Origin of the sequence: uncultured Apibacter sp. (genome assembly GCF_946479295.1) — a bacterium.
Taxonomy (GTDB): domain Bacteria; phylum Bacteroidota; class Bacteroidia; order Flavobacteriales; family Weeksellaceae; genus Apibacter.
In genome coordinates this window covers 57,672-106,027 of record NZ_CAMLFD010000006.1, presented here as the reverse complement: position 1 = coordinate 106,027, position 48,356 = coordinate 57,672, and the positions used below count along the sequence as shown (strand labels likewise).

The 48,356-nt window shown below is 29.5% G+C and carries 43 protein-coding genes and 1 pseudogene; 34 read left to right on the top strand and 10 right to left on the bottom strand.

Features of this window, described 5'->3' with window-relative positions:
- The 6 genes and pseudogenes from Q0T35_RS06035 to Q0T35_RS06010 all read left to right on the top strand — a co-directional run.
- Positions 1-332 (top strand): annotated as a pseudogene (locus Q0T35_RS06035) (hypothetical protein); the annotation flags it as partial.
- A 12-nt stretch (positions 333-344) separates the two neighbouring features.
- The gene (locus Q0T35_RS06030; protein WP_293919375.1) at positions 345-1,592 is read left to right on the top strand and encodes a hypothetical protein; all 1,248 of its coding nucleotides are present in this window, start codon (positions 345-347) and stop codon (positions 1,590-1,592) included.
- Positions 1,585-1,830, top strand: coding sequence for a hypothetical protein (locus Q0T35_RS06025; RefSeq protein ID WP_293919376.1), 246 nt, complete (start codon positions 1,585-1,587; stop codon positions 1,828-1,830). The genes Q0T35_RS06030 and Q0T35_RS06025 overlap by 8 nt, the downstream gene beginning before the upstream one ends.
- Before the next feature lie 272 nt (positions 1,831-2,102).
- On the top strand, positions 2,103-2,249 hold the full coding sequence (locus Q0T35_RS06020; RefSeq protein ID WP_293919377.1) for a hypothetical protein: 147 nt from the start codon (positions 2,103-2,105) through the stop codon (positions 2,247-2,249).
- 47 nt (positions 2,250-2,296) lie between these two features.
- Entirely contained in the window at positions 2,297-2,431 is a 135-nt protein-coding gene (locus tag Q0T35_RS06015) for a hypothetical protein (protein WP_293919378.1), read from the top strand.
- Between the two features lie 2,312 nt (positions 2,432-4,743).
- On the top strand, positions 4,744-7,014 hold the full coding sequence (locus Q0T35_RS06010; RefSeq protein WP_295841338.1) for an aconitate hydratase: 2,271 nt from the start codon (positions 4,744-4,746) through the stop codon (positions 7,012-7,014).
- A 147-nt stretch (positions 7,015-7,161) separates the two neighbouring features.
- Here the strand turns inward: Q0T35_RS06010 and uvrA are convergent, their stop codons facing one another.
- Both uvrA and Q0T35_RS06000 read right to left on the bottom strand, forming a co-directional pair.
- The gene (gene uvrA, locus Q0T35_RS06005; RefSeq protein WP_295841337.1) at positions 7,162-9,966 is read right to left on the bottom strand and encodes an excinuclease ABC subunit UvrA; all 2,805 of its coding nucleotides are present in this window, start codon (positions 9,964-9,966) and stop codon (positions 7,162-7,164) included.
- A 155-nt stretch (positions 9,967-10,121) separates the two neighbouring features.
- Entirely contained in the window at positions 10,122-10,451 is a 330-nt protein-coding gene (locus Q0T35_RS06000) for a YegP family protein (protein WP_293916296.1), read from the bottom strand.
- 577 nt (positions 10,452-11,028) lie between these two features.
- On the opposite strand from Q0T35_RS06000, the gene Q0T35_RS05995 reads away from it, so the two are divergent.
- From Q0T35_RS05995 to Q0T35_RS05965, 7 genes are all read left to right on the top strand, one after another.
- Positions 11,029-11,661: a class I SAM-dependent methyltransferase gene (locus tag Q0T35_RS05995; RefSeq protein WP_293916298.1), complete on the top strand. Its 633-nt coding sequence runs from the start codon at positions 11,029-11,031 to the stop codon at positions 11,659-11,661.
- A 10-nt stretch (positions 11,662-11,671) separates the two neighbouring features.
- Positions 11,672-12,442: a C40 family peptidase gene (locus Q0T35_RS05990; protein WP_295841336.1), complete on the top strand. Its 771-nt coding sequence runs from the start codon at positions 11,672-11,674 to the stop codon at positions 12,440-12,442.
- Positions 12,443-13,039 carry a ribonuclease HII gene (locus tag Q0T35_RS05985; protein ID WP_295841335.1) on the top strand — a complete coding sequence of 199 codons (597 nt, stop codon included), beginning with the start codon at positions 12,443-12,445 and terminating at the stop codon, positions 13,037-13,039.
- Positions 13,040-13,118: 79 nt separating this feature from the next.
- Complete coding sequence (locus Q0T35_RS05980) at positions 13,119-13,982, top strand: UbiA prenyltransferase family protein (protein WP_295841334.1); 864 nt, start codon at positions 13,119-13,121, stop codon at positions 13,980-13,982.
- Between the two features lie 5 nt (positions 13,983-13,987).
- Positions 13,988-15,307, top strand: a complete 1,320-nt coding sequence (locus Q0T35_RS05975; protein WP_295841333.1) for an FAD-binding oxidoreductase — start codon at positions 13,988-13,990, stop codon at positions 15,305-15,307.
- Between the two features lie 340 nt (positions 15,308-15,647).
- Positions 15,648-16,376 carry an SDR family NAD(P)-dependent oxidoreductase gene (locus tag Q0T35_RS05970; protein WP_293916308.1) on the top strand — a complete coding sequence of 243 codons (729 nt, stop codon included), beginning with the start codon at positions 15,648-15,650 and terminating at the stop codon, positions 16,374-16,376.
- A gap of 51 nt (positions 16,377-16,427) precedes the next feature.
- Positions 16,428-17,018: an HAD-IB family hydrolase gene (locus tag Q0T35_RS05965; protein WP_293916310.1), complete on the top strand. Its 591-nt coding sequence runs from the start codon at positions 16,428-16,430 to the stop codon at positions 17,016-17,018.
- 53 nt (positions 17,019-17,071) lie between these two features.
- Here the strand turns inward: Q0T35_RS05965 and Q0T35_RS05960 are convergent, their stop codons facing one another.
- The 3 genes from Q0T35_RS05960 to tyrS form a co-directional block, all read right to left on the bottom strand.
- Positions 17,072-17,497 carry a DUF6646 family protein gene (locus Q0T35_RS05960; protein ID WP_293916312.1) on the bottom strand — a complete coding sequence of 142 codons (426 nt, stop codon included), beginning with the start codon at positions 17,495-17,497 and terminating at the stop codon, positions 17,072-17,074.
- A gap of 18 nt (positions 17,498-17,515) precedes the next feature.
- Entirely contained in the window at positions 17,516-18,010 is a 495-nt protein-coding gene (locus tag Q0T35_RS05955) for a hypothetical protein (RefSeq protein ID WP_293916314.1), read from the bottom strand.
- A gap of 77 nt (positions 18,011-18,087) precedes the next feature.
- Positions 18,088-19,383: a tyrosine--tRNA ligase gene (gene tyrS, locus Q0T35_RS05950; protein ID WP_293916316.1), complete on the bottom strand. Its 1,296-nt coding sequence runs from the start codon at positions 19,381-19,383 to the stop codon at positions 18,088-18,090.
- A 220-nt stretch (positions 19,384-19,603) separates the two neighbouring features.
- On the opposite strand from tyrS, the gene Q0T35_RS05945 reads away from it, so the two are divergent.
- The 5 genes from Q0T35_RS05945 to Q0T35_RS05925 all read left to right on the top strand — a co-directional run bounded on the left by Q0T35_RS05945 (position 19,604) and on the right by Q0T35_RS05925 (position 23,570).
- The gene (locus tag Q0T35_RS05945) at positions 19,604-20,602 is read left to right on the top strand and encodes a lipoate--protein ligase (RefSeq protein WP_295809387.1); all 999 of its coding nucleotides are present in this window, start codon (positions 19,604-19,606) and stop codon (positions 20,600-20,602) included.
- A 110-nt stretch (positions 20,603-20,712) separates the two neighbouring features.
- Complete coding sequence (gene menA / locus Q0T35_RS05940; RefSeq protein WP_295841331.1) at positions 20,713-21,636, top strand: 1,4-dihydroxy-2-naphthoate octaprenyltransferase; 924 nt, start codon at positions 20,713-20,715, stop codon at positions 21,634-21,636.
- A gap of 12 nt (positions 21,637-21,648) precedes the next feature.
- Positions 21,649-22,356 (top strand): HAD hydrolase-like protein, encoded by a 708-nt coding sequence (locus Q0T35_RS05935; RefSeq protein ID WP_293916322.1) that lies wholly within the window; start codon positions 21,649-21,651, stop codon positions 22,354-22,356.
- A gap of 2 nt (positions 22,357-22,358) precedes the next feature.
- Positions 22,359-22,841, top strand: coding sequence for a ribonuclease HI (gene rnhA, locus Q0T35_RS05930; protein WP_295809389.1), 483 nt, complete (start codon positions 22,359-22,361; stop codon positions 22,839-22,841).
- An 84-nt stretch (positions 22,842-22,925) separates the two neighbouring features.
- On the top strand, positions 22,926-23,570 hold the full coding sequence (locus Q0T35_RS05925; RefSeq protein WP_293916326.1) for a C40 family peptidase: 645 nt from the start codon (positions 22,926-22,928) through the stop codon (positions 23,568-23,570).
- A 126-nt stretch (positions 23,571-23,696) separates the two neighbouring features.
- Here the strand turns inward: Q0T35_RS05925 and Q0T35_RS05920 are convergent, their stop codons facing one another.
- Positions 23,697-25,319, bottom strand: a complete 1,623-nt coding sequence (locus tag Q0T35_RS05920; RefSeq protein WP_295841330.1) for an ATP-binding cassette domain-containing protein — start codon at positions 25,317-25,319, stop codon at positions 23,697-23,699.
- A gap of 45 nt (positions 25,320-25,364) precedes the next feature.
- Between Q0T35_RS05920 and smpB the strand changes: the two genes are divergently transcribed.
- The 6 genes from smpB to Q0T35_RS05890 all read left to right on the top strand — a co-directional run bounded on the left by smpB (position 25,365) and on the right by Q0T35_RS05890 (position 31,683).
- A complete protein-coding gene (smpB, locus tag Q0T35_RS05915) occupies positions 25,365-25,823 on the top strand; it encodes an SsrA-binding protein SmpB (RefSeq protein ID WP_293916330.1) in 459 nt (152 codons plus the stop codon).
- A gap of 63 nt (positions 25,824-25,886) precedes the next feature.
- Complete coding sequence (locus Q0T35_RS05910) at positions 25,887-27,305, top strand: OmpA family protein (protein ID WP_295841328.1); 1,419 nt, start codon at positions 25,887-25,889, stop codon at positions 27,303-27,305.
- Positions 27,306-27,410: 105 nt separating this feature from the next.
- Positions 27,411-28,838, top strand: coding sequence for an OmpA family protein (locus tag Q0T35_RS05905; protein ID WP_295841326.1), 1,428 nt, complete (start codon positions 27,411-27,413; stop codon positions 28,836-28,838).
- Between the two features lie 209 nt (positions 28,839-29,047).
- Positions 29,048-29,812: a 3-deoxy-manno-octulosonate cytidylyltransferase gene (gene kdsB / locus Q0T35_RS05900; RefSeq protein WP_293916336.1), complete on the top strand. Its 765-nt coding sequence runs from the start codon at positions 29,048-29,050 to the stop codon at positions 29,810-29,812.
- On the top strand, positions 29,802-30,875 hold the full coding sequence (locus tag Q0T35_RS05895; RefSeq protein ID WP_293916338.1) for an iron-containing alcohol dehydrogenase family protein: 1,074 nt from the start codon (positions 29,802-29,804) through the stop codon (positions 30,873-30,875). Before kdsB ends, Q0T35_RS05895 begins: the two co-directional genes overlap by 11 nt.
- A gap of 145 nt (positions 30,876-31,020) precedes the next feature.
- Positions 31,021-31,683, top strand: a complete 663-nt coding sequence (locus Q0T35_RS05890; RefSeq protein WP_293916340.1) for a histidine kinase — start codon at positions 31,021-31,023, stop codon at positions 31,681-31,683.
- A 65-nt stretch (positions 31,684-31,748) separates the two neighbouring features.
- Here the strand turns inward: Q0T35_RS05890 and Q0T35_RS05885 are convergent, their stop codons facing one another.
- Positions 31,749-34,403, bottom strand: a complete 2,655-nt coding sequence (locus Q0T35_RS05885; protein WP_295841325.1) for a zinc-dependent metalloprotease — start codon at positions 34,401-34,403, stop codon at positions 31,749-31,751.
- Positions 34,404-34,732: 329 nt separating this feature from the next.
- Positions 34,733-35,203 carry a hypothetical protein gene (locus Q0T35_RS05880; protein ID WP_293916344.1) on the bottom strand — a complete coding sequence of 157 codons (471 nt, stop codon included), beginning with the start codon at positions 35,201-35,203 and terminating at the stop codon, positions 34,733-34,735.
- A 181-nt stretch (positions 35,204-35,384) separates the two neighbouring features.
- Here Q0T35_RS05880 and Q0T35_RS05875 point away from each other — a divergent pair, with 181 nt between their 5' ends.
- The 10 genes from Q0T35_RS05875 (at position 35,385) to mnmA (ending at position 44,757) form a co-directional block, all read left to right on the top strand.
- Positions 35,385-36,875 (top strand): DASS family sodium-coupled anion symporter, encoded by a 1,491-nt coding sequence (locus tag Q0T35_RS05875; RefSeq protein ID WP_293916346.1) that lies wholly within the window; start codon positions 35,385-35,387, stop codon positions 36,873-36,875.
- Positions 36,876-37,004: 129 nt separating this feature from the next.
- On the top strand, positions 37,005-38,435 hold the full coding sequence (gene miaB / locus Q0T35_RS05870; protein ID WP_293916348.1) for a tRNA (N6-isopentenyl adenosine(37)-C2)-methylthiotransferase MiaB: 1,431 nt from the start codon (positions 37,005-37,007) through the stop codon (positions 38,433-38,435).
- An 8-nt stretch (positions 38,436-38,443) separates the two neighbouring features.
- Positions 38,444-39,721, top strand: a complete 1,278-nt coding sequence (locus Q0T35_RS05865; RefSeq protein ID WP_295841324.1) for a sigma-54 dependent transcriptional regulator — start codon at positions 38,444-38,446, stop codon at positions 39,719-39,721.
- On the top strand, positions 39,705-40,214 hold the full coding sequence (locus Q0T35_RS05860) for an LptE family protein (protein ID WP_295809415.1): 510 nt from the start codon (positions 39,705-39,707) through the stop codon (positions 40,212-40,214). Before Q0T35_RS05865 ends, Q0T35_RS05860 begins: the two co-directional genes overlap by 17 nt.
- A 3-nt stretch (positions 40,215-40,217) precedes the next feature.
- Positions 40,218-41,402, top strand: coding sequence for a hypothetical protein (locus Q0T35_RS05855; protein WP_295841323.1), 1,185 nt, complete (start codon positions 40,218-40,220; stop codon positions 41,400-41,402).
- A gap of 1 nt (position 41,403) precedes the next feature.
- Positions 41,404-41,730: a preprotein translocase subunit SecG gene (gene secG, locus Q0T35_RS05850; RefSeq protein WP_293916356.1), complete on the top strand. Its 327-nt coding sequence runs from the start codon at positions 41,404-41,406 to the stop codon at positions 41,728-41,730.
- A gap of 62 nt (positions 41,731-41,792) precedes the next feature.
- Entirely contained in the window at positions 41,793-42,698 is a 906-nt protein-coding gene (nusB, locus tag Q0T35_RS05845; protein WP_293916358.1) for a transcription antitermination factor NusB, read from the top strand.
- Positions 42,699-42,711: 13 nt separating this feature from the next.
- The gene (locus Q0T35_RS05840; RefSeq protein WP_293916360.1) at positions 42,712-43,164 is read left to right on the top strand and encodes a DUF1573 domain-containing protein; all 453 of its coding nucleotides are present in this window, start codon (positions 42,712-42,714) and stop codon (positions 43,162-43,164) included.
- A 13-nt stretch (positions 43,165-43,177) separates the two neighbouring features.
- On the top strand, positions 43,178-43,504 hold the full coding sequence (gene yajC / locus Q0T35_RS05835; RefSeq protein WP_293916362.1) for a preprotein translocase subunit YajC: 327 nt from the start codon (positions 43,178-43,180) through the stop codon (positions 43,502-43,504).
- A 68-nt stretch (positions 43,505-43,572) separates the two neighbouring features.
- On the top strand, positions 43,573-44,757 hold the full coding sequence (mnmA, locus tag Q0T35_RS05830; protein WP_295841322.1) for a tRNA 2-thiouridine(34) synthase MnmA: 1,185 nt from the start codon (positions 43,573-43,575) through the stop codon (positions 44,755-44,757).
- 12 nt (positions 44,758-44,769) lie between these two features.
- Here mnmA and Q0T35_RS05825 read toward each other — a convergent pair whose 3' ends face one another.
- The gene (locus tag Q0T35_RS05825) at positions 44,770-45,480 is read right to left on the bottom strand and encodes a recombination protein O N-terminal domain-containing protein (RefSeq protein ID WP_293916366.1); all 711 of its coding nucleotides are present in this window, start codon (positions 45,478-45,480) and stop codon (positions 44,770-44,772) included.
- Positions 45,481-45,489: 9 nt separating this feature from the next.
- The gene (locus tag Q0T35_RS05820; protein ID WP_295841320.1) at positions 45,490-47,736 is read right to left on the bottom strand and encodes a two-component regulator propeller domain-containing protein; all 2,247 of its coding nucleotides are present in this window, start codon (positions 47,734-47,736) and stop codon (positions 45,490-45,492) included.
- Positions 47,737-48,356: the final 620 nt, after the last annotated feature.

Sequence of the window (48,356 nt, the reverse complement as noted above, 5' to 3'; positions counted from 1 at the left end):
CCAGTGGCAATACAATGTTTATGGATGGTAAGGGAAACATAAAAGTGAATGCTCCGGAAACTATATTTATGGATGCTAAAAATATAATGGTTTCAGTTTCGCAGGATATAAGCATGAGTGCCGGAGGAAATATATCAACAATGGCCGGAAATGATTATAATTTATCTGCTACTAATATTTTTGAAAGGGCTAGCTCATGTAGAGAAAGTAAAGCAAAGGAATTGATTGAAACTTCGAAAAAAAGTACTTATAGTACTGATGAAGATATAATTAATTTAGAAAGTGGTTCTTTAGTAAAATCGAACAGTGCACAACAAACCAGTTTATACTAAAATAATTATAAAATGTCTAAAGGCAAAATAATACGTATTATAGGAGGTGAAAGTGTAAAAAAAGCTAAAAAATCTATAACTCTTACTGCAACCAAAGGCGATTTGACTTTTAATTCTCCCCAAAAGGTGCTAATGAACGGAAAACAAAGTGGTGTACTATATTTGAATAATTATAAACCACCGCTACCTTTACGAGTAGTAAAATTGGACGGACCTTATGATGGGCAAGATAAAAAAGTCGATATTATAAAAGATAATATACAATATATATATAAAGTTATTCAGTTTAATCGAATTCCTAAAAAGTCAGAACTTAAAGATTTAAAATGGGCTACTCAATTTGATGATGGTGAACTCTATACAGATCATCCTATTTCGAAAGGGAATAAAAAAGTAAGTTTTAAAATATCTGGAAATTCTAAAAAAACAAGATTTACTGTTTATGCATATTTTAAGAAGCCATCGGAAAAAGTATCTGTAACTAATTTAATTGAGGGTAAATATCCTAAATTATATATTTCAACACAAAAGACTGGATATACCATACAAAAATTATATGGGCACCCTGCAGCTACAAGTGCTTTATATACCTATGAGCCTGCCGTTGTGGTTTCTACATATCGAGCTTACTTAAGATTTTTTGAAAATGGAGAGACTAAAGATATTATAGAATTTAATGTTACCCGAGACGCATGGTATTATTTAGGAGAGAAAAATGGTAAAGCACATTTACTAAATAGAACTTTTGAGCCTTTAGATGGAAATAAAAATCTTTATTACACAGAAGAAGTTAAATTCCCTTCAAAAGCTCCGAACGATTGTAAAGGATATTTTTTAATGCAGAATAAGTCCAGGACAATTAAGGCTGAACCTTTTGAAACACAAATAGATATAAACGGAATCTCAATAGGGGATAAAAGAAAACAACCGAATAAAGCCCATAATGTGATGTTACATATTGGAGGTGTATACAGATTAGATACAAAAGGAGCAAAAATGCAATGGTTAGGTGGCTCTTTAGGATGTTTCGCTTTTATTCCTGCCAATGATATCTATCAAACAAAGGCATTAGCAAAAAAAGCATCTAAAGATGATGATTATGATGATGATACAAGTAATGCTCATTGGCTGAAAATAACCAATAAAATATCTGAATTGAAAAATGAAGACCCATCGAAAAGATTTTATATTATCATAAATAAACGATCCACTTGGACAAAAACAAAAGAAATTGATTCTGAAGAAATTTTACATGAATAAGAAAGGATTCCCATTAAAGTTAATTATAATCATTTTAACAATTATAATTGTTTTTCTTAGTCTATACTCTTTTGTATTGATAGGTTTTAATTTGCAAGATTATATAGCGTTAAATGATTATGCTGGTGATGAAAAAGCAATGACTGCCTATTTATTTGAACAGGGGATATTTTTAATACTAATTGATGTTTTTTTAATTATAGCTTTATTTTTTATAGCAAAAAATGCAAAAAAGTAAATCAAAAATAATACAAAATAAATCTTGGAATAATATGCGTATATCTTTATAGTAGAGCATATTTTGGATGTAACAGAATGATCTTAAAAAAACAAATCAAAGTTTACTTTGATAAGAGGATTAGCTGTTTTACCGAATAAAATACAATTCTGAGGGTATTTATCAAAAAGAATTATCTTATAAATTCACCTCCTTTCAATGATCTCTCACTTCGTTTATTATAATCTATATATCCTTTAATTATAAGTCTAGGTAATTATTAAAAAATAAATATGGAGGCTTTGTGGAAAGTTTTAGAGAAGAGCATGAGAACGCAATTGAAGCATAAAAAAATTGAAAGAGAGATAAAGGAAGAATTCTTTTGGCTAGGGGTTATTATAAAACCAGAAAGAAAAACAATGTCGTTGGAATGTACTTAAAGCAGGGACATATTTTTTAGAGCCTATGCAGATGAAAATTAAAGATAATGAGATTATATAACGATCTATTGGAATCTCAAAACATTGGCAGTATAGTTTTATTGAAAATAATCAATCAATTGTTAAAATTAAAAAAATATTCTCCCTTATTCGCTTTTAGAGAATATAATGAAGCCTATTGATATAATCAAATGTTTATAAAGAAATTAATACACTATTAGGATACCAAAAAAAGTATGAAATAAATTTGAAAAGAATAATTATTATAACCTATCCAACTGGAAAGGATGGTATAAAAATGCAGAATAGGAAAAATATATGTTTGGAGATGACCAATCATTATCAAATGATCCAAAGACGATATATTATTTATATAAATTTACTTATTATAAAAACCTTTATTCAAAATGAAATAAATAATATTTCAATATTGTAAGGTAAAAAAGGATAGATTAGTATTATTGCAATCGCGACTTTAAAGTAAGAAGAGGTAAGATCATTAATAAAAATCATAAAAGGGAAGTATATAAGGATATTTAAATAGTTTTAGATAGAGGTTAAATCTAGATATTACTAAAATTTTAGATATGCGGAATCAATAAAAAGAATCTTAAATTAACTTTTTTAGCTCATATAGATGTGGAATTTTTTCACAACATTACATACAAAAAAATAAATATTTATTTAGTAAATCTATTTATAAAGATAGGGACTTTATTTTGTTGGTAAAAAAAGACAATATTTTCAGTCTTTATGGTAAATTAACAATTGTCTCTAAACAGATTTACCCTCTATATAATTATACCATCCTCAAATATAGTTTCGAGTGGATAAGTAGAATGAGAAATCTGTGTCAAATAGGTCTTCAGATTTAAATAGATAATATGAAATTCTGAGCAGAATATTTTTCAAAAACATTAAAGAAGAAATTAAATGAAGTAATCTGACTTTGTTTGAGAAAATGGAAAATATTTTGGCTTTAGGCTAGACTGCTAAATGAATATCCAAAAGAACAAAAATAAGAAACACTTACAATAGGATAGGATGGTCAATCCGAAAAAAGTTTTTGAAAGGCGAAGTAATTTTATAGAAAAATCCAGATGTAAATATCGCTTTTCTTGATAAGATAAAATAATTTATAAATCATTAAAATGAAAGGATTGATATATAATTGCATCTCCGATAATCCATTATTTGATTATATAAAGGTCGCTGAAATTGTTATATGAACGAATCCTCAAATATCGGGAAATATCATTGTAATAAAATACAAATAACTCTTAAAATTACAAGATATTAAACTTCAGCTAATAAATTTTATTTTTAATAGATTATTCTTTAAATATATATAAGCTTAGATACGGGAGATATGACGACGGAAAAACTTTAAAAATAAAATTAGAAAATAAAAGGATTAATAGAAAGATAATTAAGAATAAAATTTTTAAATAATAAAATACAGATTATGCTTAATCGTTTAAATGAAAAAATGTTTGGTCTATTAAATTGATATATGCTAAATAATAATATCTATATTATGTTATTTTTTTATTTGTAGTTAAATTATATGTGTTTATTATTTTTTAATAGTTTAAATTATCTTAATGTTGTAATTTTATTATTTAGGTAGATATTTAATATTTCTAGATAAGAAAATAGTGAAAATTTAATCATAAAAATATATTGATTATATATCTTTATATTTTTGATTTTATTTTTTTAATATGATATATTTCATATTTCGATATTATTTATCTGAGTATTTATATTTATAAAATTAATTTATTTTGAATCAATTTGTTATTATATAAGTGTTTTTAAGGGGAATATTATTTTTAAGACTTTTCTTTTTTTTTAAATATTTTATAAAAAAAAAATACCATTACGGGATTCCTCAATTTAGATTAATAATAATAGAATATATTTGTCATGTACAAATTTTAGAATTATTAAGCACCTATTGTTATGATTTAGCAACTAATTAGTGTAGTTGGGGCTCTCTTTTTTAAAAGAGAGCCATTTTTATTATCAATTTAATTATTTAATTTAAAGGATTAAACAAGTAGTTTAATCCTTTAAATATATGTTGTTTCAAGTTGTTTCAAATTAATGAGTATTTTTTAATAAAATGATAATAAAACGATAATAAAAAAGATAATTTTAAATTTTAATATATTCCAATTGAATATTAAATTGATATTAATAAAAATTAAAATATTAAATAAATAATTTTTATTCATGTATTGAAAAAAATTATATGAATTATTTCTTTTTAACAGTTTAAAAGTAAAAATAATAATCAATTATTTAGAATGTATATAAATATTTGTCAAATAAATTAAAAAATGCACATATTAATTTTAAAATTGTATATTTAAAGGCATATGAAAAATATCATGGCTTAACACTACCTTAGACCAAAGCTTATAATTAGGCATTAGGTAAGTTAAGTTAATTTGTTAAAGTACAATAAAGCATAAAATAAAATTACTATATGATTTTTGATTTAGATATGATTAAAACGGTGTACAGCCGTTATCAGTCGAAGGTTAATGCCGTTCGAGAATTAGTAGGCAGGCCTTTAACCTATTCTGAGAAAATATTATATTCACATTTGTTTGAAAAAAATCCGTCTGAAGCATTTATTAGAGGTGAATCTTATGTTGATTTTGCTCCGGATAGAGTCGCAATGCAAGATGCAACCGCTCAAATGGCCTTACTTCAATTTATGCAAGCGGGAAAAAAGAAAGTAGCTGTTCCTTCTACAGTTCATGCTGATCATTTAATTCAAGCAAGAGTTGGGGCGGATAAAGACTTACAGGAAGCAATTAATAAAAATAATGAAGTTTATAATTTTTTGTCTTCTGTTTCTAATAAATACGGAATAGGATTCTGGAAACCCGGAGCAGGAATTATACATCAGGTCATTCTTGAAAATTATGCATTTCCTGGTGGAATGATGATAGGAACAGATTCTCATACACCTAATGCAGGAGGCTTGGGAATGATAGCAATCGGAGTAGGAGGAGCAGATGCAGTAGATGTTATGGCAGGGATGTCCTGGGAACTAAAATTTCCAAAATTAATAGGTATCCACTTAAAAGGAAAACTGAATGGATGGGCTTCATCTAAAGACATAATATTAGAAGTTACCGGTCTTCTAACTGTTAAAGGCGGCACAGGATGTATCATAGAGTATTTTGGGGAAGGTGCTGAGTCTTTATCAGCTACTGGAAAAGGGACTATTTGTAATATGGGGGCAGAAGTAGGAGCAACTACTTCTATATTTGCTTATGACGAAAATATGTCTAAATATTTAAAAGTTACCGGTCGTACTGAAGTTGCTGAAATGGCGGATAAAATAAAAAATGATCTTCGTTCTGATAAAGAGGTTTATGAAAATCCTGAAAAATATTACGATCAGTTGATTGAAATAGATTTGAATAGCTTAGAACCTCATCTTAACGGACCCTTTTCGCCAGATATTGCAACCCCTATTTCACTTATAAAAGAAGTTGCTGAAAAAAACGGGTGGCCCTTAAAAGTGGAAGTTGGATTAATAGGGTCATGTACGAATTCTTCTTATGAAGATATTTCAAGAGCAGCATCAATAGCTAAACAAGCAGCAGATAAAAAAATTAGCCCTAAGGCGGATTATACCATTACACCTGGGTCAGAATTAGTGCGTTACACAGTAGAAAGAGATGGATATTTAAGTATTTTTGATCAGATAGGAGGAAAGGTATTTGCTAATGCTTGCGGACCTTGTATAGGTCAGTGGGCAAGAGAAGGCGCAGATAAACAAGAGAAAAATACAATTGTACATTCTTTTAATAGAAATTTTGCCAAAAGAGCTGATGGAAACCCAAATACCTATGCCTTTGTGGCTTCCCCTGAATTAGTAACAGCATTGGCAATTGCCGGGGATTTAGGATTTGATCCTCGTAAAGATAAACTCACTAATGATGAAGGCGAAAAGGTAATGTTAGATGAACCCAAAGGTTTTGAGCTTCCCCCTAGAGGTTTTGAGGTTGATGATCCGGGATATCAAAAACCGGCTGAAGATGGTTCAGCTATAAACGTGGAGGTTTCTCCTACCTCGGAAAGGTTACAATTACTAGAAAGCTTTCCGGCTTGGGACGGTAAAAATATTACTGGAATCAGACTGTTGATTAAAGCATACGGAAAATGCACTACAGACCATATCTCAATGGCAGGCCCATGGTTGAAATTTAGAGGACATTTAGATAATATATCTAACAATACTTTGATTGGTGCTGTGAATGCCTTTAACATGGAAACCAATAAAGTTAAAAATGAAGATACTGGAGAATATATGGCTGTTCCTGATTCTGCCAGAAAATATAAAGCAGATGGAGTGCCGACCCTAGTAGTAGGTGACTACAATTATGGTGAAGGTTCATCAAGAGAGCATGCCGCAATGCAGCCTCGACATTTAGGGGTTAGAGCTGTATTAGTGAAATCTTTTGCAAGAATTCATGAAACAAACCTTAAAAAGCAAGGCATGTTAGCATTGACATTTGCTGATCCAGACGATTATAATAAAGTTCAGGAAGATGATATAATTAATTTTTTAGATTTAGATAAGTTTGCTCCAGGAAAATCACTTACTATAGAATTAGTGCATTCCGACGGTAATAAAGAAAATATTGAAGCCAATCATACCTATAATAAAGGACAAATTGAATGGTTCAAAGCTGGTTCAGCTCTAAATCTAATCAAGATGAATGAAGCTAAAGGCTAATTATTAAAAATTTTGTATTAAAAAACACCGGATATTTCCGGTGTTTTTTAATTTTATGAAACCAAATTATTTAATTCTAAAATTTTGTTATCTTCATATTGTATTTAAACGTATAAATTATTAAAGAAACTTATATAAATTTTACATTTATAGCTTGTCTTTTAAAAATTGTCCCGTATAAGATTGTTTACATTTAATAATCTCCTCAGGTGTTCCGTGAAAAACGACATTCCCTCCATTAATTCCGGCTTCAGGACCTATATCAACTAAATAATCAGCACATTTAATAATGTCCGGATGATGCTCAATAACCATAATACTATGGCCATTTTCAATTAAAGCATTGAATGACTTAAGCAATTTATTTATATCATCAAAATGTAAACCAGTACTAGGTTCATCGAAAATGAATAGAGTATTTTCTGAAGAATTACCTTTTACTAGAAATGAAGCTAATTTTATTCGTTGTGCCTCACCTCCCGATAATGTTCCTGAAGATTGCCCTAATTGTAAATAACCTAAGCCGACATCTTGCAAAGGTTGAAGTTTAGTTGAAATTTTATCTTGATTATGTGTTTTGAAAAAAGTTATAGCTTCATATATAGTCATTTCTAATACATCTGCTATATTTTTTCCTTCATACATTACTTCTAAAATATCTTGCTTAAATTTTTTTCCATGACAAGTTTCACATTCTAATTCGATATCAGCCATGAACTGCATTTCAACGGTTATAACGCCTTCTCCTAAACAGGTTTCACAACGACCACCTTCAACGTTGAAAGAGAAATGTTTCGGTTTAAAATTATTAAGTTTACTAAGCTTTTGCTTGGAAAATAGGTCGCGGATATCATCAAAGGCTTTAACATAAGTAGCCGGATTAGAGCGTGAGGATTTGCCAATAGGGTTTTGATCAATCAGCTCAAGGTGTTTAATTTCACTCCAATTTCCTTTTAATTCGGAAAAGTTGCCTGGCTTATCTCCATTTATTCCTAATTTTCTTTGTAATGCAGGCGTAACAATGTTTTTCATTAAGGTACTTTTTCCAGAACCGCTTACACCTGTTATTACCGTTAAACAATGTAATGGCAATTTTACATCAATACCCTTTAAATTATTTTGTCTAGCCGCAGTAATTTCAATAAATTCTTTTGTTTTTCTTCTGGTTTTAGGTATTTCAATCTTTTTTTCACCATTTAAATACTCAGCCGTTAAAGTATGCGTTTTAATCATTTGGGAATAAGTTCCGGAAAATACAACATTCCCCCCTAGGTTACCTGCTTTCGGACCAATATCAACCAAATAGTCGGCTGCTTTCATAATATCTTCATCGTGTTCGACTACAACAACGGTATTGCCTAAATCTCGTAATTTTTGTAATACTGATATTAAGCGATAGGTATCTCTTCCATGCAGTCCAATACTTGGCTCATCTAAAATATAAATAGAGCCTACTAAGCTACTCCCTAAAGAAGTTGCCAAATTAATACGCTGGGATTCACCTCCGGATAGAGTATTAGAAGCTCGATTTAAAGTTAAATATCCTAAACCGACATCTAAAAGAAATTCTATTCTACTGTTTATTTCAAAGAGTAAGCGTTTAGCAATCTTTTTCTGATACTCATTAAGTTCTAAATTTTTTATTATACCATGTAATTGATCCATAGGTAATTCTGTCCAGTCATTAATGGAATACCCGTTTATTTTTACATAATTGGTTTCAGGACGTAAACGACTTCCTTTACATACAGGGCAAATTGTCTTACCTCTGTATCTGGAAAGCATTACTCGGTATTGTATTTTATAGGTATTTTCTTCTACCATTTTAAAGAAATTGTTAAGACAAGGAAATTGCTGATCTCCCGTACCTCTCCATAAAATTTCTTTTTGTTTATCATCTAACTCATAATAAGGCTTATGTATAGGAAAGTTTAATTTAGATGCTTTTTTAATAAATTCATCTTTCCATTCGCTCATTTTTTCTCCTCTCCATGCGACAATAGCATCTTCATAAACAGATAGATTTTTGTTGGAAACTACAAGATCTTCATCTATGCCTAAAATTTTTCCATATCCTTCACAAGTAGAGCAAGCTCCATAAGGATTATTAAAGCTGAAAAAATGTATGGTAGGATCGTTAAATTTAATGCCATCGAGTTCAAAAGCATTGGAAAAAGATTTAGTTTCTTGGGTATCTACATTTTTTATGAAACAAGATCCTTTTCCTTCATAAAAAGCAATTTGTACACTATCGGCAAATCTTTGTAGAAACTCATCATTATGTTCTACTGAAAATCTTTCAATAACCAAGTTTATTTTGGTGTTTGCCTCAGGAACAAATCCGAAACTCTCCAAATCTTCTATAGTGACAATATTACCTCCTACCTCAAGCCTCACGTATCCTTGACTTTTTAATGTATTTAAAAAAGTTTTAAAGTCTTTATCTATAGTACTTATTGGAGCTAATAATAAAAATTTTCCTCCTTCAGGTATAGATTGTATGTAATCTACTACATCAGATACTTCATCTTTTTTTACTTCTTGCCCTGATATGGGAGAGTATGTTTTACCTACTCTTGAAAATAATAGTCTTAAATAATCATATATTTCAGTGGAAGTACCTACTGTTGATCTTGGATTTCCGGAAATAACTTTTTGCTGAATAGCTATAGCAGGAGCAAGTCCTTTAATATCATCTACTTGAGGTTTTTCTAATTTTCCTAAAAATTGACGAGCATAGGAGCTCAGACTTTCAACATAACGTCTTTGCCCTTCAGCATATAAAGTGTTAAAAGCTAATGTAGATTTGCCACTTCCAGATACACCGGTAATTACGGTTAATTTATTTTTAGGAATTAAAACATCTATATTTTTAAGGTTATGAAGATGTGCATTTTTTATTAAAACCACATCTTGATCCGAATGGGTTTTTATTTTATTATTGGTTTTCAAAAGTTTGTATTTGAATTTGCTTATCTATTGAAAATATATTTTTCTTACCTATAGAAGATATACAAAGATAGGAAAATAAAAAATTTTTTACTGTTATAAATGAAAAAACCATCTTATAAGATGGTTTTTTCATTTTAGATAACAATTTATGGAATCTATTTTTTTGATAAGTCAACTGTTTCGGATACGGGTGCAGTTTTCATAACTGTTCTAATACCATTCTTAGCATCGGTTTCAGAATCAAAATAAGAACTGGTCCCTACTAATTGTCCGTTACCGGATTTTAAACTAAACATCCATTTTTTGTTAGATGCTTGTTTCACTTCAAAACGGTCTTCATTTTTGGAATTTCTTTTTACAGAACTAATTCCTTTTTGACAATTTGTTTTTTGTGTATACCCATCACTTTCAAGAATAATTTGACCATTTTTTTCTTTTAATCTAAAGAAAAAAGCTCCTTCTTTGTCTTTGAAAATTTCAAACATATTGTTATACTATTTAGTGTTAATATGGCATAAGGTAGGAAAAAATCATGCCATTATTTTATAAACAAAAATCTTCTGTATTTTTTAACAATAAATAAAAAACTTGATAATATCGTGTGGTAGGCTAAAATAAAGGGTTATAGCTTATTTCTGATAAATTTTTAATTAAAAATTTTAACACTTTTTAGAACAAATTCCACTAGTGTTCATTAGAAAATATAGGCTGACATTTTTACATTTTTCTTTTATTTGATATTATTTTATAATATTTTATTTATCTTGCATATATATTTTTGCATCTTATACTTCTTTATTTATTTAACTTTAATATTAAAAATAATTATTTTTTTATTTATATTATAATCTAGTTATAATTTTAATTTTTATATTATTTATTAATGTGAAAATAGGTTTTTTGGTATTTTCTGTTTTTAAATTTTTATAAGAGTAAATTTTAATAGGCATTAATTATTTTTATAAACTATTATAAATATTAGAGCGATTATTTTGGATAAAATGCTATTTAATATTAATATTTTTTTTAAACAAATTATATTTGTAAAGAATAATATAAAAAATGGAGTTAACCCCTTTATTAGAAGATTATATTGAGAAAAATAGTACAGAAGAGCCGGTATTATTAAAAGAGTTAAGAAGAGAAACCTTTTTAAAAACAACACAACCCCATATGTTATCCGGTATTTTACAAGGAAGAATATTGAGTATGATTTCCAAGTTAATATCTCCTTATTTAATTGTAGAAATAGGTACCTTTACCGGATATGCTACTTTATGTCTGGCAGAAGGCCTTTCAGAATCGGGTAAAATAATTACAATTGATAGTAATTATGAAACGGCTTATATACCGAAAAAATATTTTCAAAAATCTGAATTTTCTAAAAAAATTGATTTTGTTTTGAATGATGCTTTGCAAGTGATTCCGCAGATTGAACAAAATATTGATGTTGTATTTTTAGATGCAGATAAAAAAAATTATGTAACTTATGTAGAGTTGCTTAAACCTAAGTTGCGCTCAGGCGGAATAATTATAGCAGATAATATTTTGTGGAAAGGAAAAGTTGTTGAGAATTTTAAAGACAAAAAAACTGAATTTATAAAGGAATTTAACACCTATGTAAGGTTAGATTCGTCTTTAGAAGTAGTAATTTTACCTATAAGAGATGGTATAAGTATTATAAGAAAGAAATAAATTTGCAGTTATGAGTAAATCCATTTGTCAAGTAAGTGTTGCTCCAGTACGAAAAGAACCTTCTGATACCTCAGAAATGGTAACTCAATTGTTGTTTGGAGAACTTAGTGAAATAATAGATGTTAAACAACAATGGGTGAAAGTTAAAATTATTTTTGATGGATACGAAGGTTGGGTAGATTTTAAACAGATATACATTCTTAGTGAAATAGAATTTGCAAATTTTTCTCAGGAAAGTTCATACGTTTCGGAACCATTTAGTCTTTTGGTTCTTAATAATCAGCCATTTCCGGTTACTATAGGGGCAGAATTGCGCGGATTTATTAAAGGAAATATTTTTGAATTAGCTCCAGATAAACATTTCTTAATTGATGAAGTTTTATTAAAGGGCAAACAAAAAAAAGAGCAAATTTTAGATTTAGCATTTAGGTATATTAATACCCCTTATTTATGGGGTGGAAAAACAACGTATGGAATAGATTGTAGCGGACTAGTTCAAATGGTATATAAATTAGCTGGATATAAATTGCCAAGAGATGCAAATCAGCAAGCATTAGAAGGGCAAGTTTTAAGCTTTATAGAAGAAGCAGAACCTGGAGATTTAGCTTTTTTTGAAAATGAAGAAGGTAAGATCGTACATGTAGGTTTTATACTTCCTGATCAAAAAATTCTTCATGCTCATGGAAAAGTGCGTATTGATAGTTTGGATTATACAGGAATTTTTAATTATGATCTAAATAAATATACTCATCAATTGAGATTTATGAGAAGAATTTTTTAAATGAAAAAAAAATATTCACAATATAAGTTTGAGGCAGCTTTAGATGAAGTGGGAAGAGGTTGTTTGGCTGGTCCAGTAGTAGCTGCAGCTGTAATACTTCCTGAAGATTTTTTTAACGAAGAGATAAACGATTCTAAACAATTAAGTGAAAAGAAAAGGAAGGAGCTAGATAGTATTATTAGACAAAATGCAATTGATTATGCAATTGCAGAAGTATCACCACAAAAAATTGATGAAATTAACATTTTAAACGCTAGTTTTTTGGCAATGCATTTGGCACTGGAACAATTAAAAATTACTCCTGAATTTTTATTAATCGATGGTAATAAATTTTTAGAATATAAAAATATACCACACTGTTGCGCAATTAAGGGAGATGCTAATTTTATGAATATTGCAGCGGCATCGATTCTTGCTAAAAATTACAGAGATATTTTAATGGAAAATTTTCATGAAGATTACCCGGTATATAGTTGGAAAAGTAATAAGGGTTATCCTACAATTGCCCATAGAAAAGCAATTCTAAAATATGGAATTACATGTTTGCATAGGAAGACATTTAAGCTATTTCCTGAACAATTATCACTTAATTTTTAAGATGAATGTTTATTAGCCTATATTAGAGGGGATTATATTAAAATTAATATATTTACATAATAATTATTTTATTTTATCAGTGGAATATTTAAGGTTAATTAGAATTCATCAATGGTTTAAGAATATTTTTATTTTTCTTCCTATTTTTTTTGCCGGTAAATTATTGGATTTACATATGGTATTAATTTCAGTAGTAGCTTTTTTTTCTTTTTCATTTATTTCAAGTTCTATATATATAATTAATGATTATAAGGATATTGAATATGACAAGATGCATCCGGTGAAAAAAAATAGACCTTTAGCATCTGGGAAAATAAAAATAAATCAAGCATTTATAGTTTTCTCACTATTATTTTTTAGCGCCTATTTTATGTGCTTCATTATCCAATCTTGGGAGGTAGCCTTCCTAATAACTATTTATTTTCTTATGAATTTGGCTTATAGTTATAAATTAAAGCAAATTGCAATTATTGATGTAATTATAATAGCTATAGGTTTTTTGTTAAGAATTTATGTAGGAGGTTTTTCAGTCAGTCTACCTATATCTGTTTGGGCAATTTTAGTTACCTTTTTCTTAGCATTAATTATGGCCATTGCTAAAAGAAGAGGAGAATTAATAAATGTACAAATAACCGGCCAAACAAGAAAAGCCTTAAATGGATATAATCTTCAATTTATAGATGTAGCTATTACGGTTGTTTCTACCTGTTTTGTCGTATGCTATATTATGTATACCTTAGATCCGGTGATTAAAAAAAATTTTCATGAATACATTATTTATACAACGTTATTTGTAGTTATAGGAATTCTTAGATATTTACAATTAACCTTTGTATATAATAAAACAGAGTCACCTACTAAAGTAGTATATAAAGATTTGTTCCTTCAAATAGATTTAATCTTATGGTTGATAATGGTTTTTATTCTTAAATATTTAAATTAATTTTTATGAGTAATGCAGAAAATAAACAAAATGTAACTAACTGGGGAAAATATCCTAAAGTTAAAACTAATTTTCATGTTACATCTGACATACTAAAGATAAAAAAAATAATTACAAAAAGTAACTCTATAATTGCTAGAGGCAACGGGAGATCGTATGGTGATAATTCATTAAATAATGATAATATATTATCAACCTTGCATTTGAATAAATTTATATTTTTTGATAGGGAAAATGGTATTTTCGAATGTGAATCAGGAGTTATATTGTCTGATATTCTTGATGTTATTGTTCCTGAAGGATATTTCTTACCTGTTACACCAGGTACGAAATTAATAACGGTTGGAGGGGCTATAGGATCTGATGTACATGGAAAAAATAATCATTCAGAAGGATGTTTTGGAGATTATCTTATTGATTTTAAAATTATAACTCAGGATGGAGAGCTAAGAAAGTGTTCTCCCACAGAAAATTCCGATTTATTTTGGAATACCATTGGAGGCATGGGATTAACAGGAGTCATTATTTCGGCTCGATTCAGTTTAAAGAGAATACAAACTGCTTATATTAATCAAAAAGTATTAAAGGCCGATAATTTAGAGGAAATATTTAAATTTTTTGATGAATCGGAAGACTGGACCTATAGTGTAGCATGGATTGATTGTTTACAAAAGGGAGCAAAAATGGGTAGATCTATATTAATGGTAGGAGAACATGCTAAATTATCTGAATTACCTACTAAATGGGGGAGAAATCCATTAAAGCCTAAGAAAAAATTCAAATTGAATGTACCTTTTGATTTCCCTTCCTTCATTTTAAATACATGGAGTGTTAAAGCATTTAATTATTTATATTATTTCAAACAAAGAAAGAAAATCATTAGTAATATTGTCGATTATGATACTTTCTTCTATCCCCTGGATGCTATAAATAATTGGAATAGGATATATGGTAAAAATGGATTTATTCAATATCAATTTATTATTCCTAAAAAAGTTGGAAAAGAAGGAATGACAAAAATTTTAAAAGCAATAGCTAAAAGTGGTCAAGGATCTTTTCTTGCAGTATTAAAATTATATAAAAAAGGAAATCTAAAAGCTCATAATTCTTTTCCTATTGATGGTTATAGCTTGGCTTTAGATTTCAAAATAAATAAAAAATTACCTTTATTAGTAAGGGAATTGGATGAAATTGTTGAATATTATGGAGGAAGAATTTATTTGGCAAAAGATTCCATGTCCAATAAATCTTTAATAGATTATGTAAAAGTTCCTCAAACTAATAAATTTGATTCGTTGCAAAGAAAAAGGATAGAAAATTATTAATCTTATATGAAAGATTATAATGAATAATATATAGATTTGTTATCATTTCAACTCTTAGCTTCCTCATAATTCCATTGTTTAATTCTACATAAGGAAATTATTTGGGATTCAGTTTCGTATTTTAAAATAAATAGAAATTCTAGAGAGATTATTGCAATTGGTTGTTTGAATAATAAAATACATCTAAAAAATAAAAATAAATTGAATGTTTTGTACCTATTTACAACTAAGTCGCATAGATGCAAATATAGTCAGATCAATAAACCCTGATTTTTAAAATGATCCAAAAAGGTAATTTAATTAATAGTAAAAGTTTAATTTTATATAATTTAAAGATGAAATGATAATACTAGGAGCAACTTCAGATATTTCTCAAGCATTTGTTGACAAATTTCTCACAGTAGGTAATAAAAAGTATTCTAAAATATATTTAATAACATCAAATCCTGGTGAAACAGAAAGAATTTCAAAGCATCTATTAGTTAAGCATAAACAAGATTCAGAAATCATCAAATTTGATTTAATACAAGATTCGGATTATTCTGTTTTTGATACTATAGAATCTGACCTATTGTTTTGTGCAACAGGATTTTTAGGTAAAAATACGGATGAAGGTTTATACGATGAGATAAATACACAAAGAATAATTAAAATAAATTATTCTAAACTAGTTCCCTTAGTAAGTTATTTTGCTAAAAAATTTGAACTTAAAGGATCAGGAACTATTATTGGATTATCTTCTGTTGCCGGACTTCGTGGTAGGCAAAGTAATTTTATATACGGAAGTTCAAAAGCTGGATTTATGATTTATTTAGATGGTTTACGAAATTATCTTTATCATAAAAATGTTCATGTTATGACGGTTCTTCCTGGTTTTATGGATACAAAAATGACGATAGGATTGACATTGCCTAAAGCTTTAACTGCTACACCACAAAAAGCCGCAGAGATAATTTATAGGGCATATAAGAAGAAAAAAAATAAAATATATGTTACAGGTATTTGGTGGTATATAATGACAATAGTAAAAAATGTTCCAGAATTTATTTTTAAAAAATTGAAAATGTAATATTCATAGGAAAAATTTAAACTCTCAACAAAAAAGAAAGAATCAATTTTAATGGAAGAAAATAGATTATATCTCTTTGATTTCGATGGAACAATAACTACTAAAGATACTTTGTTTGATTTTTTACAAGTTTCATTTCCTTACAGCTATAAAAATGTTTTTATAAAGTTTATTCCGTTATTTATACTAGTAAGATTTAAATTGTTGAATGCCGGAAAAATTAAACAACAATTTATTTCACAATTTTTAAAAGGTAAAACTTATATAGAAATTGAAGAGTTAGCGCAACAATATTTTGAATTAAGAAAAAACGATTTGATAAGACCTAAAGCATGGAGATATATAAAAGATTTGTCAAATGAAGCGAATAAATATATTGTTACGGCCTCTCTTGATATATGGGTTAAACCATTTGCAAAATATTTAGGACTTCGTCTAATTTCAACAAAAGCAGAATTCATAGAGGGTATTTTTACTGGTAAATTTGTAACACCTAATTGTAATTGTCAGCAGAAAGTGGTTAGAATTGTAGGAGAAATTCAATTAGCCAGATTTTTAAAAATATATGCCTTTGGAGACAGTAAAGGAGATAAATATATGCTGGAATTAGCTACAAATCCCCATTTTCGATACTTTGAATAAAAAAAGTAATCTTATATAAATTAAGATTACTTTCCTAATATATTTTTTTAATTTTATAAATTTATGATAATCCCAAGTGAGCCGTGGCTACCTAGTTCTGCAAATGCACCAAACCTATCATCGAAGAAATATCGATAACCAATATGAGCATCTATACCAAAGCCTTCATTTCTTCCTCCTATATTTATACCGGGATATAGATCCATATTTTTAGGAAGGTCTAAAAGATCATTTAAGTGAAAATTAGCACGCCCGAAAATAAAAAAATTATCATCATCGTCACTCCAGTAAAGGTCTGCTCCAGCTCCTAAAGAAAGCCAATCCATTACTCCATAATCATAGGAAGCGGTAATTCCAGTTCCGTACCCGAAGGCGTTAATTCCTAACTGCATTTTTTGGTCGTGTATACCACTAAAACTTTGTGCATGGGTAAATGATATCATTCCCAAAATATAAAAGAGAGCTATTATTTTTTTCATTTATTTAAATAATTCAAATTAATCATCTATTTCTAAGATATCATTTATAAAAGAGCATGATACCTTAAAACGTATCGGTTCATCTTGAGTGATAAAATCTTCACAATAGCCTTGCCATATTAGTTTTAAATTACCTTGTTCATCTTTTCCGAATTTTAATTCATTGTTATCAGTTTCCAAATCTTCTTCATCATTTAAATTCAGATTAGTATAATACAACTCTTCTACCTCCCCATTTTCATTTTCTTTTTCTTCATAAGAAGGTATCTGAAATGATTTTCCACATAGTTGTTGAATAGTCTTTACTGGAATTTCAAAATCTTCTATAGAAAAAGATACCTGCGGATATTCATTTTGAAATGAATCTTCCTCAACGTGATCCAAATCATCGTCTGATTCTACCTCAACGACTAAGGTGTTCTTCTTATTAAGAAAAACAACCTTACAAAAACATTTCCTGATGTGATACACTAAGGTTTCATCAGGGTGATAAAACTTAATAAGACCTTTCATCTGATTGTTATATTACGTATTACAAAAATATATATTGTGTTTTTTTAGATTTTAATTTAAAATATGAACTTTTTTTATTAAAGACCTTTTAAAATAAAATATGATTTTTTTCCTCTTTGAAGTAAAACGTATTTTCCTTGAATTAAGTCTTTGCTATTGATAATAAAATCTTCTTTTACTTTTTCTTGATTCACAGAAATTGAATTTTCCTTTAAGGCCCTCTTCGCTTCATTTTTTGATGATAGAAAACCACTCACCTCAGACAAAGCATCAAGAATTGAAATTCCTTTATTTAGTTCTTCTAAAAAAACTTCTTTTTGAGGAACTCCTTCAAATAATGATAAAAATGTATTTTCATCTAAAGATAAAAAATCTTCTTTTGTAGATTTACCAAATAGGATAGATGAAGCTTTGATTGCCTTTTCTGTTTCCTCTTTTCCATGTACCCAAATGGTGACTTCTTCGGCTAGTTTTTTTTGCAAGATTCTTAGAGATGGATTATCTTGATGAATTTTTATTAATGATTCAATTTCGTCTTTTGATAGGAATGTATAAATCTTTATGTATTTTTCCGCATCAATATCCGTTATATTAAGCCAAAATTGATAAAATTTAAAGACAGAAGTTTTGTTTTCATCTAACCATATGTTTTCTCCTCCCTCACTTTTACCGAATTTGGTGCCATTTGCTTTAGTAGTTAAAGGACAAGTTAAGGCGAAGGCTTCTTCTCCGATTTTTTTTCTAATAAGTTCTGTCCCTGTTGTCAAATTACCCCATTGATCGGAACCGCCCATTTGAAGCTTTACGCCCATTTCTTTATACATATGATAAAAATCAAATCCTTGTAAAAGCTGATAGGTAAATTCTGTAAAAGACATGCCTTCTTGGTATTCTCCATTTAATCTTTTTTTAACGGAGTCTTTTGCCATCATATAATTAACGGTAATGTGCTTACCGATATCTCTTGCAAAATCTAAAAATGTAATATCCTTCATCCAATCATAATTATTTACCATGATAGCAGAATTTGGCTTGTTACTGTCAAAATCTAAAAATCTTTCAAGTTGAGATTTTATCCCTAAGAGATGTTTTTGTAAAGTTTCATGATCCTGTAAATTACGTTCTGAACTTTTTCCGGATGGATCCCCAATCATACCTGTCGAACCTCCAACTAAGGCAACAGGCTTATGTCCATGCCTTTGAAAATGAACTAAAAGTAATATAGGTACTAGGCTACCCACATGTAGAGAATCAGCGGTTGGATCAAAACCGATATATCCCAACGTTAGTTCCTTATTTAATTGTTCTTCTGTCCCCGGGATTAAATTATGAATCAATCCCCTCCAAGTTAACTCCTCAATAAAAGAATTCATATGATAGATTTTTCAACAGGCAAATTTATAATTTTTCGCTTAATATGATCTATTTATAGGCGTAAAATATAGTTTTTTGCCGTTTTAACTAAATAAATTTAAATATATACTATAATATTTATAAGTAACTTTAATTTATTATTGAGTAATATAAGCCCCTTTATAAATTCTAAAAAAGAGTATAAGCGTATTTATTGTATTTTTGATCAAAAAAATTAGAATGTTATTTGTAGATAATAAAAACAATTACGATCCTGAAATAAATCTTGCCATTGAACAATATCTAGTAATGAATCTGCCAATAGAAGAAAATTCATATTTACTTTTCTATATAAATGATCCTTCCATAATTATTGGTAAGCACCAAAATACCATCGAAGAAATAAATACAGAATATGTAGACAAAAAAAATATAAAAGTAGTAAGAAGACTATCGGGAGGAGGAGCAGTGTATCATGATAGAGGAAATCTTAATTTTAGTTTTATTACTAAAAACGATGGAAACAGCTTTTCCAATTACCAAAGATATTTAAATCCGGTCATTAAAGCATTACAACAGATGGGGGTAAATGCAGAAATAAAAGGAAGAAATGATATTTTGGTAGGAGATAAAAAAATAAGTGGAAATGCTCAATTTGCAACCAATAAAAGAATGTTTACCCACGGAACTTTGTTGTTCAATAGCAACATGGATGAAGTGAGTACATCCTTAAAAGTTAGAAAAGATAAAATCGAATCTAAAGGAATTAAATCCATTAGGAGCAGGGTAGCCAATATTACAGATTATATTACAACGGAATTAACCATAGAAGAATTTAGAGATAAGCTTTTATTATCTATTTTTAATGTTGATTCTATTAAGGACATCACTAAGTATGAATTGACAGAGTCAGATTGGAGTCAAATTAGAAAAATATCACAAGAAAGATATGCAAATTGGGAATGGAACTTTGGGCGTTCGCCTAAATTTTATATGGAACGAACTCAAAGGTTTCCTATTGGCTCTATTGACTTAAAATTAAATGTTGAAGATGGAATAATTACTGCGATAAAGATTTATGGAGATTTTTTCGGAGTAGGTAATTTAGAAGATATTGAGAATAAACTCATCGGTAAGAAATACACCAAACAATCCGTTGCCGAATCATTAAGAGGACTGGATCTTTCCTTATATTTCGGTAAAATAACGTTAGAAGAATTTCTTACTCTAATATATTAACACTTGAAGAACCGATAAAAATGTAACTGATAGCTCTTAGTTTAATTCAAATCAATAATAATATTAAATAATGTATTTTTGTAATTAATATGAAAATTTGAGACAAATAGATGAAAAATTGGATCGAAGCAGCTAGATTAAGAACTTTACCGCTTTCTCTCAGTGGGATTATTTTAGGAGGATTACTCGCCAAATGGAAAGGAGATTTTGATGGAATTATTTTTGGGCTCTCTTGCCTTACTACTATATTGTTCCAAATTCTATCAAATTTTGCTAATGATTATGGAGATGGAACCAAAGGAACAGATAATGAACTAAGAGTAGGTCCAGCTCGTGCTATTCAGTCCGGAGCCATATCTCAATCAGCCATGTTTCAGGGAATTGTTATTACTATAATTCTTTCTTTATTTTCCTCTGTAGCTCTATTATGGTATACTTTTATTCCAACCTATAAAAAAGACTTTTTTATTTTTATAGGATTAGGAATAGCATGTGTTTTAGCAGCTATATTTTATACCATGGGGAAGAAACCGTATGGATATATGGGATTAGGAGATGTATTCGTATTCATCTTTTTTGGATGGGTTTCCGTCCTCGGAAGCGATTTTTTATATTCCAAAACTTTTACATGGGACAATTTACTTCCTGCCTCTGCCGTTGGATTATTTAGCGTTGCCGTATTAAATCTAAATAATATGAGAGATATTAATTCGGATAAAATCAGTAATAAAAAAACTTTAGCATTGCGTTTAGGATATCAAAATGCTAAATACTATCAAATGGTATTGATGAATCTTCCTTTCATACTATGCCTTATATTCTTACTTATACATCAGAATGAATTTATTGTTAAGCTTGAAAGTTGGTCCTCTTTGAAACCCTTTTTATTTTTTATATTATTTATTCCTAATACTATATTGCGTAGAAAAATTTTATATACGAAAAATCCTAAAGACCTGGATCTCTATATGAAGCCTACCGCTCTATTGGCTTTATTTTTTGCAGTTTTTTTTGGAATGGGATTAAGCCTTTAAAACATAAAATAAATGGAAAGAAAAATAAAACATATATTTTTTGACCTGGATAATACACTTTGGGATACAGATAAAAATTCAATGTTAACCCTTAAAAGTATATATGAGAACTTGAAAATAAAGGAGAATCATAAACTGGAATTTTCAGATTTTTTTTCAAGCTATTACATTAGAAACGAAAATCTTTGGGCCTTATATAGACAAAATAAGGTAAGTAAACAGGATATATTGGAAAAAAGATTTAAAGATACGTTTCTTGAATTCCATATAAATGATGAAAATTTATGGAAAAATTTTGACGATTATTTTCTCACTAAAATTATGGAAAATAATAATTTAATAGAAAATGCAGAAGAAATATTAGATTATTTAGTAACAAAGGGGTATATATTGCATATAGTTTCCAACGGTTTTATAGAACAAACTAATCAAAAAATTCAAGATACTATTATTAAAGATTATATTACCACAGTAACCAGTGGGGAGGAAATAAATAAAAGAAAGCCGGCTAAAGAAGTATTTGAGTTGGGAATTAAAAAAGCCAATGCTTCAGTAAATGATTCCGCTTTTATAGGAGACGATTGGGAAGCTGATGTCATGGGGGCTCTAAAAACAGGGATGTTTCCCATATATTTTAACTATAAAAAAGAGAATTATAATAAAACTACTGAATTTCCTATAATCAAAGATTTATTAGAATTAAAAAATATCTTTAACTAGATATGATAGAAATTTATACAGACGGAGCTTCTTCGGGAAATCCCGGAAAAGGGGGATATGGAATTGTAATGATTCTTAAAGGAACTTCCTATGAAAAAAACTTTTCGGAAGGATTTCGTTTGACTACTAACAATAGAATGGAGTTACTGGCTGTCATCACTGCTTTAGAAAAAATAAATAAATCCAATCAAGAAGTAGAAATATACTCAGATTCTAAATATGTGGTAGATGCCATAACTAAAAATTGGATTTATGGTTGGGAGAAAAAAAAATTTGATAAAGTAAAAAATTCGGATTTATGGATTCGATTTTTAAAGATTTATAGAAAACATAAAGTGACATTTCACTGGATTAAAGGGCATTTCGGACATTCTAACAATGAAAAAGCAGATAAATTAGCAACTAATGCAGCTAAAGGAGATAAACTTTCCATTGATATTGTATACGAAAAGCTTATGTCGGATAAAAAAGATATATTTAATTGACAAAAATTATATGTTAATAAATCAGCAATTATTTGTTAAAAAAAGTTTATAATTTAGCGCGAGGAATCTAATAAAATAAATTGTATGAAAAAAGAGGTTATAATCTATTGCTCAATAATATTGTTTCTTACATTATTAACATCTTGTGTATCATATGAGGCCACTGCATCAAATAAATCAAAGCATGCTAATTCCAATAGATATACCTATAATACAAATAAAACAAGACATCATACAACCAATTCAAAACCTCCACATAGTACTACTACTACCCATGGTAATAAACCGGTGAAGAAAGAACCTCATCACGAATCCAAAAAAAATGAAGTAAACAAACCAAGAAAAACAACGGATGTAAATTTAGTTCTTAAAGAGGCTGAAAAATATAAAGGAACTCCTTATAAATATGGAGGAAATTCCTTTAGTGGAATTGATTGTTCTGGTTTAGTTTGTAATGCATATAAAAAAATTAATATAAAATTACCAAGACGTTCAATTGATATGTCTAATACGGGAAAAAATGTTAGTATATCTAATATAAAAGAAGGTGATTTGTTGTTTTTTATTACGGGAGGCAGTTCTATCAATCATGTAGGGATCGTCTATAACATTTCTAGCTCGGGAAAAATTTCATTTATACACGCTTCTACTTCAAAAGGAGTAATTATAAGTTCTTTAGGGGAATCTTATTGGAAAAGTAAATTTAAAAAAGCTCAGCGAATATTATAATTAAAACTAACAAAAATTCATTTCCTCTTAAAAAGCTATAGTTATAAAAAAACCTTTTAATCTTATTTTAGACTAAAAGGTTCTCATCATTTATATATTTTAATTTTTAATCAATAGGCAACTATCTTAGCTATAATATTGAGCTTTAAGTTCTTTTACTTTTGTGTCCGATAAATATTCATCATAATTCATATATCTGTCAATAATTCCTTTAGGTGTTAGTTCAATGATCCTGTTACAAACAGTTGACAATAATTCATGGTCATGAGAAGAAAGTAAAATAGTACCTTTAAAATTGGTTAATGAATTATTCAAAGCTGTTATACTTTCCAAATCTAGATGATTAGTAGGCTCATCAAGAAGTAAAACATTAGCTTTAAATAACATCATTCTTGAAAACATACAGCGCATTTTCTCACCCCCTGACAGAACTTTACAAGATTTTAAAGCCTCATCACCACTGAAAAGCATTTTCCCTAAAAATCCACGGATATATTCTTCATGTCTTTCCTCATCTGTGTTTACATATTGTCTAAGCCAGTCAACAAGATTATCGTCAGATTGAAAGTATTTGGTATTATCTAAAGGTAGATAGCTTTGCTTTGTTGTAATCCCCCAAGAATAGCTTCCTTTATCAGGTTTAGAATCTCCCGATAGTATTTGAAAGAATTCAGTAATAGCTAAAGAGTTTTTAGATAAGACCGCAATTTTATCACCTTTTTTAAGATTAAGATCTATATTGCTAAACAATAACTCTCCATCCTTAGTTTTCTCCAGCTCCTTTACCTCTAATATTTGATCTCCGGCTTCCCTCTCTTGTTCAAAAATAATTGCCGGATATCTTCTAGAAGAAGGTTTTATATCCTCAATATTTAATTTTTCGATCATTTTTTTACGAGCAGTGGCCTGTTTCGCTTTAGCAACATTAGAGCTAAATCTGGAAATAAATTCCTGAAGTTCTTTCTTTTTTTCTTCAGCCTTTTTGTTTTGTTGAGCCCTTTGACGTGCTGCTAATTGGCTTGCCTCATACCAAAAAGAGTAGTTTCCGGTATATAAATTCAATTTTCCGAAATCAAGATCGCAGGTATGAGTACATACCGCGTCCAAAAAGTGTCTGTCGTGAGAAACAACAATTACCGTATTTTCATATCCCGCAAGAAAGTCTTCTAACCAAGATATAGTTTCAATATCCAAATCATTGGTAGGCTCATCTAAAATAAGAACATCTGGATTTCCAAATAGTGCTTGAGCCAATAAAACCCTTACTTTATCAGCATTTTCCAATTCAGACATCATTTTATAATGAGCGTCATCTTTTATCCCTAGATTTGATAGTAATGTTCCTGCATCAGATTCAGCATTCCAACCTCCCATTTCTTCATAAATTACACCTAGTTCTCCAGCCTTTACACCATCTTCATCAGAAAAATCTGGTTTCGCATATAAAGCATCCATTTCTTCTTTTATATGGAAAAGTTTTTGATTCCCTTTTATAACTGTTTCTAAAACAGGATAAGCGTCATAAGCAAAGTGATTTTGTTCCAATACGGACATTCTTTTATCTGTTTCAAGGCTAACACTCCCCGTAGTTGGTTCTACATCTCCGGAAAGAATTTTTAAAAATGTTGATTTTCCTGCTCCATTAGCTCCGATAATTCCGTAACAGTTTCCTTTCGTAAATTTTACATTAACCTCATCAAAGAGTACTCTTTTTCCAAATTGTAAAGATAAATTTGATACTGTAAGCATATACTTTAATAAATTTGTACAAAAGTACTAAGAAAAAGTTTGATTATGAAATTTGAAAATAAAGTAAACGTATTAAATAGGAAGGCTCGATTTAACTATGAATTGTTAGATAAATATGAGGCCGGATTAATTTTACATGGAACGGAAATAAAATCTATAAGATTAGGTAAAGCTAGCATAGCAGAAAGCTTTTGTCAATTCATAAATGGCGAATTATATGTAATAAACATGACAATTGATGAATATCATTTCGGAACCAGATATAACCATACAATAAAAAGGGAAAGAAAACTGTTATTACATAAAAAAGAAATAAACAAATTGTTAAGGAAAACTAAAGAAACAGGCCTTACCATTGTTCCTACAAAATTGTATATCAATGATAAAGGATGGGCGAAAGTCCAAGTTTACTTGGCGAGAGGTAAGAAATTATTTGATAAAAGACAAGCGATAAAAGAAAGAGAAACAAAAAGAAATATTAATAGAATGATAAATAAATATTAATTTTTTCTTGGGAGTTAGATAATAAAAATGTTACTTTGCAACCTAAAAATTAGATTTTTATATATGAAAAAGTTCAATTTGTTACTTACAGGATTGGCTACAACGTTAGCAACTACTGTATTTGCTCAAAACATTTCGGATAAGTGGTATATCGGAATTGGAGCACATGCAGTAGACCATACTTCTGTTCGTGGTATCTTTGACGGATATTTTGATACCGATGATTATAGTATTGTACCACCGTTGTCTAAGTTAACAGTTGCCAGAAGCATTGCTAAAAATTTTGCAGTTGACTTGCAAGCTTCAATTGGAGAAATAGACAATAAAAGATTAAAGATTAAAGACGAATTTTTTGTTTTAGCAGGTTTAGGTATTAGATTTACACCACTTAGTGAATCTAAGTCATTAAAATGGCTAGATCCATATGTAAGAGTAGGTGCAAACTACCATAAATATTCTTATAAAGGAATAAAAATTGTTGAAGATGATCCATCTACTCATTTAGATGCATATGATAACGATTATAACCCTAAAAAAAATTACAAATTAGGTGGAAAATTTACCGGACATGACAATAATTTTATATTAAATGGAGGAGTAGGTATTAACTTTTGGGTTACTAAAAACGTCGGTTTAAATATAGAATCTCAATATAACTGGGCAACAGCATATTCTAAAGATTATATAAACTTCTTCCAACATTCCGCTTCCATAATTTTTAAATTCGGAGCTAAGAAAGAAGAACCATTACCGCCACCACCGGTTGAAGAAGAAGAGCCAGTACCAAGTGATAGAGATGGAGACGGTATTCCAGATGATGAAGACAGATGTCCTGATACTCCGGGATTACCACAATTCCAAGGATGTCCTGATACAGACGGTGACGGTATTCCTGATGGTGAAGACAGATGTCCAAATGCAGCAGGGCCAGCACAATTCCAAGGATGTCCTGATACAGACGGTGACGGTATTCCTGATATAGATGATGCTTGTCCAACAGTAAAAGGACCGATTGAAAATAAAGGTTGTCCTTGGGAAACTAAAGACGTTACTTTCAGATTGAAAAATATCAACTTTGAATTTAATAGTTCCAAATTAACCGCAGAATCTTTACCATTAGTTAAAGACGCAGCTAAATTATTAAATGATGATAGCTTTGAAGGTAAAAAATTCTTTGTAGACGGACACACCGATAGAGTAGGATCTGTAGCAGCTAATAATAGAATATCTAAACAAAGAGCTCAATCTGTAGTTAATGAATTGATCAATGAAGGTGTAGGAAAAGATAGATTGGTAGCAAGAGGATTTGGTAAATCAGAATTGTTATGTAAACAAGCTGATATAAAAACTAAGAAAGATGAAGAAGGAAATGTTCTTTATCCAGACCAAGAATCTTGTGATAGATCTAATAGAAGAGTAGTTGTCTTAGATCAATCAGGGGATAATGTTTCAGTTACTAAAGAAGTAAAAATTAGAAAATAATAAATTAGTAAATAAAAAAACCATCCTTAATGGGGATGGTTTTTTTATATATTGGAATAGAATTTGTTTAGTAGAATAAAATAAATCATAGTAGTTAGATTAAGTATGAAAAAAATTAAATTATTGATTACAATAGGAGCTGTTATAATGGCCTTTGTAACAAAAGCTCAGAATACTACGGAAAAGTGGTATGTGGGGATTGGGATGCATGCTACTGACCATACGTCAGTGCAAGGTATCTTTGACGGGTATTTTGATACCGATGATTATAGTTTTTCTTTTCCATTATCAAAAATAACGGTAGCCAGAAGCATTGCTAAAAACTTTGCAGTTGATTTACAAGCTTCTATAAGCGATATGGATAATAAAAGACTAAAAATAAAAGATGAATTTTTTGTTTTAGCAGGTTTAGGTCTTAGATTTACACCACTTAGCGAATCTAAATCATTAAGATGGCTAGATCCATATGTAAGAGTAGGTGCAAATTACCATAAATATTCTTATAAAGGAATAAAAATTGTTGAAGATGATCCATCTACTCATTTAGATGCGTACGATGATGACTATAATCCTGATAAAAATTACAAATTAGGTGGGAAATTTACTGGTAAAGATGATATGTTTGTAGTAAATGGAGGAGTAGGTATTAACTTTTGGTTTACTAGAAATTTTGGTTTAAACATTGAGTCTCAATATAACTGGGTAACCAATCAATCAAAAAATTATTCTGACTTCTTCCAACATTCCGCATCATTAATATTTAAATTCGGAGCTAAGAAAGAAGAACAATTACCACCACCACCACCACCGGAAGCACCTAGCGATAGAGATGGAGACGGTATTCCAGATGATGAAGACAGATGTCCTGATACTCCGGGATTACCACAATTCCAAGGATGTCCTGATACAGACGGTGACGGTATTCCTGATGGTGAAGACAGATGTCCAAATGCAGCAGGGCCAGCACAATTCCAAGGATGTCCTGATACAGACGGTGATGGTATTCCTGATATAGATGATGCTTGTCCAACAGTAAAAGGACCGATCGATAATAACGGTTGCCCTTGGGAAACAAAAGACGTTACATTCAAATTAAAAAATATAAACTTTGAATTTAACAGTTCTAAATTGACAGCAGAATCTTTACCATTAGTTAAAGATGCAGCTAAAATGTTGAACGATGATAGCTTTGAAGGTAAAAAATTCTTTGTAGACGGACACACCGATAAAGTTGGATCAGTAGCAGTAAACAATAGAATATCCAAACAAAGAGCTCAATCTGTAGTTAATGAATTAGTAAAAAATGATGTAAGTAAAGATAGATTGATAGCTAGAGGATTTGGTAAATCAGAATTGTTATGTAAACAAGCAGATATCAATACTAAGAAAGATGATAAAGGAAATATACTTTATCCTGATCAAGAAACTTGTGATAGAGAAAACAGAAGAGTTGTGATCTTAGATCAAACCGGTTCTAAAGTTTCAATTACTGAAGAAATTAAAGTAAAATCTTCTAACAATAAGAGAAAATAATTTAATAAACTCAGTTTAAAATAAAAAAGTCATCCAAATTTTGGATGACTTTTTTATTAATACGTATTTTGATATTAAAAATTTTTTCTGTTAAAGATAATTACTAAGAAAAGGTTTAAAAAATTATAGATATTTCCTCTATTTTTTTGATCATGATAACAGATAACATATGCTATTTTAGTTAACTTTGTATTCAAATAATAAATAACGTGAAAATTATAGCAGTTATTCCTGCAAGATATGCAGCTTCTCGTTTCCCTGCAAAACTCATGGGGATGTTAGGAGAAAAAACAGTCATTCGCTCAACTTATGAAAATGCTATAAAAACCCAACTTTTTTCAGATGTATTTGTAGCAACAGATTCTGAAATAATTCATAACGAAATTTCAAGGAATGGAGGTAAAGCTATTATGAGTATCAAATCGCATGAAACTGGCAGTGATAGAATTGCTGAAGCTGTTGAAAATATAGAATGCGATATCATAATAAATATACAAGGGGACGAACCTTTCGTAAAAAGGAAGCCTTTGGAGCAATTAATCGAAGTATTTAAGAAAGATTATAATAAAGAAATAGATGTAGCTACATTAATTCGGAAAATGAATGATTGGAGTCTAATTGAAGATCCTAATTATGTAAAAGTAGTCAAAGACCGTAATGATCATGCCTTATATTTCTCACGCTCTGTCATTCCCCATCCAAGAGAAAAATCATTTCAAGCAGACTATTATGAGCACGTAGGTGTCTATGCTTTCCGTAAAAAAGCGTTATTAGATTTCGCAAAATTACCTATGTTACCCAATGAACAAGCAGAAAAGATTGAATGTATACGATATTTAGAATATGGAATGAAAATAAAGGTAATTGAAACTGATTTTGTAGGAGTTGAAATAGATACTCCTGAAGATTTGGAAAAAGCAAATGAGATATTACAAAAACAGATTAACGAGAAAAAATATAAAAATGAAATTTAGAAATTTCCCAATGGTTCCGCGAGTTATTTATGGACGTGGAAGCTTTGATCAAACTTCAGAAATTATTGAAGAAAAAAGAAATAAAGACTATCCGTTTATTTTTTTAGTAGATAAAGTATTTGAAGGAAAAGAGCTCGAAAAAAGAATTCCGTTAAAAGGAAAAGATAAAATTATATTTATAGATACTACAGATGAGCCCAAGACTAAAGGTATTGATGCAATCAGAGATTCATTAAAAGAAGAATATGGTACGGTTTCAGGCGTTATAGGAATTGGAGGGGGAAGTGTGATGGATTCTTCAAAAGCGGTGGCAATCATGATGAATAGTGAAGGTTCGTCTTCTCAATATCAAGGATGGGATTTAGTGAAAAATCCGGCTGTTTATCATGTAGGGATACCAACCATTAGCGGTACAGGTGCGGAGGTTTCACGAACTTGTATATTGACAGGTCCGGAAAGAAAATTAGGTATTAATTCAGACTTTACTCCTTTCGATCAGGTAATCCTTGATCCGGCCTTAGTAAAAGGAGTTGAAAAAAATCAAGCATTTTTTACTGGAATGGACTGTTATATTCATTGTATCGAATCTTTAACAGGAACTTATCTTAATGCTTTCAGTAAAAGTTACGGAGAAAAAGCCCTAGAACTTTGTCAGAAGGTATATGTTCACAAAACTGAATGGGATGATGAATCAGATGAAGATTTAATGATGGCATCTTGGCATGGTGGAATGAGTATTGCATATTCTCAGGTAGGGATAGCTCATGCGGTTAGTTATGGTCTTTCCTATTTATTGGGAACCCATCACGGAGTAGGCAATTGTATTGTTTTTGACAGGTTGGAAGAATATTATCCGGAAGGAGTTAAGGAATTTAAATATATGGTTGAGAAAAATAAAATAGAAATTCCACAGGGCGTTTGCAAAGGTTTAACCGATGAACAATTTAATATTATGATTAATGTTTCTTACGGAATGGTTCCCTTATGGGAAAATGCATTAGGAAAAGATTGGCAAAAAATAATGACTAAAGAAAAATTAAGGGCCCTTTATGAAGAAATGTAGCCATAACAATATCTAGTTAAAGGTAACAATTTCAAAAAATAAGTAAGGGGGAAATTTATTAAAAATAAATTATTCACTAAAAAATTCCAAGTTAACGCAAATGTTACTTGGAATTTTTTAATTTCAAATATCTTTAAAATCAAACATGAAGAAACTATTATTTGCTATATTCCTATTTGTATATTTAATAGGATATTCACAAACGGCTGACCAAATAATTGCTAATCATTTAGAAGTAACCGGAGGTGTTCAAAATTGGAAAAAATTGAATTCAATAATAATCAAAGGTGAGATAATTTTGGACTTATATGAATCCTATCCTATAGAGATTTATCAACAAAGGCCGGATTTGAATAAGACAGTTTTACAAATACAAGGGAAAAAAAATATTTTGAATGGTTATAACGGTAAGAATGCTGTACGGTATAATTTCCAAACCAACCAAGTCGAAGAAAATGATAATTATATTACTGAAGCATTTGAATCAGATTTAGTGGATTATTCGGCTAAAGGATTTCATGCGATGCTTTTAGGAACAGAAAATATTGAAAATAAAAATTGTTATAAAATAAAATTAATTAAAAATTCTGAATACGACATTTATTATTTTGATAAAAGTACATTTCAACTTATTCGAGAAGATAATAAGCTTGAAAGTAAATCATATTCAGATTTTAATTTATTTTCTGGATTGACTCTACCCTGTCATATTGAGGTGAAAAATAAGGTTGAGAATGAATATTTTGTTCTTATATTTACATCTATTGATATTAATAAGGTAATTCCGGAAAAAGAATTTAAGTTCTAGTATATAAAAAAAGCACTCTTCATAACTTTAAAAAAGAGTGCTTTTTTTAGTTTTTATAAAAAGTATTACTTTTTAATAATACTTCTGGATATAGGATTTCCTTTTCCTGAAATATTTATAATATATACCCCTGGCCGGTAATCTGTTAAATCTATAGAAAACAGTTGATTTTTTTCAACTTTTTGGAATATTAAGGTTCCGGACATATCATAAACTTTTACATGAACATTATTCCCCTTTTTACTATTTTTCCCCAAATCAATATTGAAAATATCGGGAGAAGGATTAGGATAAACGGTAAAGGTTATGTCCTTTGATATTATATCTTCTGTTCCAAGTTTCTGCTCTGTAAACTCGCAAACATCTAAAGAGAAAGAATTTAATGTACCACCGGCTAATTGATAAGTAGGATGAACATTTAATCTCCATTTTTCACTATAATTCTTTCTATATAATGAACTGATAGGATGATGAGGTTTAATACGTCCTGAAATAGGTGAAGTACAATCTAGATTGTTTCCTGCATCGTCAAAAGCAACTTTTAATTTGGAAAAATTAGAACAACTTTGCTTCCATAAATTAGTTGATTTATAATTGTTAGAATTAGAATCATAATTTTCTAAATTAATTTCGAGTCCACCAATATTTGGATAATCAATATCAACATTCGCTCTTATACTAAATTCACCATTAATTTTATTCTTAGGAATATCTATATCCATCGTTGTTACCATATCTGTATTTATTGGGATTGGAAGAGGAGGTCCTAAATGTGCATAATTTTTACAAATAGTATCATAACCTATTGAAAAATATTCAGTAGTTGCAAAAAATATATTATCAATTGCCTCAATCATTATTTTCGCTTTTGTTGCGGTAATATTAGAAGGTAAATACACAGTGGCTTTTCCAGAATTCGGAGTGTTATCGATGAGAGGAGTTATAGTTTTATTTTCATCTGTAAGTAAAGAAATTTTTACATTCTGTGTATTAATTGGATAGGCAGTAGTATTGGCTACATTCCAAGTGACATTTATTGAATCACCCTTTCTAGCTAAGTAATTCGCTATAGGAAATGTTGCTATAAAAGGACCACCAATATTGGAAACAATGACTTGCTTATTTTCAATACTAGTTTGAGGCCTATTAGGGTTATTGTCGCGAACAGTAACTGTAAAATTAAGTAATCTGCTGACGTCTGAAACAGTTTCCCAGGTTTCTGGTGAGTGAATGTTACTAGCTAAAGCAGGAAAATACCTTCTGGTTGAAGATGTTGGTGAAAACGATCTGAATATAGGACCGGAAGTTTGTAGTGAATTTACTTTGGTAACACTAAACATAGCGTTATCATTCTGTTCCCAACAAAAAGAAAGTTCATCTCCATCAGGATCGGTTGTTCCTTCTGCATCTAAATAAAATCGTGTACCTATTGGTATGGTATTACTTGGAGTACCCACTTTTATATTAGGAGGATGATTAGGAATTTGATTAAGGGTACCGCAATTTTTTTTTTGAAGATTTGAAGATATCTGTTGAATGCTTGTAGAGTGAAAATAGGAGTCTGAATGTGATTGTACATTATATTTAGTTATACCGGCATATCCCATGATTGTACTTCCGCTTCCGGGTTCTTTATTTACATCGGTATTTTCAAGATAGTATGAAAAAGTATGGTTAGCGCCTAGTTGATGTCCTATTTCATGAGCAACAAAATCTATATCAAAATCATCCCCTGAAGGAATATCGTTTGCTGGAGATGTATAACCGCTTCCTTTTCCTACATCGATGGGTATGCCGTTTTGATCTAATTTTGGACTAACACAGATACAGCCTATACAGCCGGCATTACCACCGCCGCCTTTTGCACCAAACAGATGGCCTATATCATAATTATTTTCACCCACTACAGAAGTAAGCGTTTTTTGAAGCTCCATATTCCAGTTATCCATATTTCTGGAATTTGAATAGGGGTCTGTACTTGGATCTGTATAAATTAGAGAAATATTGTTAATCATTTTTAGATTTACAGCAAGATCTTTTTCAAAAATACCATTTACACGAGTTAATGTAGTATTGATTTGTTGTAAAGCTTCATTAACCCCACCAAAATATTGCGTATACTCCCCAGTTACAGATAGAGCTAATCGATAAGTGCGAAATTTTTGATCACTAACAATCGATTTGTTAGAAATTGATTTTTCAGAAAGAGATTCATCAATCGTAGTACAGTTAAAATTATTTAAATTTAAATATGATCGTTCTCTAACAGAATATACGGAGCCATCAATTGTATAAGGATCAATTAGTTGTATTTTACCAGAGTTATCAATGATCATAGAGTTAAATTGAGTAGGAGAAATACTAAAGCGAATAAATTTGCTTTTATCATCCAAACCGATACCAGCATAAGAATACAATCCATATTCATCTTCCATTTCTTTTTCCATAATAGGAGCATGATAAATAGAAAATTTTTCAACTTTGCCGCTTGTAGTAGGAATATATACAATAATTGGAAGACTATTTGTTCCTCTTAGGGACGAAGATTTTAATTGTTTTTTTAAAGAATAAAAATCAAGGGTATATAAATCATCTACAACTAAATTAATGCTCTTGCTTTTTATTTGTTTTCCAGATAAGCTGGTTCTTTTCCAATAATTCTGTGCAGAAACAGATATGGTTATCAAGAAAATAATAGAAAATAAAAAAAATTTTTGCATTTGTATTATATATTTATATATTGTTGTAACAACAAAAATATAAAATATAAATTAAAGCTCAATAATGCTTGTTTAATTTATGATTAATAATTATAAATAATATGGTATTTTTTCTTTTTTTTAAATAATTTTAAATTAATATAATATAGAGGGAATATTCAAAATTCTTAAATAAAAACCTAAAAATATTGATTTGTAAAATAATACTAAATATTTGAGATAAAAATCAAAATATAATTAAATGATGATTGCTAATTTGATTTAATCATACATAAGAAAAAAGCGAATAAAGTAAATTTTGTGAAAATTTTATATCTTAAAATTAATTTTTATAATTTCATATAGATTTTTGCCCAACTATTTTTTAAGGGTTGCTTGAATTTTTCTTCAAACTCTTTAGGGGTATTAACTGAAAGATTGTATACATAAGTATCAGGAGTGATTTCTTCGGATTTAATTTTTTCCTTAAAGGATGATATAGGAATAGTATTAATATTACCATTCGTATCTTCAAAACTTACCCATAATCTGTTTAAAAGCTCAAGATGATATATATGATCGATCTCTCTCATACACTGATTTAACTTATCAAGAGAGCAGCCGGTAGCCCTTGTTTGATCTTCATCAACCATGATAACAATAAATTTATCTTTTATAATTCTCAATTCAGATTTTAAATCAGCTCCATGTGCCACCCATGAGGCTAAAAACTTAGAAATGATATCAGAAATATTTTGTTTTTCTTCATTGTTAAGAAATCTATTGGATTGAAAAATCCAAAGTCTACAAAAATTATTCATCATTTATTTTAGTAAAAAATTTATATTATTACGCATATTGCAATCGCACCAACAAATTTAAAAATAAATTTCCTGATTGGATTTAAAATTTAAGAAATAAGTGTAAATTAGAAACATATTTGTTAATAGCCATAACTTAAACAAATAACCATAACTACAATTTAAATTTAGGTGTAATTATATGGATTTTGATTTTCATAAGATTAATAAAGATTTTAAAAAGATAAATACCAATATTAGAGTATATAGTGATCTTCTAATTGAAAAATCGTTAGATGTATGGAATATAAAAACTAAAGTAGGATTATTCTTTTTTTCATTAGGTGTCGCAATTTTAGGAACCTATTTTCTTTCTCCGACAGAATTTTCGAAAGCTCAGGAATATACTATGTTTATTTTGATGTTTTCTATCCTTCTTTGGGTTACCGAGGCTATACCTCCATTTGCTGTCGGTATACTGATCATGGGTTTTCTTATATATACTATGGGAAATATAGAGGGTTCGACAATAGATCCGAAGACAATTTCAAACACATGGTCCGATAGTGTCATATGGATTTTTTTAGGCGGATTTTTCCTCAGTGAGAGTATGAGAAAAACAGGTATTGACCTATCCTTGTTTAGAGGGACCATATCGATATTTGGTAGTAAGCCATCACATATGTTACTAGGGATTATGTTAACAACGTCGTGTTTGTCTTTAATTATATCAAATACGGCAACCTCAGCAATGATATTGGCAGCTGTTATGCCTTTCTTGGAAAGAGAGGGTAAAGATTCTCCAATGGCAAAGGCTATTCTTATAAGCATTCCGGCATCGGCAACTTTTGCAGGCATGGGCAGTTTAATATCTTCTCCTCCTAATTTAATTGTCGTGGATGTGCTCAAATCCAAAGGAATTGAGGTTTCATTCTTTGACTGGATGATATTAGGACTTCCTGTAGCATTAACTTTATTACTATTCTTTTGGCTTCTTCTGAAACAAAAATATACTTCAAAAGTAGATAAGATTAATTTAAATTTTTTGGAAGAGGTTACAGCTGTACCTAAAAAAATTAGATTACAAAGGTTCTTCGTGATGTTAATTTTGTTTGTAACCGTTTTCTTCTGGATGATGGGGTCTAAATTGAAAATACCAAGCGCGGCTACTTCCGGTATACCTATTGTTTTCCTTCCTATGTTAGGAATAATAACAGCAGAAGATATTAGAAAACTTCCTTGGGATACCTTAATGCTGGTTGCAGGAGGATTGTCATTAGGTATCGCCATAAAAGAATTGTTAGCGCCTTATTATTCCGAATTATTGGGCGGAGCGTCTTTCAACATGTATCTTATGATGATGTTATTTGCAATCATTACGGTTATATTTTCAAATATAATGAGTAGTACCGCAACGGCAACAATTGTAATTAATATCGCGGCAGTAGTACTTCCACCAGAACAAATATTACCCATAGGTCTTGTAATCGGACTTTGTGCTTCATGTGGATTATTCCTTCCGGTATCTACTCCTCCTAATGCTATTGTATACAGCACAGGAATGCTCAAACAATCCGATTTTTATTTTGGAGGTTTTTATGCTGCTATAGTAGGGACCATAGTTATTATGGCTTGGGTTTTATTCTTGCAAAATTTTACAGGCTATTTTGAGATGGTTTTAAATGGTAAATGAGAAGTAATATATATTTTAAGAAATATTTAAAATAATAATCTGTCAACTTGGCATATAAAGTTTTATCTTTGCATGCGGTTTTATTTTGATTTAATAATGCCTATACTATTTAGATAGGTAACATTTAGTATGGAAAAAGAAATTTTAGAAGAAAGACAAGGAGAAATACTAGTACAAGAAAGTGTATCTAAAAACACCAAAAAATTATTCTTAGAAAGTTATGGTTGTCAAATGAATTTCTCAGATAGTGAAATTGTTGCTTCGATACTTAATGGAGAAGGATATAACACAACTACGGAATTGGAAGAAGCAGATTTGATTCTTCTTAATACCTGTTCTATTCGAGAAAAAGCAGAGCAAACCGTAAGAAAAAGGCTTTCCCAATTCAATGCGATAAAAAGGAAAAGACCCAATTTAGTTATAGGCGTTTTAGGATGCATGGCAGAAAGATTAAAAACAAAATTTTTAGAAGAAGAGCATTTAGTCGATTTAGTAGTAGGTCCGGATGCATATAGAGATCTACCTAATTTGCTTAAAAATACAGATGATGGTAGAAATGCTATAAATGTAATATTATCTAAAGAAGAAACCTATGCAGATATAAGCCCTATACGGTTGGGAGGTAATGGAGTTACAGCTTTTGTTTCTATTACAAGAGGATGCGATAACATGTGTACTTTTTGTGTAGTTCCTTTTACAAGAGGGAGAGAAAGGAGCAGAGACCCTCATTCCATTCTTAATGAATGCAAAGAATTAGTGAGTAATGGATATAAAGAAATTACACTTTTAGGACAAAATATAGATAGTTACTTATGGTATGGAGGAGGACCTAAAAAAGATTTTTCCAAAGCGAGCGAATTACAAAAAGCTACAGCAATAAATTTTGCACAATTATTGAATATGGTAGCAGAAACCTGTCCAGAAATTAGGATCCGTTTTTCTACATCTAATCCTCAAGATATGAATGAAGAAGTGCTTTACGTAATGGCTAAACATGATAATATATGTAAATATATACATCTGCCCGTACAAAGTGGAAGCACATCAGTATTACAGCGTATGAATCGTCAGCATACACGTGAAGAATATATATATTTAGTTAACAAAATTAGAGAAATTGTACCCGAATGTGCAATTTCTCATGATATAATAACTGGTTTTTGCGGAGAAACGGAAGAAGAGCATCAGGAGACTTTATCACTTATGGAATATGTAAAATATGATTTCGGTTATATGTTTGCCTATTCAGATCGTCCTGGTACTTTAGCGCATAAAAAATTGAAAGATGATATACCCGCGGAAATAAAATCAAGAAGACTTAAAGAAATTATAAGTCTTCAACAAAGACTATCGTTAGAAAGAATGAAAGCCTATACAAATAAAGTACACGAGGTTTTGATAGAAGGAACCAGCAAAAAAAGTAAAGATCAGTGGTACGGAAGAATTTCCCAAAATGCAGTTGTGGTATTTACTAAAACTGAAGGTACGAAAATAGGTGATTTTGTAAAAGTAGCAGTACATGATTGTACTTCCGCTACATTGATAGGGAAAATCGCATAATAAAAAATATGGATTCATTACAGGCAATAAAGCAAAGATTTGGAATAATAGGAAATAATGTAGGGCTAAACAGAGCTTTAGAAAAAGCTATGCAGCTTGCTCCTACAGACATTTCAGTTTTAGTAATTGGAGAGAGTGGAGTTGGAAAAGAATTTATTCCAAAAATTATTCATAATCTATCGCCAAGAAAACATAAACAATATATCGCAGTAAACTGCGGGGCAATACCGGAAGGGACAATAGATTCCGAATTATTCGGCCATGAAAAAGGAGCGTTTACAGGTGCGGATAAAATACGAAAAGGTTATTTTGAAGTAGCTGATGGAGGAACAATTTTTTTAGATGAAGTTGGAGAATTGCCATTGCAAACTCAAGTTCGCTTATTAAGAGTGCTTGAAAGTGGCGAGTTTATGAAAGTAGGCTCTTCCAATATACAGAAAACGAACGTGAGAATTGTAGCTGCAACTAATGTAAATCTGTTGGATGCAATAAAAAAAGGAAGATTTAGAGAAGATTTATATTATAGATTAAATACGGTTCAGATAGATATTCCTGCTTTACGAGAAAGAAAAGATGATATACCTTTACTATTTAGAAAATTTTCAGTTGATTTTTCAGAAAAATATAGAATGCCATTTGTGACTTTATCCGATGAAGCTATGTCTTATGTTCAAAATTACTATTGGCCGGGGAATATTCGTCAGTTAAGAAATTTTACAGAGCAAATTACGGTGATAGAAACCAATAGAAGTTTATCACTAGAAAAAGTTAAAGAGTATTTGAAAGACATCCCTGAAACAACCTCTTTGATTAACTTCTCTAAGCAAAATGAAAATAATTCTGATTTTTCCAGCGAAAGAGAAATATTATATAAGTTTTTGTTTGACATGAAAAAAGATCTCAACGATTTAAAAGCGTTAACATTGGATCTTATTAAAAATAAAGGAGATTTGAGGTTGAATCCAAATGATCAAGATCTTTTTCACAGGGTTTATAAAGATTACGATATTCCTAAATCTGGCGATCCTCTTGTCTATTATGATGATAAATCGGTTATACCAGCCGTTCCTTCAAATGTTAATGGTTATCATGAAGTTTTGGATGATTATGAATATGAAGACATATCTAATGATTCTGAATCTTTATCTTTACAAAGGAAAGAAGAAGAACTTATAAAAAAGGCATTAGAAAAATATAATGGTAAGCGTAAGTTGGCAGCAAAAGAGCTTGGAATTTCAGAAAGAACCTTATATAGAAAAATAAAACAATATGATATTGAGGAATAAAACCATATTATTTATAATAGGGATTTTTTTTATATCTTTGTCTGGATGTTATTCATTTACAGGATCTTCTTTAGATCCTAGTATAAAAACTATAGAAATAAAGTCATTTCCGAATTATTCAGCCTATCAAAGCCCCAATTTAAGCGTTGACTTTACTACTGCTTTACAAAATAGATTTAATCAAAGAACGAAGCTCGTAGAAACAAATGTAGACCCTGATATAATTTTAGAAGGAGAAATAACTAATTTTTCTACTAGCCCTATAAATATTCAGAGTAATTCAGATGAAGCAACACAAAATAGATTGACAATTACTGTCTCTGTAAGATACGAAAATAAAAAACAACCGGAAAAGAGCTTTGATAAGACTTTTTCAGATTATGAAGATTATTCAAGTAAAGAATTATTGATTGATGTTCAAGATGATTTAGCACAGAAAATAAATCAAAGAATTATAGATCAAATATTTTTAGCAATAGTAGCAGATTGGTAATTTATGGATATTAGTAGAATCGTACAATTAATAGAAAGTCCTGAAAATCTTAAATTTTCCGATAAATATTATATTGAAAATATAATAGCTACTTATCCCTTTTCTCAATCATTTCATTTGCTTTATTTAACTTGGAAGCAAATATTTACATCTGAGCCGTTAGACCAGGATATACAAAAGGTTTCTATATATACAGCTTATAGAGAAATATTAAAAAAATATATAGAAAATAATAAAAATATTGTAAAAAAGGTAAATATAGACGAAAGAGAAGAAGAAAAAGATAAGACAAAGAAAGTTGAAGGCGCTATGATTTCTAAGAATATAGAGTTTAAAGAATGTATGGAAGAGAAAGATAAGGTTAGGGAATTAATTGAGACACATTCAACGTACGAAGATACGATTAACGAAAAGAATATATCGGAAAAATTATTGAGTGATAGTTTTAATAAATTAGATTTAGAGCCAGTGCAGAACATTTACGAAACTAAGTCGCTTTTATCTGAGGATAATGAGTTAAAAAAAGAAAATAGTATACTATTTAATGATTGTACATATACTAATATCGAAAAATTAGGAATTTCACATCTATTTAAATCAGATTCTCAAGTTGAGCTTGAAAAGGATAATGAGGGGAATGAAGAATATAAATTAGAACAAAAAAATAATTATTTGCCCGAGCAAGATTTCCTTGAAGAAAAAATTGAAAAATCAAGAGATTTAGATATCGAGAAAATAATTAAAGAGGAGACTAGTGAAAATGAGTTCGATAAAATAGAAACTATTGAAATTAAAAAAGAAGAAATTATTTCAGGTTTGGATAAATTAACTTTTAATCAATGGATTTCTCTTTCAAAGCAAAAAATTCCTTTAAAATCTGAATCTGAAAAAGTAAGTAATGAGACAGATAGGCAAAATGCGATTATTTCAAATTTTATTGAGAGTAATCCCAAGATAAGGCCGATTGTGAAAGATTCTAAATCTAGTAAAAGCATAGAGTTTAAAAAGGAAGAAATACAGGATATTGCAAATCTAATGACAATTACTTTAGCTCAATTATATGTTGAACAAGGTAAATATGATACGGCAATAACGGCTTTTAAGATATTAAGTTTGAAATATCCAGAAAAAAGTAGTTATTTTGCTTCAGAAATAAAAAAAATAAAAAAGATAAAAAATTCAAAATAATATGACAGCAGTATATGGAATAATAATGATATTTATCATTATCGCGTGCGTTTTGCTAATATTGGTTGTTTTGTCGCAAAATCCAAAAGGAGGCGGTTTAAGCTCGACATTCGGTGGTAGTGGAACACATATGTTTGGTGTTCAAAAAACAAATGATTTTATGGATAAGGCAACCTGGACATTAGGAGGGGTTATAGTTGTATTGTCAATTTTTGCATCAGTATTGATAGCAAAACCGAGTGTATATACATCATCTCCAACCAAAAACTCAAATCAGTCTTCAAATACTCAACAAGAACAGGCTTTGCCAAAAACTAACGAAAAGTAAAATAGTTAGAATAATTAACACTAAAAAATAGTAATTAACAAAGTTCTTAAAAAAATAACGTTGTGTTAGGAAGAAGGCAAATTAGAGAAAAAATTCTACAGGTTCTGTATGCGTACAATATAAGTGGGAATGAGTTAGAATATGTTGAAAATAGAATGTTTCAGTCTATAGATGAGATTTATGATTTATATATTTATCAGTTAAATCTGTTATTGGCTGTGAGAGATTATGCTCTTGAAGTAATTGAAAGAAAAAAACAAAAACTCTTTGCAACAGAGGATGAGAAAAACCCAAATCTTAAGTTTGTTAATAATAAGATATTCGATTTATTAGAAAAAAATAAAGCAAGAAAAGAGTATTCCGACAAACATTTAGAATTATCCTGGCATTTAAATAACAATTATCCAGCTCTCATTTTTAAAAAATTCCAAACTTCCAGAAGTTATCTGGAATATATGCAAAGTAATGAGACAGATTTTGAATCTGAAAAAAGAATATTGCTTAAATTATTTCTGAAGCATATAGCCGATAATGATATAATGTATGAATGGTTTGAGGAGCTTAAACTTTCTTGGGCAGATGATGTTCATATTGCTAATAATATGACATTGAAAACTATAAAATCAATAGAAGAAGGAGCTCCATTCGATACATTAATACAAGTTTTAAAATCGGATGAAGGGTCTTTATTTGCAAAAAATCTTTTTAGAACTACTGTTAAACATTATCCGGAAAGTTTAAAACTGATAGAGCAAAGATCAAATAATTGGGAATTAGATAGAATTGCTGAGATAGATAAAATAATTTTAGCGATGGGGTTTACAGAGCTTAATTATTTCCCTCAAGTTCCTGCTAAAGTGGTAATTAATGAATGTATTGAATTGGCAAAGGTTTATTCAAGTGCAAAAAGTAATGTATTCATTAATGGTATTTTAGATAGATATGCAAGAGATATGAATAAAGTTTAAACAAACCGATTATATGAAAAAATCAGTAATATTATTTATTATGGTCGGTCTATTATGTGTAATAGGTTGCAAAAAAGAAGATAAGCCTTTAAGACAAGAAGAAAATCATATACAAGACCACCCGGATAAAAAAGTTGCGCAGAGTATTCCCAAAATTACAGAAGAATCGGTAATTCAATTTACTGAAGATTACTATGATTTTAAAGAGATTAAAAAAGGAGAAGTTGTTACCCATGTTTTTAAATTTACAAATATTGGAAAACGGCCACTATTAATTTCAGAAGTAAGGCCATCTTGTGGATGCACTACTCCCAAATATACCACGGAACCTGTATACCCAGGTAAAAAAGGAGAAGTAACAGTAACATTTGATTCTTCAAATTTTAAAGACGAAGTATTTAAAACTGTTGCCGTATCAGGTAATTTTGAAACTAAGATTATCAAATTTAAAGCAAAAGTAAATTAAAATAAATTATACTATGTTGACAATAATTTTACAAGCAAAAGGAGGATTTATGGAGCAAGCAGGAGCTTTCCTTCCCCTGGTTCTTCTATTTGTAGTATTTTATTTCTTTTTTATTAGGCCTCAGACAAAAAGGCAAAAACAAGAAAAAAATTTCCAAGATGATATTTCTAAAGGCACAAGAATTGTAACTACTTCCGGTATTCATGGAAAAATAGCGGAAATAATGGATGACGGGCTAATAATCGAAACTATGGCCGGAAAAATTAAAATTGAAAAATCTGCAATATCACGTGAATTATCTATGGCTAGATATCCGGAAAATGTACCTGCTAAGAAGTAAAAATTATAGTTAAATACTGTAAAGCATATTCTATATACAATAGAATATGCTTTTTTAATTAGATAAATATGAAAGTAGTTGTAGGCCTTTCAGGAGGAGTAGATTCAAGCGTAGCTGCATATCTTTTGCAGCAACAAGGCCATGAAGTTATTGGTCTTTTCATGAAAAATTGGAATGATTCAGAATTTACGTTAGAAGATGAATGTCCATGGGTAGAAGATAGTAATGATGCATTATTAATAGCTCAAAAGCTAAATATCCCTTATCAAGTTATAGATCTTTCTGATATTTATAAAGAAAGGATTGTCGATTATATGTTTCATGAATACGAATCAGGACGAACACCTAACCCTGATGTTTTATGTAACAGAGAAATTAAGTTTGATATTTTCCTTGAAACAGCTTTATCATTAGGCGCAGATAAAGTAGCAACCGGACATTATGCCAGGGTAAATTCCTTTATGGAAAAAGACCAGACCATTTATAAATTATTAGCCGGAATTGATCAAAATAAAGATCAATCTTATTTTTTATGTCAACTTAATCAATATCAGTTGTCAAAAGCATTATTTCCCATAGGGAATTTAACCAAACCTGAAGTAAGGCAAATTGCCTCAAAAGCTGGTTTAATAACTGCAAATAAAAAGGATTCGCAAGGCTTATGCTTTATCGGAAAAATTAGATTGCCGGATTTTTTACAACAGAAATTGAAACCTAAGAAGGGTAAATTAGTTGAAATATTTTCTGATAGTCATAAATATGAAAAGGAAGAAAGATTATTCACATCTAAAAAAGAGGAATTAATTTATTTATCTACTCCTCAACAATACACAGAAGAAGATGGTAAAGTTATCGGAGAACATTCCGGAGCACATTATTTTACGATTGGACAAAGAAAAGGATTGGGCATTGGGGGGCATATAGAACCCTGCTTTGTCATCGATACCGATGTGTCTAATAATGCGATTTATGTAGGAGAAGGTAAAAATCATCCTGGATTACTAAGAAAAGCCTTATTCATTTCGCAAAAGGAAGTGCATTGGATTAGAGAAGATTTAAAGTTGAAAATGGGAGATCTGATGCAAGTAAAAGTGCGGATAAGATATAGACAAGCTCTACAAAATGCAGTGCTTTATCAATACGAAGAAGGAATATTCATAGAATTTGAAAATTTGCAATCGGCAATAACTAGAGGGCAATTTGCTGCATGGTATACAGATGATGAACTAATTGGAAGTGGGGTTATCTCGTAATTAGTTAGTTTATTAATCAAAAAGGAGCTTTAATATATCCAAAGAAATTGGTTTTTTAAAATTAGACAAATGTGTTTCAAAATAAGTTATAATTTCAGTAAGCATCTGTTTACGTTGTGATGTATTAAAGCAATTTTTAGAAGATTTAAATTCATACGTAAGCAATAATTTCCATAAGTATGCATTTTCTTCCATAGTAACAGGATTAGCTTTTAAAGAGAATACTCCCTCTTTAATGATAAAATATGGGAATTCGGAATCATTTTCTAAAGGATAAAAGCCAATATATTTAGAAAAATGAAGTAAAAAATATAGATGAAAATCAGAAAAATAATTGTCTTTAGAATCTAAATCAATTAAACTTTTCTTTATGAAGCCATATAATGATAAGTCTGGTGTTTCTTCATTTTTAAGAGTTTGATTTACTATTTCCCCAATAAAAGTTATGATTGATGATTTAATAATATTTGTATGAATAGTATTGAAAATATGACCTTGATGAATTTCTTTAATTAGTTCTAAAGAATTATTTTTTTTAGAATAGAAGACAAGCTCGATTTCATTAAATAAAAAGATAAAATGACTTTTTTTGTATTTCTTCGAAAAAGAATTTTTTAAGATAAAACTCTTAAACCCGAATTTTTCAGTATAGCACTTAATAATGAGGGAAGAATCTCCATATTTTAAAAAAGATAAAACAATTGCTTTAGTGGATTCAATCATTATTCGACCTTATCTGATAATTGCAATTTTAGTAGTTGCATGTTTTTTCCCCTCAGAATTGCTCATTAAAACTAAATATACCCCTGAAGCCACCGGTTTACCTTTAAAATTGTTTCCATTCCAAATAGCAACACCACCTGGGGCCCTGGTTTCATATACAAGGTTGCCTGACACATCAGTAATCTTAACATAAGCATCATGAGCTAATCCTCGAATAGTTATATTTCCTGTATAACCAGGTCTAACAGGATTAGGATAGGCAACCACATTTCCAAATTCATCGCCAGAATCAATAATATCACCTCTATAAGAGACTATGCCGGAAGGAGTAACAAAATAAACTTCGCCTGATTGATCAATTTGTATATCTGTTATCAGGTTTGAAGGTAATGGTGAATTTTCTTCCGTAAATTTATTTAAAAGAGTTGTTCCATCTTCCGATAAATAGAAAACGCCAGAACTATTAGTGCCTATCCATTTTCTATCAGCACCATCTGTTCTAATAACATTAATTTTGGTTTCTCGTAGAACTTCTTCTCCTAAACCATTTTGAGAAATTACAATTCTTTCTGTATTGTAAATCCCGGATTCTAATGACTGATAAGGGTTTCGTAATATACGTAGACCGCTATCGGTACCAATCCAAGCAGTACCCGATTTATCTAAGGTCGCACACATAACATTATTGGAAGGTAAACTTCCAGAATTTTTATCTGAATTGATTAAATAAATTTTGTCGTCATAAGTATTTAGCGGAGTACGATTATAATTATATACTACAAGCCCGTTATTTCTTGGAGAAGGTACCCATACATATCCTTGAGAATCAATATAAGGATCCATAGCTCCTCCGGTTTGGTTGATTCTTTTAGGCAAGAGGCTTAAATATTTGAATTCATCAGTTGGTGTTTTTATATTAATAGCATTATTAACTCCGTTATTGGTTTCGGCAGACCAAGTTTGTACAACAATTAAATTACCATTACTATCAAAACCACCGCCAACAAGACGTTCATTTTGTTTAATTGAAGAATTGGTATGATTGTATATTGCTTGCAACTTATTATCTACCATTTTTAATAAGCCGTTTTCATAAGAAAGGATGAAAACTTCATTAGCATTATTGCTATTTGGAATTACCTTCATGATATACCTTTCCTTATTAAGGCTTTCGTAATCGATATGATTCCATTTTTGTCCATTAAAATGGTAAAAGCCATAAGTGTTAGCGCTAGACTGAAAATTATTAACAAGATTTCTTCCACCGGGGGCAACCCATAATTGATTATCAAAAATCGTCAGAGAATATGAACGATTATTAAAAGGACCATCCGGTACTAGATAAGTGGAATCTAGATAAAGACCTTTTGATTGAGTTCCTCCATAAAAAATATCATGAGAATAAAAACCTGTATTTAAATTATCTGAAAATTCTTTAAATTTTAAAACGTTAAGAGTATTATCTAGTAAAACCATTTTATTCTTTTGTACTAATAAAATGGAATTGTCAATGGAAACAATATCATTTAAATTAGGATAATTTCCTTGATTTTCCCAAGATAAACCTTCGTCTTCACTTTTATAAAGAGTATTATAAGAACTGGCTACTAATATGGAATTATTTTTGACTATTTGATTATAGTTTGTTCCTTTATTAGAAAGATTCCAAGCTGAAAAATTAGGAAGTAAATTATCTATGGTATGAGAATATATCCCGTAGTTAGAAGCAGCATATATTTTATTATTAAAAATTACACTTTTATTAACCTTATAATAATTGAGACCTTGTTTGAAATAGCAAGTTTCTTTAAATTCAAATTTTTTTAAATTAAATAAAGCTATTCCAAAATCCATCGAAAGTACGGCATAATCTCCTTCCGTGTATATATGATTGATTTGTTTGCTTCCTTGATAATTTTGATCCAAAGGGATATCAACAATTAAATGAATTTTATCCTGCTTTATAATGTCTAATTTACCATTACTATAACCAATAATTATAGATTTACTACTTGGGTTATATGCAAAGGCTGAAATACTGACTTCATGTAAACCGTTAGCTTTCGATATTTTTTTTAATTCACCGTTTGATTCATTGTAAGAAAATAAACCATTTTCAGTGGCACAGAAAATGAGATTATCAACTTTTTGAATGTTCTTGACATTGAAATAGGAAAAATAATCTTTCCATCTTGAACTCTGACTATAGCTAAGAATAGTAAATATTTGTAAAAATAAAAAAAATAGCCTTTTCATAGAAATGATATGTATCGCATGTAAATTTAATAGATTTAAGGCAAAAAATAACAAATGAGAGCATATTTTATAAAAAAATGTTTTTAGATTATACTATTTAATCTTTAGCATAATACTATGAAAAATAAATATATAAGGGAGATAAGACTAAGGTTAAGGTTAACAAAACTAAAAATTCGATACCAAAAAATATGATAAAATGTTGAATAATGGACGGGGAAGAATGAATTGTGAAATACAAAATACAATATAAGATATAGAAGAAAAGCTCAAAAGGAAGCTCATTAGTTATTTTGGAAAATTTATTATATTTAAAAGATCAAAATAATTTTATATAATATATAAAAGTAATACTAAATTATTATAAATAAAACATTAAACAATAATTTCAAAAAAAAGAACAAAACGCGATAAATAAAATTCAAATTTAATTAAACTAATTAAATTAAAAATTGAACTTTTTTAGCATATTAAAGAATAAGAAGATAATAAACTTCTAAAGTCTATTGAAATGGAGAAATATACTCTATTATAATTACAAAAGAAAACTATAAAATGTTTGTAAGATATTTGTCAGATTAAAAATATTTTTTAAATTTGCAACCCTATTTAGGTTGATT

What these genes read in the sequence shown, in the direction of transcription:
- Q0T35_RS06030 (WP_293919375.1), top strand. Translation starts at nt 345, where the DNA reads ATGTCTAAAGGCAAAATAATACGTATTATAGGAGGTGAAAGTGTAAAA.
- Q0T35_RS06025 (WP_293919376.1), top strand. Translation starts at nt 1,585, where the DNA reads ATGAATAAGAAAGGATTCCCATTAAAGTTAATTATAATCATTTTAACA.
- Q0T35_RS06020 (WP_293919377.1), top strand. Translation starts at nt 2,103, where the DNA reads ATGGAGGCTTTGTGGAAAGTTTTAGAGAAGAGCATGAGAACGCAATTG.
- Q0T35_RS06015 (WP_293919378.1), top strand. Translation starts at nt 2,297, where the DNA reads ATGAGATTATATAACGATCTATTGGAATCTCAAAACATTGGCAGTATA.
- Q0T35_RS06010 (WP_295841338.1), top strand. Translation starts at nt 4,744, where the DNA reads ATGATTTTTGATTTAGATATGATTAAAACGGTGTACAGCCGTTATCAG.
- Q0T35_RS06000 (WP_293916296.1), bottom strand. Translation starts at nt 10,451, where the DNA reads ATGTTTGAAATTTTCAAAGACAAAGAAGGAGCTTTTTTCTTTAGATTA.
- Q0T35_RS05995 (WP_293916298.1), top strand. Translation starts at nt 11,029, where the DNA reads ATGGAGTTAACCCCTTTATTAGAAGATTATATTGAGAAAAATAGTACA.
- Q0T35_RS05990 (WP_295841336.1), top strand. Translation starts at nt 11,672, where the DNA reads ATGAGTAAATCCATTTGTCAAGTAAGTGTTGCTCCAGTACGAAAAGAA.
- Q0T35_RS05985 (WP_295841335.1), top strand. Translation starts at nt 12,443, where the DNA reads ATGAAAAAAAAATATTCACAATATAAGTTTGAGGCAGCTTTAGATGAA.
- Q0T35_RS05975 (WP_295841333.1), top strand. Translation starts at nt 13,988, where the DNA reads ATGAGTAATGCAGAAAATAAACAAAATGTAACTAACTGGGGAAAATAT.
- Q0T35_RS05970 (WP_293916308.1), top strand. Translation starts at nt 15,648, where the DNA reads ATGATAATACTAGGAGCAACTTCAGATATTTCTCAAGCATTTGTTGAC.
- Q0T35_RS05965 (WP_293916310.1), top strand. Translation starts at nt 16,428, where the DNA reads ATGGAAGAAAATAGATTATATCTCTTTGATTTCGATGGAACAATAACT.
- Q0T35_RS05960 (WP_293916312.1), bottom strand. Translation starts at nt 17,497, where the DNA reads ATGAAAAAAATAATAGCTCTCTTTTATATTTTGGGAATGATATCATTT.
- Q0T35_RS05955 (WP_293916314.1), bottom strand. Translation starts at nt 18,010, where the DNA reads ATGAAAGGTCTTATTAAGTTTTATCACCCTGATGAAACCTTAGTGTAT.
- tyrS (WP_293916316.1), bottom strand. Translation starts at nt 19,383, where the DNA reads ATGAATTCTTTTATTGAGGAGTTAACTTGGAGGGGATTGATTCATAAT.
- Q0T35_RS05945 (WP_295809387.1), top strand. Translation starts at nt 19,604, where the DNA reads ATGTTATTTGTAGATAATAAAAACAATTACGATCCTGAAATAAATCTT.
- menA (WP_295841331.1), top strand. Translation starts at nt 20,713, where the DNA reads ATGAAAAATTGGATCGAAGCAGCTAGATTAAGAACTTTACCGCTTTCT.
- Q0T35_RS05935 (WP_293916322.1), top strand. Translation starts at nt 21,649, where the DNA reads ATGGAAAGAAAAATAAAACATATATTTTTTGACCTGGATAATACACTT.
- rnhA (WP_295809389.1), top strand. Translation starts at nt 22,359, where the DNA reads ATGATAGAAATTTATACAGACGGAGCTTCTTCGGGAAATCCCGGAAAA.
- Q0T35_RS05925 (WP_293916326.1), top strand. Translation starts at nt 22,926, where the DNA reads ATGAAAAAAGAGGTTATAATCTATTGCTCAATAATATTGTTTCTTACA.
- Q0T35_RS05920 (WP_295841330.1), bottom strand. Translation starts at nt 25,319, where the DNA reads ATGCTTACAGTATCAAATTTATCTTTACAATTTGGAAAAAGAGTACTC.
- smpB (WP_293916330.1), top strand. Translation starts at nt 25,365, where the DNA reads ATGAAATTTGAAAATAAAGTAAACGTATTAAATAGGAAGGCTCGATTT.
- Q0T35_RS05910 (WP_295841328.1), top strand. Translation starts at nt 25,887, where the DNA reads ATGAAAAAGTTCAATTTGTTACTTACAGGATTGGCTACAACGTTAGCA.
- Q0T35_RS05905 (WP_295841326.1), top strand. Translation starts at nt 27,411, where the DNA reads ATGAAAAAAATTAAATTATTGATTACAATAGGAGCTGTTATAATGGCC.
- Q0T35_RS05895 (WP_293916338.1), top strand. Translation starts at nt 29,802, where the DNA reads ATGAAATTTAGAAATTTCCCAATGGTTCCGCGAGTTATTTATGGACGT.
- Q0T35_RS05890 (WP_293916340.1), top strand. Translation starts at nt 31,021, where the DNA reads ATGAAGAAACTATTATTTGCTATATTCCTATTTGTATATTTAATAGGA.
- Q0T35_RS05885 (WP_295841325.1), bottom strand. Translation starts at nt 34,403, where the DNA reads ATGCAAAAATTTTTTTTATTTTCTATTATTTTCTTGATAACCATATCT.
- Q0T35_RS05880 (WP_293916344.1), bottom strand. Translation starts at nt 35,203, where the DNA reads ATGAATAATTTTTGTAGACTTTGGATTTTTCAATCCAATAGATTTCTT.
- Q0T35_RS05875 (WP_293916346.1), top strand. Translation starts at nt 35,385, where the DNA reads ATGGATTTTGATTTTCATAAGATTAATAAAGATTTTAAAAAGATAAAT.
- miaB (WP_293916348.1), top strand. Translation starts at nt 37,005, where the DNA reads ATGGAAAAAGAAATTTTAGAAGAAAGACAAGGAGAAATACTAGTACAA.
- Q0T35_RS05865 (WP_295841324.1), top strand. Translation starts at nt 38,444, where the DNA reads ATGGATTCATTACAGGCAATAAAGCAAAGATTTGGAATAATAGGAAAT.
- Q0T35_RS05860 (WP_295809415.1), top strand. Translation starts at nt 39,705, where the DNA reads ATGATATTGAGGAATAAAACCATATTATTTATAATAGGGATTTTTTTT.
- Q0T35_RS05855 (WP_295841323.1), top strand. Translation starts at nt 40,218, where the DNA reads ATGGATATTAGTAGAATCGTACAATTAATAGAAAGTCCTGAAAATCTT.
- secG (WP_293916356.1), top strand. Translation starts at nt 41,404, where the DNA reads ATGACAGCAGTATATGGAATAATAATGATATTTATCATTATCGCGTGC.
- Q0T35_RS05840 (WP_293916360.1), top strand. Translation starts at nt 42,712, where the DNA reads ATGAAAAAATCAGTAATATTATTTATTATGGTCGGTCTATTATGTGTA.
- yajC (WP_293916362.1), top strand. Translation starts at nt 43,178, where the DNA reads ATGTTGACAATAATTTTACAAGCAAAAGGAGGATTTATGGAGCAAGCA.
- mnmA (WP_295841322.1), top strand. Translation starts at nt 43,573, where the DNA reads ATGAAAGTAGTTGTAGGCCTTTCAGGAGGAGTAGATTCAAGCGTAGCT.
- Q0T35_RS05825 (WP_293916366.1), bottom strand. Translation starts at nt 45,480, where the DNA reads ATGATTGAATCCACTAAAGCAATTGTTTTATCTTTTTTAAAATATGGA.
- Q0T35_RS05820 (WP_295841320.1), bottom strand. Translation starts at nt 47,736, where the DNA reads ATGAAAAGGCTATTTTTTTTATTTTTACAAATATTTACTATTCTTAGC.